The sequence below is a fragment of the Leptospira selangorensis genome (assembly GCF_004769405.1).
Taxonomy (GTDB): Bacteria; Spirochaetota; Leptospiria; order Leptospirales; family Leptospiraceae; genus Leptospira_B; species Leptospira_B selangorensis.
Window position 1 is genome coordinate 115344 of record NZ_RQES01000010.1, and the last position, 56786, is coordinate 172129.

The window sequence follows — 56786 nt, forward strand, 5'->3', positions numbered from 1 at the left end:
AAAAAAGATCCTTTAGTTCATGGTTCAGTAGGAGCTTACTTAGGAGATTTCCTTTTAAACTCCAAAGAAAAAGCCTTGGAAAAAGCGGCTCGGATCAACTTCCCAGTTTATCTATTTCATGGAAAAGAAGATTCTATCGCACTTTCTGTCGGAACAGAAGAAGCATTTCAAGTTATACCTTCTTCAGACAAATCCATGAAAATTTACGATGGGTTGTATCATGAGACAATGAATGAACTTCCGGCGGACAAGGCAAAAGTTTTGGGTGATTTAGTGAACTGGTTACAAACTCATTGATAAAAGGGAAAATTCTCTCTGAGCGGGGTATGGCAACCTCACTTAGCTCGGATTTGTGCATGGGCGCATATGCGGCCATGCTCTGTCCCTGGGTGGACGGGCGAACCGACACCTATGCGTAAATAATGCCGATGGGACTGTCTCTCGCTGCATACGCGAACGTTCGCACAACCGCCATCGTCACCCTCTTCAAGAAATTATAACTTTATAAAATCATAATATTAAAGGAGCCTGTCATGAGAAAACTAATAATGTGGAATGTAATCACACTGGATGGATATTTCGAAGGTGAAACAAACTGGGATTTGAGTTTTCATGGACTCGTTTGGGGCGAAGAGCTTGAGGAGTTCAGTCTTACTCAGTTAAAATCGGCTGACATGCTTATCTTCGGCGCAACTACATACAAAGGAATGGCAGATTATTGGATTAAGGCGGAAGAAGAAAAGACGGAAGGAGAAATCACCAAATTTATGAATGGGATCCAAAAGGTTGTCTGCTCATCGACTCTCAAAACTGCCGACTGGAATAATACTACAATCGTAAGAAATGCTGCAGTCGAAATTCCTAAATTAAAAGAGCAAGGCAACGGGGATATGTTTGTATTCGGAAGTGGCAACTTATCAGGATCCTTATTGAAAGCTGAGTTATTCGATGAGATCCGTCTATGCATTGCGCCTACATTCTTAGGAAAGGGAAAACTTTTGTTCGATCCGGGAATTCCTAATAAAAAACTCAAATTACTTGAATCTCGTGCCCTTACTACAGGCGGCATCCTTGTTCGGTATGCTCCGGACTAAATGCCCGAACAACGATAAGCAAAAAATAATATGGAAAAGATAAATCTATTCATCAATAAAGTGAATGAATTCGCTTCGAATAACGAAGTAATAGAAGGCGTCGCGGTAGCAGGCTCATTCATTTCCAGAGAACTTGATGAATATTCTGATATTGATTTTGTGATAGTTTTGAAAGATGGAACTCAATACCAGAAAAAAGAAATGGTCGATTTCGCAAAAAATTTCGGACCTTTGTTATCAACATTTACCGGCGAACATGTTGGAGAGAAAAGGTTATTAATTTGTCTATATGAGAATCCATTTCTCCATGTCGATTTTAAGTTTATCCAACTTTCTGAACTAAAGGAAAGAATAGAAAATCCCGTTTTTATTTACCAGAACAACGAACGGATCCCATCAATCATCGAATCAACGAAAGCAGAATGGCCGAATCCTGATTTCCAATGGATAGAAGATAGATTTTGGGTTTGGATACATTATGCCGGAACTAAATTAGGAAGAGGAGAGTATTTTGAGACAATCGATTTCTTATCATTCGTAAGAAATACGGTTTTAGGTCCTCTGCTTCACCTTAAAAATAAATCTCTACCTCGGGGAGTTAGGAAATTAGAATTTATCATCGATCCAAGCGATCTTGAAAAACTAAAATCCACAATTCCTAGCTATGATTTTAGATCAATTAAGGACAGCATACTGAGTTCAGTTAAGCTATACCAAGAACTGAGATTGGCACTTTATAATTCTGAGATCAAAAACTTATCCGAAGCAGAGAATTACGCTTTGGGATATTTAAATAATATTAACAATTAAGCCGTGCGCGCCATGCAGTTGTATGCACGTGCATGGGCGCATGAACGGCCATGCGCCGATTCCTGAGTGGATATGCGAACCAACGCATATGCCAGTATCTCAAGTTAAATGGGCGAACATTCGCAAATTCAAATTAACCAGTCGGCATTTTCTCAAATGCTGTTAACGAAGGATCAATCGGATCCCAAGCTAACCCGCGAATTTTGTAAGTAAGCACATGAGGTGCAAACCGGCCAGGCTCATCCAAACTTCCCGCATGAACCGCGATCATGTCCGGCATTGCAGCAAAGCGAAGATAAACCGGCGTTCCACATCTTGGGCAGAAGGAGTGGATCTTTATATTCCCGCTATCACCCGCAACTTCCCAATGAGTTGCTTCCCCTGTAATTGCCATCTCGGTTCTTGCAGGAAAAGTAAGGTAAGATCCATGTCCAGTCCCACTTCTAAGTTGGCAGTCTCTACACTGACAATGGTTTTGAAAGATTGGTTCGTGTTTGGTTGTGTAGCGGATTGCGCCGCAAGCACATCCGCCGGTATAAGGTTTGGTCATGAGAGATTCCCACTGGAAGCAGACTTTGGCTTAGCAAATACATCAATACCCTGTCCCGTTTCCAATAAAGATTTCAGACTGGAAAGAACGATCGGCCAACCTTGTTGGATCCCTTTCGCCATTCCGCTACCTGCTTCTAGTTCATCGTGAGTAACCGTTAATCTCGCCATATCGTCATAAGCTTCTATATTAAAAGTCACTCGACTATAACTTTCAGGATCGGCTGCTTGTGAAGGACTCGCCCAAGAAATGACAAGACGAGTCGGCGGAACAACTTCGACCACCTTTCCTACAATATTCACTGTACGATCGTTAGCACGCACATGTTCCCAGGTTGCACCAGGTTTCCAGTCGGAAATATTTTCATGTCCCCAATAGAGGCGTGTAATCTCAGGTTTCATAATTGCCTCGAACACCTTCTCCGGTGTCGAGCGTATATATGTTACGTAGACAAAGCTAGTTTTCTCTTTACTCATTATTCTCTCCTTCAAGTTCCTTCTTAAGGTCATGCAGCAAACTAAGTCGCTGGTGTTCGAATTTTCGCACCCACCGTTCATACACCTCATGCAGTGGCACGGGATTGATGAAATGTAATTTCTCCCTGCCCCGCCAAACAGTGCTGATCAGATTGGCCGCCTCAAGGATCCCGATATGCTGAGTGGTAGATTGCCGAGTCATGTCAAGGTGCTCACAAAGTTGACCCAAGGTTTGGCCGTTCTTCTCGTATAGAAGATCCAGCAGCTTTCTTCGTGTCGGGTCTCCCAGCGCCTTGAAAACATTATCAGCATCCATTCGTTGCGTTTCTGAAAAAATAATATGCAGGCAAATGACTGCATGTCAACTAGAATACTCAAAAAATTACTAGCGAACAGATAAATAAATAGATCGACCACCCAAGTAAAAGTGAAGCCTATACTAGCCAAATGGAGGATCCGAAAAAATGGCAGTGAAACGAATGGACAATGTTGGTATTGTTGTGGAAGACCTTCCATCCACGATTGCTATATTCCAAGAAATAGGTTTAGAGTTAGAAGGACAAATGAGAGTCGAAGGATCCTGGGCGGACCACGTAGTAGGGCTTGAAGGAATGCAAGTCGATATGGCGATGATGAAAACACCCGATGGACATAGTCGACTGGAATTGTCTAAATTTATAAGACCGAAACCAATAAGTCGGGAACCGAAGAATGCTCCCTCCAACACTTTAGGTTATCTTCGTGTAATGTTTGCAGTCACAGATATCAAAGACACTGTTACGCGACTGGAAAAGCATGGAGTTACGCTCGTTGGTAAATTGGAACAGTACGAAGATACTTATCTTCTATGTTATTTGCGAACCCCTGAAGGATTTATCATCGCACTCGCCGAAGAACTCAAATAAAGTTTTAATAGTTAAATGAGCACCGAGCAATAAATAAGGTTATAGATCAAATGGAAAATTCAAAAGTATTCGCTATGTCTTTCTCAAAGGTTTATCCTCTATACATACAAAAGGCGGAACGGAAAGGAAGAACCAAAGCAGAAGTAGATAAGATCATCTATTGGCTCACCGGATATGATTCTAAAAGTTTTCAAAAACAACTTAAGAATGAAGTGAATTTCGAAGAATTTTTCGATCAAGCTCCTCATCTCAACGATAATGTTTCGCTGATCAAAGGAGTGGTCTGCGGTATTCGTGTAGAAGATGTAGAAGATAAACTTATGCAGAAGATTCGTTATCTTGATAAGTTGGTAGATGAATTGGCCAAAGGAAAGGCCATGGAGAAAATATTACGTGGATCTGTTTAGTGAATCCTTTTGTTTAAATTGGTAGAAGGTCCTAACCAATTGAGAATCTGACCTCGTCGCTGCATGGGCGAATATGCGCCCATGCAACTCCTATCTGGTGAATATTTGAGCCAATATTGGATTTATCCTAGGAGCTCTTCCAATAGTTTATCGAGTACTATGCAAAGATCCTTCCAAGCTTCAACTGCACCAATTTCCGCCTCTCGCACTTCTGCAGAAGCGAATTTGACCATGTGAGTCATTAGAGTTAGATTGCCTTCAGTTGTAAAGGTGCGCGACTCTACAGTAGCATCCGGATTTTGTGGACCATCCGGATTAAACGTGGACATGTCTGTCGCATAATTCTCGTTATTCGCTATTTTCTCAGGCACGATTACCTCGAGGAATTTTCCATAAACGCCCATTCTGGTTCCATTTTGATCTACAAAGACGTATAAATAATTACCGCCAACCCTAAGATCATTCTTTATACTCTCTAGTTTCCAACCTTCGGGACCAGTCAACCAACGAAGCATCAACTCCGGTTTTGTAAAACAATCGAATACCAATTGACGAGGCGCGGCAAAATAACGTGTAGCGACAACTTCTCTTTCGCCTCGAAGCTCTACCTTCAGTTCTTTTATATCTGCTTTCATTTCTATTCATCTCCTATTGTTTGCATCGTCTTCAATTCTTCGAGTAGCCCATCGAGCGATTGATAGCGCTTCTCCCATATCTGGCGGTATTTCTCAATCCAATCCGTAGCTTTTTTGAGAGGAGCAGTTTCCAATCTGCGTGGGCGCTCCTGCGCACGGATAGTGGTCGAAATAAGACCCGCTTCCTCCAAAACTTTGAGATGCCGCGAAATAGCCGGCTGGCTCATTTTGAAGGGTTTAGCGAGCTCCATAACTGTTAAATCCTGTTTTGCGAGACGCATGAGTATCGCTCTACGAGTTGAGTCAGCAAGCGCGGCAAAGGTAGAATCGAGGTTTTGCATAGCTAAGTTATTATATAATCATATAGTTATATAAAGAAGAAATGTCAATCCTTTTTTTAAACGTCTTTTTTCAATAGGGACCAAGGAAAAATCGCGGAACGATTTATAAGGGGAGCGTCAAAAGCTGCTTATATCTTCTCCTAAACTCTTCGTTTGGGATCCTATCTTCTCCTGCTCGTCGAAGATCAGCCAAGAGCCCATTGACAAAATACATTTCAATCTCTCCTTTATTTTTGGCAGGTACTGCTCCCCTGTATTCGCAGTCGAAGAAATCTTTTACCAATTCATAAGTAGTGCCGGAAATATTGATACGACCTGGAATACCGGATGATTCACAGCGGCTTGCGGTATTGACCGTATCGCTCCAAACGTCATATGCAAACTTCTTCTCGCCAATTACACCTGCTATCAAATCGCCGGAATGAATTCCGAGTCGAAGCTCCCAGTATGGTAGGCCTTGGTTCGCCTTAATTTCTTTCATTTGATTCATGAAGGCCTGGATTTCCAGAGCGGCCATCACGCAGTCGACCGCATGTGTTCGATTCGATTCCGGGATACTACCCGCGAACATGTAACTGTCCCCGATCGTCTTGAGCTTCTCGAGCTTATGTCTCTCCATTACACTATCAAAATAAGAGAAACAACGATCAAGCTCCGCAACGAGTTCCGTGGGTGATAGAGTTTCCGCAATCTGAGTGAAACCCTTGAAGTCTGTAAAACAAACCGTTGCACTACGATGCAAGCGAGGTTCTGAAACTCCCTTCTCTTTCAACTCTTGAGCAATTTCTTCCGGCAATATATTAAGAAGCAATTGCTCCGACTTTTTATGCTCTTCCGTTAACTTTGCTTCTGCCAAATCTACCGCTTTCACAAATTGGTAAACAACCAGAACAAAAGTAAAACATAGTAAGACCAAAGGGGGCATAAGATATTCGGCAGGTACTACCCATCTCGGTGGACCAAATATCGCATGCCCGCCTAAAACTTTATAATAATACTGGCTAAAAAGAAAAAGCCCTAATGGCAAAATAGAGATTACGACCCTTACAGTATTAAACTTCTTAGAGATCATTAGAAATGACAAAGTGGAAGTAAGCAGAAACGCTAACGGTGCAGGATCATCCGCTTGAGACATTGTCAGCGCCAAAAGGTGATAATTAACAGCGACTAATGTAATTACCGCAGATAAATTATAATAACGTAATCTTAATAAATAAAATGCAAATAGTAACGGAATGATAAGAAGGAAATAATGGATAAAAGAGAAGGTATGGGTTTCAGGAGGTTCATTAAAATAGATTGAGACAACTAGTAGTGTCGGAATCATAAGCATACTCAATTGAGTGTAAAATGTAGTTCGGACCGGCCTTGATTCGGATTGAGTCAGACCACTAGTGATTTTTTTAGCCTGAAACCATTCTCGTATCGCATTCAGCATATCATTTACTTTTTTCATTCCGAATTTGCCCTCTTTTCATTCTAACGTGCTAAGTCCTGTAATTGTTTTACCTTCTGGTCCTTTTCCGGAGACTCGAAAGCTTTTAAGGAGAAAGTATTCAGATTATATTCCTTAGTAGTATAGTTGTCTTTATTATAAGGACCAACTAACTCTTTATCAGGCTCAGTCGTTTTTGCAGCAAGGATCCTTCTCATTCCTTCTTCTCCTTGCCCAAACCAATCCGGATCTACTGCAAGATTGACCCTATGACCTCTCAATTGAGTCAAAGCATAAGGTCCCTCGTATCCGCTTTCTCGGATCAATTTACCGAAAAACAAAAATTCGACTTCTTGTCTTCCTGCATTCAATTTACCGTCGAAACTCGCCCAAGCGATCGGATCCCCATTTCCTGCATTTACAAGATTGGCTTCTAAATGATAAGTACCTGCTTTGAATACGTTTACTCCCGTCTTTAGGCTCAAAGAACCGTCTCTTGGAACATCTAAAAAGTATCCGCTCCATTCTGCAGGTTGGTAAGGAGAAGAGAAGAAGGAGGACAGGACTTTACCCTGCTTCTTCTCTTTTGCGTATTCGAATTCCACTTCCATGAACATATCCCCCCAGTCCTTGTAGGTGGGCCTCCATTCGAAGGTAAAAACATTATCCTTAGCGTGAGCATCCCCATCTATTCCCTTATCATTCCCGTCAGGAGGAAGGGCCACAAATTTGTTTCCGTCGAATTCTTTCCAAAGTTTTACATTACGAATATTTAATGGGACTTTCTCAAAATTGCTCGTATTAAAACATTCCAAAGTGATATGAAGAGGCTCCTTCACACCTATCGCAGCCCATTGTAAAGGTTGTAATTTACAGGAATATCCGTTTGGTTTTTTATCCTCAGGTTTATCCACCATCGCGATCGGAGAAAGTTGGATAAAATAAGGATTTGTGAGATCTTCGTTATACTTGGTCAAAGGTCTCGAGTTAGGTGGATACTCAGACCATTCTAAATAATCTTTTAAAACTTTTTCAGGAGGAATGGATTCATCCAGACTTCCTAAAAAGTCAGGATTGTCCGATGCAGAACCACCACCCGGAGGACTTCCTTTCGCCATCCATTCAGCTTTTGCTTTTTTCTCTTCTTCCGATAAGAACCAACCGTTCTCTTCAGCCTCATCCCTTAATAGATAGAAAACCAAGGCGGCTGCAATCGCAAGGCCAAGGTAGATAAAAATTTTTTTTTGACTCATCTCTAAATTTTCAATGCCCAGTACAGGCTCACCTATATATGAAATGCAAGACCATTCTCAACCTTTATTTTAAGAATCTCTAAAGAAGAAATTCCCTAACCCTTTTGGACTAATTTCATTAGAACGAATTCTTTTAGGTCCTATTGTTTGGTTTGCCAATCTTCTTATTTTCCACTTACAAATCCTTGTAACAATTGTTTGGAAATAAATTGTAACTAACACTGCATGCTATTGTAGCGTACGCTATATATCATAATTTTGTAATGCACCTTTTGATTTGAGTAGATTTTTACATTCTACCCGTTATGTTAAAAAAAGTCCAATCACTTGACTCAAAAAGCCACTTACCCCATACTTGTAGACCGGGAAAATCAAAAGCTATGGTTTTGGTTTTCCCAAAAGATCGGAGAATAGAGAAGATGAAAAATTGGAAAAGTATGGTATTGGGATGTGTTTTCGCATCGTTATTTGTTGGCTCGCTTTCTGCGCAAACCTATACGGTTTTCATTCACGGAAAGTCTGACAGCAACCACAACGGAGTGGGAACTACTGACGTGAATAATTATTGGGGAAGCGCACCGAACTCTGTGTCCGGAAGCAAAATTTTCGTTGGATACGACGGAACTTCTGACCCAAGAAATTATGGATCGGCCAGAGCTCAGACCAATATCACTACGGGCTTGAATACATATTGTAAGGGTTCCAACTCCTGCAAGATCGTATGTCATAGCGCGGGTTGTTATGCGATTGAGTATTGGTTATCTAACTTAGGTGGAACCACTTCTAGCAAAGGTTATAATGTAACTAAAGTTACTGCTTTAGCTTCTGCATCTGGTGGATCCGAGCTTGCTTCTGCTCTGAATGGTATTACATTCGGATTTGCTGGTAACGCAATGGATAAATCCCTAATTGTTGGAACTGCTCGCGGAGCTTACAACCACAACAACACTGCAGGTATCACTGTATACCAAGTACCAGGTTATAAAGGTATGGCTGGTGCATCACTGATTCTTCCGGGCGAGGACGATTACGCAGTCGCTTTCCATTCTTCCTGTGCTTATAATAAGTCGGGCGGAGTTAGCGTTTGCCAATCTTCGTTGACTCAGAGCGAAGGTATTTGGCCGTTCAACTCGAACGTAACCTATACTCAGTTCCAAGGTCACACGAGAGCTCCTTCCGTAGGATCCTCAGGATTATACTTGAACCACAGTGAATTGAAAAACGAAGGCTGGAGATAATCCAATCCAAAATAGCGCGTCGAAAAACCGGCGCGCTATCGTTTATGAAAATTTTTACCGTTTTACTCCCCTTATTTATATTCCACTGCTCACAAATCCAATGGAGACCCGCAAGCCTTGCGGTCGAAAGAGGCTGGTCTGAAACCGGCAAAAACATAATCCAAACAGAAGTGATCTATGAAGAGAAGGATGCATGGAATCCTTTGAGCGGAACCACTCACAAAAAGAATTACAGAACTATATTCAGAATTTATGAAATATCAGGAGCCGGGAATGATTCCGGGGATCCTCCAATTTATTCTTACGAAATAGGATCTTGGACATTACCAGGATCGGTTTATTTTCATTCCGCAACCAATCGTTTATTTTGGATCCAAGGTACGAATGATGAATACGGCGGATCTATTCGTTTTCCTGCAGTTTGGTCTCCGAAAGGATTTCGTTCCTTTGAGCCTAAAAGTTTTCAAAAAGAAGACCAAACAATCTTTCAATTCGTACCTTCTCCGGATGGAGGGAAGGCAGCAATTATATTAGGAAAATTGAAATCAGATCTGGAAATAGAATCCCCTACACTGATCATAGCTGATGTAAACGGGCAATCCTCTTCTTATGATAGATCTTATTTTGAGTTCCAATTAACAAAATGGGAGGAAACACCCGAATTCAGGATACGTTGGTCGGAGAATTCGAATCTTCTATACATTCGAATACAAGACAAAGTTTTTAAAACGAATGAAAAGACTAAAAAATTAGAAGACGCAAAAGAATTTCCGGTTTGTTTTTATCCTGCTTCTAGTTTCGGACCAGTGGGGATCAGTCCGGGAGGAAAAGGTGGAGATTCGGATATCGCAAGAGATATGGAAGCTCCACCATTCAAACGTTATAAGGACAAACCCTTGGTCAAAAGTTTAAATCAGACCAAGGATTGTAGCCAATAAGATCGGTTATTTCCCCGAAGCTTTAGACTTTCTCATTTCTCTGATGTATTCTATTACCGCAGGCATTACTGAAATGATAATGATCGCGAGAATTACGATCTTAAAGTTCCTTTGAACGAATTCCAGGTTCCCGAACTTATAACCGCCAAATAAGAAAATAGCGATCCAAACCACTCCGCCGACTATATTATACAAAATGAATTTAGTATAAGTCATACTTCCGATCCCTGCTACGAAAGGAGCGAATGTCCTAACGATAGGGATAAATCTTGCGATGATAATAGTTTTTCCACCGTATTCTTCGTAGAATTGGTGAGCCTTTTCCAAATGTTTTTTATTTAGGAAAGGAACCTTCTCCTTTGCGAGAATTTTCTCTCCTGCCAAATGACCGATCGCATAATTGACTGTGTCACCTAAGATCGCAGCAATAATGAGAAGTACAAGCAAGGTAGAAAGATCCAAACTTCCTCTGGCTGCAAATGCACCTAAAGCAAAGAGCAGGCTATCTCCAGGAAGTATAGGAGTTACAACAAGACCGGTTTCACAAAAGATGATCAAGAATAGGATCAGATAGATCCAAGTGCCATAAGCAACGATCAATGCATCCAAATGGTTTTCAAGATGCAAAAAGAAGTCTAAAAGATATTTGATAGTTTCCAATTTAAGCTCCGAAAGTCAGATTCAAGGGTCCTTCGGGGAAGTCAAATGTTAGAGCGTACTTCCGGAAACAGTCCTGCTTGGTCTGGGCCTTGTTTATAAATTTTTGTGGGATAATTTAAACGGATTTTTTCGGAGGAAACTCCTCTTTTGTCGGGTCTAATCCGGGCATCAAATTCTACCGGATCACCTTGTTTCAGATTCTGTTTCCTAAAACGAAAAGAATAATAAAAGTCCTGAGCGTAGATAACCTTTCTGCCTGAAACCAGCAGTTTTATGTCTTTGATCAAGATCCTCGCTTTTTCCGGATTGGGATCTGTTGAAATAGATTCCACAATTCCTCTGAATCTGGTCCTGATTTTAGGCAAGTTCTGGAGATCTTCTTCCATGCCTTTCATCCGTTAGACCAATTCAAATCAAAAGTACAGTTTCGTACATTCGTTTTTCATTGTCGCCCATTCCGATTCTTATAGATCCGGAAACGTTCCTAATCCGAACATGGTCCAACTATACACAGGTCCTACGGAGATTTATATGACCAGGTTTCAATTATTAACAAAAAGTTTGAGTTTGTTTGCCCTTCTTTCTCTGAGCTTGCTCGCGGGAACGGGTTGTTATACGAATATTCGTCCGGGAGAGGCGGGACTCAGATATCACCCTTTGACAAGCGGGTTACAAAAGGACCTATTAACGAACGCAATATATTTCTATGCTCCATGGAACGATGTAGTCTTATACCAAACCCAGTGGACCTCCTATAAGGAGAAGGTAGATGTACTTACCAGGGATGATTTGACCATTAACGTTGTGGCAGCGGTCATTCTAAGGCCTGTCCCGGGAGAAATTTATAATCTTCAAATAGAAATAGGTCCGGATTATTACGAAAAAGTGGTGCGTCCTCAATTTAGGACATCAGTCCGTAATGCATTATCCGCTTATAGTATGATCAAAATTTCTAAGGAAACGCCTAAGGTCTCTCAGGATATTCGCCAAGCTTTGGGAGAAAAGTTAAGAGGAAAACATGTAGAAATAGATGATGTGATCATAGATGATATAGAATATAGCCGACCTATCCTGACTGCAATCGAAGGTAAACTTACCAAAGAGCAAGAACAGGAACAGATGAAATTCGAGATCAATATAGCGAAGAAGGATGCGGAAATCACGGTGATCCATGCAGAAGCTAAAGCAAAATCCACAGTGATTGAAGCGGAGGGAACTGCACAAGCAACCGTAATCGAAGCGCAAGCAAGAGCTAAAGCACAAAAGATGATCGCTGCCCAGTTGACAAAACAATATATTCAGCTCAAGGCTTTCGAAAATCCGAATACGAAACTTTTATTTGTGCCTACTGGAAAGGATTCCCTTCCTATGATCATAAATACTCCTTCGGATGGCCCTAAAGCTATCGATCTTCCTCCAGCAGGAGATAAATAAGGAAGAAGGTCCCTTCTTTCTAAAAATTACGCGCGCTGAATAAAATTTGGGAAACGGTTCTGCATGAACCTTTCCCAATTCAGCGAAGCCCAACAAGAGATCATACTAGATCGCTCCAGATTTTTACAAGTAATCGCCGCAGCAGGTTCCGGAAAGACCAGCACCTTAGTAGGAGTTGTTCAAAACGAACTTTCTCAAGGTACAAGCGGAGAAGAAATACTAGTCCTAAGTTTCACCCGAAAAGCAGCAGGAGAGATCAGAGAAAGAATTAAAAAGAAAACTAATATAGATTCGGTAAGAGTTCACACATTCCATGCATTTTGTCTGAGAGCATTGATCACCTGGCATCCTGATTTTAAGAATAGAAGACCTTCTATCCTAACTACTTCCGAAAAGAACCTATTTTTTAGAGAATGGTTTCGTAAAGAATCGGATATCATCGGCGGAATTCCCTATGAACTTCTGATTGGAGATTCCACATTACCTTCTAACTTTCCTCAAACTTGGAAAAGCCCTTTATTAGAAGATTACAAAAACTTCAAACGAAAAGAAGGAAAACTGGATCTGGACGATTTAGTTACTTTGTTCTTAGATTCTTTGGAAAATGGAGAAGCTTGGACGGAAATCCCGAAAAAAAGTCTAAAAAGGATCTTGGTGGACGAATTCCAAGATACGGATCCGGAACAGCTTAAATTCCTGAAATTTCTTTCGGAGCAGTCAAAAATTTTGGTAGTTGGAGATGATAGCCAAGGCATTTATTCATTTCGAAAATCTGATATAACGATCTTTTTGAATTTTCCTGAAATGTTCCAGCCTTGCACTCGAAAATTCCTGAACACGAATTATAGATCTCTACCAAAGATCGTGGATACTTCTTCCATACCTATCTCCAAAAATAAGAACAAAATTGAAAAAAAGGTAATCGCATATCGTAAAGGAAAAGCGATCGTTTCCAGGATTAAAATAGATAAGATCCCGGAACTATTCACTTATTTGGGAGAATTGTATAAGCGAAGTGGAGGCGAATTAAAAATATTATGCCGTTCCAATCACAGGATCAGAGAATATTTGCGTGCGGGAGTTCCGCCGGAGTTATTACTTACAATCCATTCTTCCAAAGGTTTAGAATTTCATACTGTAATTGTGGACTTGGCCGATGGCTGGAATCTCCGAAAAGATTCTCCGGAACAAATCAGGGAAGAGGAACATAGAGTTCTATATGTCGGACTTTCCAGAGCTAAGGATTGTCTCATTATCTTAGGTAAAAAGACAGGTTCAGGCCGAGAAACCTCTGAAGACTTATTTTTCTCTTATTTTAAGAAAGATGTACCAATCTTTAAATCTTGAATCGGAAAATTACTTTAAATCCTGATTTTTTTCTGCAACAAAGCGGAAACGATCCGCTCTCATCTAACAATCCGTAAATAAAATCTCCTATTAAAGGAAATATAGGATAAAAAGATGAAAAAGAATACAGAACTGAAAGAAACACTTGGAAGCGTAAGGGAGATTATTTCCGATAGCAGCTTCGATAATCCTACTTATCTGGGGATTGCTTATTTTATCCGGGATCTATTTTTTTTCTCGGTCACTATGTTCCTGCTTTGGAATGTTGAAACTTGGTATTATCTTCCATTTCTTTGGGTATTTGCAGGTTTAAGTATCGCTTCTCTTTTTATAATCGGGCATGATGCATGTCACGGAGCACTATTTAAAAGCGAAAGGCTCGCCTATTGGATAGGACAGATCGCAATGCTTCCTTCATTGCATGCTTATAACCAATGGGGTTACGGACATAATAGGGTCCATCACGGTCATACAATCAAGATAAAAGGTGATTTCGTATGGCATCCGGTAACTCCGGAACAATATAAAAATTTTGGAATATTCAGAAAGGCTTTCCATAGACTTTCCTGGTCCGCATTAGGAGGAGGGATCTATTATCTGGTAGAGATCTGGTTAAAAGGAATGGTTCTTTTTACAGCTCCGATGAAAGAAGCTCTCAGAGATAAATTACTTATGCTTATATTTGCATTCGGTTCTGCCGGTGCTGTTTTTTATTTCGGAGGAAATACTCCATCCGGATTTGATCTAGGATTAGGAGCATGGTTCTTTCTAAAAGTATGGCTTCTTCCTTTTATATCTTGGAACTATTTTATCGGAGTTACCGTATATGTGCATCATATTCGTCCGGAAGTTCCTTGGAAAGAAGCAGATGATTGGACCTCTTTTTACGGACAAATGAGAGGGACCGTAAATTATCATGTGCCTAAATTCCTAAACTTTTTCATGCATAATATTTTCATACATTCTCCTCATCATGTTCATATGAAAATTCCTTTCTATAAACTTGGCCAAGCTTTGGAAGAGATCAAAGTGTATTATGGAGCTTATGTGGTAGAAAGAAAATCCGTTTGGAAAGACTATATCGAATCCACATCCAAATGTAAACTTATGGATCCGGACACTAAAAGATGGATGACCTATTCAGAAGCATTCAACGATGAGGATGAGTCGGAGCCTGAGTTGGAAGCAGCCACCTAAAAATTTCCATTTAAAACGATTGGGAATTGATTTTTAAGGGAAGTCAGCAAGTCTGATTTCCAGAATGAAATTTTTCCTGATCGAATTAGAATATTTAGTACCACTCGAAAAATTAGACCAAGCGGTCCCTGCTCATAGAGAGTTTTTACAAACCCTATATGATGTTGGGACCTTTCTTCTTTCCGGACCGAAAGAACCTAGAAATGGCGGAATGATCATCGCAAAATCTGTTTCTCTAGAAAAGATCAGCGAGTTAATGAAAGAAGACCCGTTTGCAAAACTAGGTTACGCAAATTATAAATACACGGAATTCCATCCGGTAAAACACCAGACGTTCATAAAGGATTGGGTAGAAGGTTAAAGAAAAAAACCGCCTCCCGACTCCTTTCGGAGCACGGGAAGCGGGGAGCAAAGTGATTGGATGGGTGCTAGATTGTTATCAGAGCCGCGTTCGCAAGCTCGTATCCGCCTGTTTGGTCCGGATGAAAATCTTTTTTAAAGTATAGAAGTGCCGCGCTGAAAAGTTGAGGATATAAGATCCTTCCGATCTTGCGTGCAGACTTCATGTCTTGGAAATATTTACGAAATCCCACTTTCTTATCCGTGAGTAAGAACCAATGTTGCAGGCTTAAAGCGTATCCCCAGAACATGAAGGATGCTACGATGAATCCCATGATCCTTAGGAAATGACTTTTAGAAACTGTCTGAAGAACGTCATACGCAACGGATTTATGTTCTATCTCTTCGCAAGCATGCCAAAGAAGTAAACTTCTCATCTCACCGTATGCATCATCATGAAAATTATTGCGGATCGAAATTTCAGCCATACTAGCTGTATAATGTTCTAAACCTGCAGTCACTGCGAGTTTCAGTTTTTTACCGAAGAAAAATTCGAATATAGGTAAGAAGAAGTCGAAAGCAGTCCATTTATAAACCTTCTCCATAAGAGTGATAGGTCTTCCTTGGCCTTTTAAGATCTCTAGGATCTTTTCATGTTCTTTTCCGTGTTGTACTTCTTGCCCGATAAAAGATTTCACTCTGGAGGAAAGACCGGGATCTTTCACTTGGTCCGCAAAAGCTTTTACGCTTTTGATAAAAAATCTTTCTCCTTCAGGAAACAGGATATGATACGCATTCACAGTATGGGTCATGAACGAATTATTTGCGATATAATGATCCGGTAAATTTTCCAGACCTTCGAAATTCATCTTACGAACGGTAGGAGAATTCGCATCTATCGATTTTAAATTTCTATTCTTAGTTTGGGTACTCATTGTATTCTCCTCTTAAATTGTTGCTAATGCTGCGTTTGCCAGATCATAACCACCGGTCTGGTTCGGATGAAAACCGGGTTTGAAGTATAAGAGTGCCAATTTTCCGACTTCTATAACGATCAATCTAGCGTAAGAACGTGCAGAGATAAGGTCCGAAAAATATCTTTTGAATCCGATCTTAGGATCTGCAAAGATAAACATATGCTGTAAAGTGAATGCATATCCCCAGAACATAATGGAAGCTACTATAAACCCGAAGGCCCTTAAAATATAACTTTTGGAAACGGTTTGAAGAACATCATACGCAACAGACTTGTGCTCTATTTCTTCACATGCATGCCAGAGAAGTAGATTTCTCATCTCTCCTTCTGCTTGTTCGTGAAGTCCGAATCTTAAAGTAACTTCTCCCAAGGAGGCAGTATAATGTTCTAAACCTGCAGTCACTGCGAGTTTCAATTTTTTGCCGAAGATAAATTCTAAAACAGGCCAGAAGAATCCGTAAGCAGTCTTATTATAAAAATTCAGGATCTTAGAAACCGGGCGTCCTTGTTTTACCAACATATCTAGAGCTTTTTCATGCTCTTTTCCATGTTGAACTTCTTGCCCGATAAAACCTTTAATACTATTTTGTAATGCAGGATCCTTCACTTGATCTGCGAAAGCTTTTACGCTCTTAATAAAAAATCTTTCTCCTTCCGGAAAGATCACGTGGTATGCATTTACCGTATGGGTCAGGAAAGAATTCCCTGCCACGTAATAATCTGATAATTGATCCAACCCTTCGAAGTCCATCTTACGAACGCTTGGAGAATCGCCGTTGATCGGCTTAATATTCCGTTCTTTTTTTTCTGCCTTCACTGACATCTATCTCCCCTGTTTTTTTCGGGTTTCGTGAGGCTTACTATAAACCTTTCCAAAAGGATCTGCCCGCCGATCCCGGAAAACCCTCGCCGATTTCGAAATCGGCCAGAAAAACTAGGAAATTTCTTCCAGAAAGCACTTTTTATAACATTCGTTTTATAAAAAATCGGCGATCAAAACAGTAAAATTTAGAATCAGCGGACCTTCTTCTTTTTAAAAAATTGCGCAGAGGAGCTTTCTATCGCGGAAGATGAGGACTTCTTACTTGAGGCTTTGGAAACAACAAAGGCTTTACGCTGGGCTTTGAGCCTAAATACTGACGATTACCGGGGGATTAGCTCAGCTGGTTAGAGCGCTACCTTGACATGGTAGAGGTCACTGGTTCGATCCCAGTATCTCCCAGGGTTTACTTCACAACCCTTCCCAAAATGCTCCGCTACATTGCAATTTAAAGCTTTGTCCATTATCTTTCTTAATGGCATATCCCAGCTAGATAACAAAGTAGAAGAAGAGTGAGAGGATCCGGTCCTGCCGGTGGATTTGTAATAACTTCTCCTCCGTCATCCGTAGGTGCAGACGGTGGAGTTACCGGCGTAGCAGGAGGAGTTGGCACTGTCTTCCATCCCAAAGCTCCAATTTTATTGGATATCAAATTTCCCCAAACCGCCATTCCACTTGAATTCGGATGAATTAAATCTCCCATTAAATTATGGTTCACTACATACGGCTCAGGGGTCTCTATACTTTGAAATAAATGCCAGGGAGAAGCGTATTCCAGAGTCAACTGGTTGTTAATGAAGTATGGTTGTCGTCTTGCAATCATCTCAGCATAACGCTGTTCCTGAAATCCCATTGCAAGAGAAGCCATGGAAGTAGGAGCTTTAAAATTCGTTTGTAACCAGCAAAAATAAACGCCTGCTATTCCGGGAGGCCCGCCCGCACAAAGCGGATCTCCTGAAGGGAATGCTGTCGGAGATATGATATTAGGTAAATTAGCCAACAAATCCCCTACAGTGGAAAAGAAATTCTTAAATTTATCCTGATTCACAACCCCAGTCAGCGCCAAATTTGCTACATAATCAAAATTAAGACTTTCAAAAGCGAACTTCCCATCCTTCGGAACACCAAAGAAAAAAGAATAAGAAATCGTAGCATAATTTCCAATCAATAGTACATTTTTACGTTTTTTATAGAACCTTGTAATGATCCGTTCTATATTATTCATATTTCGACTAACGTAATTTTCGGTTTCCCAGGGCATGAAAATCAAAAAAGGCAAATTATGTAGATAATCATTTCCTCCAATTTCAAAGGCGACATTAGACGCTATAATATGTTCCGGAATTTGGAGGCAATAATCTAAATAATCAAATAGTCCTTGAGCAGTCATACCTGACTTCGCAAAATTCTGTACATTCCAACTAGTATCATTGATCCCAAGATAATAGTCTAAACTCGCCATCCCGTAGAATGTTCCAAGATAAAATGAAAAACCTGGATAACGACCATTCGTAAATGGGACCAAGTAAGCAGCAGGATCCGTCCCCTCTGGAACGAAATTCATTAGGTCTACCCTACTGTCCCCGTAAAACGTTACTCTAGTTTGAGAATATTGGAGCGGATTATTCAAATTATCATCCGGCGAGTTTACGGCGGGCGAGAATTTTCCTGTCGTTGAACAAGCAGAAAGCATTCCAATAGCCGTTCTATTTGGAATACCAAAGAAAGGCTGAGCGTATATTGAATCTAAGGAAAAAAGAAAGATAATTAAAATAAGTGAATATTTCATGGTACAGTCTTAAAGGTAACCGTATCACAAGGATTCGGAAAACTACTTCCATATTTATTCATAAACAAAATTACTTTATTATTTGCAAAGGACGGAATGGAACAGGACTGTGTGCCGTTCGAGACATGAGTGGAGTAAGAACCAGAATCGCAGGAAACAGTAGCATTCGATGCTTCTAACAAAGCATTATTCGGTGATGTGCAGCTAAAAATGACTAATCGAACAGCACAGCTTGGATAATCCGCAGAAAGAGTAAATTCATAGTTTAATGGATTCGAACCCGGATCATAGATATAATATGGAGAAAACTCGAGGGATCCGCCTGAAAAAGTAACAGGGGAATTTACAGATAAGGGAACCGTTTGATTCGGATCTACACAAACGGAAGGAGGCACATAATTTCCGATTGTATTGATAAAAGCGAGAATAAATGTCAAACCTTCGAGAGCAGAGGGTCCAGGATCACTTTCACAAGAAATACATATACTCAGACTGATTGCTAAAAATATATTTCGAATTTTTCTTTTCATCTTCCTCTCCGCGCTAATTCATCTATGCTCTCTTTTCTCAAACGGATCAGCCAATTTAAATTCTCTTGGATCAATTTTTTTTCAGAATCGGAAAGTCCGCCTAAACTATCTTTGATGAGGGAATATGCATAAACACCTATATAAGAATTTGTACGAACGATATCCAATTTATCATCTGAAATTGTTTTGATATCAGCAAGTGCATTCTGGTAAAAAATATTCATCTTTTGGGTCTTCTGCTCAATCACTACTTGTAATTCCATCTGAGTTAAAACTTTTTTCGGAATAGGATTTCCATTTGCCCAGGCTGTGGCTTCCGAATCAATTGCAGTCGCAGTTTGAGGAGTAAATTGGTTCAAAGCGGCATAATCAGCAACAGAATTCTGGATTGCTTCCGGAGTGATTAGGTTCTGAGATTCCAAGGCTTCTGACACATATATTGAAGCATCGACTTCTTGTGGAGACGGAGCATATTTAGACTTTGAATTCAGTTCTCCTACTAAGATTAAAGCCATACTTTGTTGGATCTGAATTTTTTTCTCCAACTCCCCAACCGAATTACACTGGAAACCGAACCAGAAAAGAAAGAAGAGCAAATAACGGAATCGGAGAAATTCGAACCTTCTCAAGAAGAGATTATCATAAAATAAAGATCTTACAAAAACTATTTTTAATAAAAAATTTGGCATATCAACCCATAGCGCACGTTACACACCTCTGGAGCGGAATGAGATCACCCGTTATTCACCATTGGCAATAATTCTATCGATTAACAGTGATTAAAAGACAGGTATGAAAAATTTTTTAAGGTGAAAATAGAAAAATATTAGATAGCCCGGAATATTCATTCAGGCAGTTACCCAAACCCAACCCCTAAAAAACAAAAAAGCCCCCGAAGTCGGAGGCTTTTTCCATTTTAACAGTTTAAGAAAGAATCAGTCTTTCAAGAAAAGAGGAAGATTCGCAGGCATTTTGAATCCTGTTACACTTGCCAGGTCCTTTTTGATCTGCTCTCTTACCATTTTATCGTGCTCGATGAGTAACGCTTCTCTCAGGGAATATTCTCCTGCTTTCAGATCTACTTCTCCCACTGCTATGGATGCTCTATAACGAACTAGAGGAGATTCATCTTTTAAGAAAGCACACATATCGTAGAACTTCTGGTTCGCGATACGATTGATATATACGATCGCATTTAGGATCGCAACCTTCGCAAAAGGATTTTTTTCCTTATCGATCGCAGAGTTCAATTGACCAAGGGTTTCCTTACGATTCAAATTTTTCAAGCCGTCCGCTGCGGAAGCTCTTACATAAAAATTCGGATGGTTCAGTGCGTTTACGATCGCTTCCTGATTTTCTTTAGTATAAGGAAGAAGTCCCACACTACGGATTATTTCTCCTGCAGCGATCACTATATTATAACCTTCAGGAGAGCTGAATGCAGGATAATCGCCTTCCTGAACTGTAGCGGAGATTTTTTTAAATTCTTCCAACATTCCAGGTCCGGCAACATCGGACTCCATTGCTCCCAATGCTTGGGCGATGGTGAATTTTAAGGTGGGGGAATTTTCTTCCGACTTAGGAACGTTCGGATTTCCCTTCAAGGCCTTAAGAAGAGGGCGAACCGCCAGTTTGCTGCTTACGAATTTTAGATAATCTGCAGCCTGGATCCTTTCTTCAAGGTTTCCACTCTGCAATTTTTCGACTTGGTCGTAAAACAATTGGTCCAACTTCTCATAGATCTGCTCTTTGGCGGAGATCTGAGTAGTTAGTGATAATATGATTCCGAGGACTAGGATTCTTACGGTCGACATGGGTTCCCCCTATGTTGTTTATCGGATTTAGAAAGTTCGATCTTAACTTTAGGAGACCACAAATCCCTCAAAGGGACTCGGTTTCCTTGACTCTTTCCGCAATCTTGCGAATTTTCTCAGATAGATCCTCGACAGCCAATTCCTTTTCGCCACCTTCTTCCAATTCTCGACCCACTTTTTTAAGGTCTTCCTGGATCTGTTCGCTGTTTTCGCTGGCTCTTTGTGCCAAATGGGTGAGCAGGTCCTCACGGTAACTTTTTACTTCTTCTAGTCGAAGTTCTCCCAAAGCCACCATACTCTGTAGGATCTTGTCCATTTTTTCCTTGGTTAGATAGGCGAGACCTATACCTCCCAGGACCAAACGGCCGAATAATGCGCTGATATCTTTGCCCGTTTCTCGGATCAGGGCAGAAAGCATATAATTAGAGAATTCTTCGTTTCTTTGACCCAAACTTACTTTAAGAAAGGTCTGGCCTAGGATCTTAGGAGTGATGTCCTGGCCGCTCATATTATCGATCACTTTGATCTCTTCGCCTGCGATGATCATCTCGGCGACATCTTCTAGAGTAATCGTTTTGCTGGTTTCGGGATCGTACAACCTTCTGTTTGCGTATCTTTTCAGAACTTTCATTCTTGGTTTTGCTCGTAATCAACGCTTTCAGGACAAGCCTGCAAACTTGTTTTTCTTTCCGATTCCCCTTTCTAGTTGCGGGTTTTCCGCAATGCACCAATTCTAGGATCGGATGAAAATCCCCAAGGTCAAGGAAAAAACCCTTCCTTTGCAAAGAGATGAACTTACTATCCGATGCCTTACTTCTGCACCGACTCAGCTCGGATGAACAAGAGTTCCTAGTCGCTTTGTTAAAGTGGAAAGGAATAGATCATCTTGAATGGGTAAGAAGTTCCGGATTCCCCTCTTCTACCAAAGAAGTTTTAGTTTGGAAGAAGGATGCAAGTCCGGAAGATATCCGCTCCGCTCATGATTGGTCCAGAGAAGTTTCTCTGATCGGAAGATTTGATACGGAAGAAAAGAATTCTTTTGTGAGAGCCGGAGCGACTCGTATCTATGATCTGAATTCTTTTGCGTTGGAAGAATTTCCATTCTTCAAATTTTCCAAACCATTACATCCTGAGATGGTGGTACTCACCCAAAGCCCCGATCTTTTTTCCAAGTATAGATCTCTTCTTAGAGCCTGCGGGTCAAACGCACATTGGTGCAAGGATATATTAGGGCTTCCTAATATGTTAAAAGAAACCAAACCTGGAGTTCTGGTCCTGGACTCTGAATCTTTTTCCATCAGAGAACTTGTTCCTAAGATGAAAGGCCTTTTAGGAACTCCTTATTTCCCCCTCAGCTTTTGTCTGATAGATTTTAATAAAGAAAATGTGTACCAAAATTTGGCGACCGGTTTGAAGGATATCGCAAAGGCGTTTTTTGAACCTAAGGACCTTCTACTTTTTTTAAGAGATAGACTGGCACTTGCCTCTCCTCCTAAAGATTCATTTTTCCAAGCAATTGATTGGTCCGGAAGTCCCCGAAATATCAGAGAATATGAGTTTCCAAATGTTCCTGACGGAATGTTAGAAAGAGCGGAAGCTGCCTATTTGTACAGGATCCGCCGTTTATTTTTATGGATGGGAGAAGGAGCAAATAGAGGAACTGAGATCTCTGCTTAGGCCCCAGCTTCCGATTGTAATTTATCAAAAACCTGCAAGAACAGATCTACTGGTTGTGCACCTGAAACCGCATACTTCTCATTAAAAATATAAAAAGGTACTCCGGTTACTCCCAACATTTTACCTTCATTTTCTTCTGTTTCTATTTGGATGAGAAGAGATGGATCTTTGCGAACTTCTTCCAGTTCCGATATTGGAACTCCAACTTGAGTTAGGCTTTCTTGGATAATTGAATCATCGGAAAGATTTTTGCCTTCTGAAAAAAACTTTTGGAAGAATACTTCCGCAAGTTCACCTTCTTTTCCGTAATTTCTGGCCTTACGAATGAGAGCATGAAGAAGAAAAGTATTCGGTTGATGGCCCTGAAGAATATTATCAAACTCTAATCCATCTTCTTTCGCGATATCGGAAACTCTTTGGGTCATCATTTTAACCCGATCCAAAGAACCGAATTTTTTGACCATATGAGCTTCTCTATCTTCTCCTTGTTCGGGAAGATCTGGATTTAATTGGAATGGTTTCCACTCGACGACGATCTTGTCTCCTGGGTGACTTCCTTCCCAAGACTCGATCGCTTTCTCTAATCTTTTTTTACCTATATAACACCAAGGACAAACTACGTCCGAATAAATTGAGATACTAGTTTCCAATGCCTTCTCCTGTAATTCTTAGACTTACAAGGTCTGCGAAAATCGCATTCTTTTTTTAGCGGCGAAAAAGATGAATTAATCTTCGTCTAGAAGTTCTGCCGCTTCTATTTCTTCCAGACCTCTATTAGGAAATGCCTGCTCATAGAATAATGCAGCAAATAGATCGAAGTCCTCGTCGGCCGGTAGATTTTTTTTCTCCCAGTATTCGTTCCTTCTTTTGATCAGGATGGAAATTGTCTCATCTTCTAAGGAGAATTCTTTTCCACCTCTGTTCATTCTACGAATAAGCCAATTTAGATTATGGATAAAAAAGTTCCCAGTGAACTCTAAAGTAGATAGAGAAGGTTCCCTTTTCATTAGATTTTCAGTATGATAAAGGGGAACTCTTAAATAATAAGGATCTTTGGTCTGTTGGTATTGTTTGAATCCATTGGAAATGGACTCGAAGAACGGCCAAGAGTTTGTATAAGAAGTTCGGATCAGTTTTTCTTTTTCAGGATGGAGCCTAGAGATTTCTACAAGATCCACGAATTGGTCTTTAGCCACCGCTTCTCTTAAAATAGAATCCATTGGAGAAGGTCTCGCTTCCGAGTTCACGAGATACACGTAAAGATATTTGATCTCGTAGGCAAATCTGGATTCTCTCGGGATATAATATTCTATCCAGATAGGTTCTTTATAATAATTTACTAATTCTTCTTCAGGTAAGTCGGGAGTAACGCTAAGCGATTTTAACTTTTTAACGTCGTCTGTGATTACTTTTTGGCCGTGAACCCGAGTCCTGGAACGTTTGATCTGTTTCAGTTCCGATTTGTTTAGAAGTGGTTTCGGTTTGTACGAGTCCATCGGAATGATTATCGGAAATTGAGGGTAATAAATTCAAAAATGAGAAGAAAGAGTGATCGTATTTAGGACGATCAGGACCAGAAAATTCTTGCCCAGATCAGCCTTAGGAACATGCCCAAAGGGCTCATAATTCCGGATTCGGCGAATCTAACCTTTCCTTCTCCATCCAAAATATAAAAACTAGGATAACCTCTGATTCCCCAATCTCTGAGTAACATCGGATTTCCTACAATCACAGGAAAATCAACAGCTTGTTTTTCGAGATAGTCCTTGAGAGCGGAGGAATTTTCTCCTTCTTCTACACTGATGAATGCATAATGATTTTCGTCTTTCAGTGTGGATGCATACCATTTGACCAGAGGAAGATTCGTATTACAAACTCCACACCAGGTCGCCCAAAAATATACTACCGTGGTCTTACCTTTTATATTCGCCTTTTCGCCTATAGGAGTTCTGAATTCTTTTCCATCCAAACTCACTACAGGTTCCGTATCTAAGGCTCTAAACCAGGCTAGAAAAAAAGTCGCGGAAAGTAGAAGGGCCAATGCTCCTCCGTACTGAAATCCTGACTTTACTCTTTTGTTCATTCCTTAGTTAGACCTAGACTATAACTGAAAAGGAAGACTTTGTCCGGAACCTGAATACATTATCCAAACTACAAGTAAAAGCCAAAGAAATCCCGCCACAAGGACACCCCAGTCGGTCAGAATCGCCTTAGTAGGATTATGGCCCATGTTCTTGATATAGATAATATACAAAGATCTAAAGATCGCATAGACTACGATCGGGATCGTATAAACCATTTTATCTGTGCCTAAGTTCTCGATGGTATGAGTGCTAGTTACATACATAACATAGGTAACCAAGGTCATGGTGGCAACAATCCCCATCATCAAGTCCAAGAAGTTGACGGAGTATTCTTCCAAGATCTTTCTGTGACCCTTGGCTCCTTCTTCCAAGATGATAAGCTCTCCTCTTCTTTTTCCGAAACCCCAATAAAGAGCCAACATGAATGTGCAGAGAAGAAGCCAAGAAGAGAAACTTACTCCAACCACGATGGAACCTGCGATCGCTCTCACTACGAATCCAAAAGAAATACTCATCACATCTAGGATGACCATATGTTTTAAGAAGCGGCTATAAACTATATTGAAGATCAGATAACCCGCAACCCAGTAGAAAAAATCAGCCTGTAGTTTGAAGGAAAACAACAGGGTTACGGAAAGTAAAATTGCTGTCAGCAGGAGTGCTATAGTAGGAGAGATCGCTCCGGAAGCTAAAGGCCTGTGCTTTTTTTCAGGATGAAGTGCGTCTTCCTTTCGATCCAGAAAATCATTTAGAACATATTGGCAACTTGCAGTGAGTGAAAATAGAAAAAACGCGTAAATCGCTCTTTCGACCGATTCCAGATCTCCTAATTTTTTACCGAATATGATCCCAGCAAATAGGATGATATTTTTAATCCATTGGTGGGGTCTTAAAAGTTTTATATAGGAAAATAACATTCTCTCTCCCGGTCAGTCCGCTTTAGGGGCCAGATTGATCTGAAATCGAAGGCTTGCAAGGGAATTTTGGCTCTAAAATGGGAAGAGATTTCTCAGGATTTGGAGGGATAGTCCCGCAAGTGACGGAAAGAAAAAACTAGTCTGAAAGGACTAAAATAGGAAACTTCGCTTTTTAATTTTAAGCTTTACGTTTACTCATTGTTAGCTTATCAAATTTCCATTATGAACAGGAAAGTCACATACAAGATAGTAGAAAGTAAAGAACCGTTAACACAAGATGCTTTCGATCCATTAGGAGCTATAGGTTTCGAACTCATTACTGTAGTACATGATCTAAAAATGGATCGTTATATCTATTATTTCAAATTGGCGGAAGCTCACCAATTGTCTTAAAGAAAGAAGTTATCCTACTTGGATCTTGACTCCGTCGTCTTGGGCTCCCAAAGTCCCTAATCCGGAGTGACCGGTAAATGCGATCAGAAGTGTGAATACCCCTACTCTTCCCACATACATGATACAAGGATATAAAAACTTTTCTACTCCAGTGATATAAGGAGTTAATCCTTTCGTTAATCCCACAGTACCGAATGCGGACATGACTTCGAAAAATATTTCTTCTATTCCATGTCTATGTCCGTTTGCGATCGTGATCACTAACATAAAAAATACGATAGATATCGTTGCTAAAAAATAGATCCGAGTAGAGATCGCGATCGAATTTTTAGAAACTTCTTCTCCCATGATGGTTACTCTTGCTTGAGGGCTGATCACATTTCGTAGATACATCAATAAGATCACAAAGGTTGTGATCTTGATACCGCCCGCGGCACCTTGAGGACCACCTCCCACAAACATCAATGAACAAAGAAGAACATAGGTCGGGCTTCTCATTTCGGAAAGATCGAATGTATTAAATCCGGCAGTTCTAGAAGATACGGAAAGGAAGAAGGAGTTGAATAATTTATCTACGAAATCCAGCTTCCCTATGGTTTCGGGATTATCCCATTCCGACAATAATACCCCTATTCCTCCCACATGGACCAATATTATTGTTCCATAAAGTAGAAGTTTCATCTGGATCCTATTAGCTTCTCCCTTTAACGCCTTCCTATAAAGAGCAAGTCTTTCCTCTGCCCAGAAAGACATACGGATCAGAATGAGGTAGATCCAAGAAGGTTCTTTACCTTCTTCTAATGCTCTAGACATTAAATAAGTTTCCATGACAACTTCTACCCTATGCATTATATTCCTAAATGCTTCGAGTAATGTTTTTTCAAAGAATAAGATAACCGGGAAACCGATACCTCCCATCACCACTAAACTTTCCACCACTAAAAGAGAAAGTGGCTCTTTGGATAAGAATGAAAGATCGTCTACTATGGAAAACCCCGCGTTATTGAATGCGGAAACGGAAGTGAATAAACTTAAAAAGACTCGATTCGGATCTCCGGGCAAGCCGCTCAGATCTTCCGGCATTGCCCAATACAATAAGAATGCACCCAATAATTCTATCGAAACGGATATATTCAAAATAGATAATAATATCCTTCGGACGTACGGGGCATTCTTACTCTTTCCGTCTGCAGATTCATGGGAGTCGATTGCCTCGAATACGAATGCTGCGATCCGGGTGCTTCTGGAAAGCCCTCGAACCACCAAGATCCCTACAAGAACCGTGAATGTGATGATCCCCAATCCACCTATTTGAAATAAGAACATGATGATTACTTGGGTGGAGAACGCTAACTCACTGATTGTAACAGTGGTCAATCCTGTTACACAGATGGAGGAAGCAGCAAGATAAAAGGAGTCCGCGTAGGAGATCCTACCTTCTTCGGAAGCATACACCATAAAAGACCCGACTAAGATCGCTCCCGCGAACGCTAGGCAAAGTATCCTTGCTACTGATAATAGCAAAAATGCCCTGGCGATTCGGTTTACGTTTCGTTTTAGGAACTTGTATGGGCTCATGTAGAAGGGAAAAACTGCCCTTCCAGAAACTATTTTGACCCCGGCAAACCCGGGCAATGAATTTCCTAGTCCGGGGAGCAAACCTGCGATCTGTTCTTGGAAAGGATCTTTACAAACGCGGCCCTTTCCGAAAATTGGTAAGAATTAGGGTTCCTTTACCTAGGGAACCCAGTCAGATTAGTATCCACGTAAAGTTTTTATTCTACTCCGTTAAAGGGTGTAATTGGATTTTCCGTGTGAACTTTTAAAGAGGACTCTAATGAGCACTGCAGTTGCGGACTTCAAACCTACCGAAAAACTCCTAAAAACTAGGAACATCGGAATTTCCGCCCATATCGATTCAGGGAAAACCACCCTGACCGAGAGGATTCTATTCTATACTAACCGTATCCATGCGATCCACGAAGTTCGTGGTAAAGATGGAGTCGGTGCTAAAATGGACAGTATGGAATTGGAGCGCGAGAGAGGGATCACCATCCAATCCGCAGCTACCTACTGCCAGTGGAAAGACTATACTATTAATATCATTGATACTCCGGGCCACGTGGACTTTACCGTTGAGGTAGAGCGTTCACTAAGGGTTCTGGATTCCGCTATCTTAGTTCTTTGCGGAGTTTCAGGGGTTCAATCTCAGTCCATCACTGTGGACAGACAGATGCGCCGTTATAACGTTCCTCGTGTAGCTTTTATTAATAAGCTAGACCGTACTGGAGCGAACCCTTTCCGCGTGATCGACCAATTACGTGAGAAATTAAAACATAACGCTGTTCCAGTTCAAATTCCAATCGGTCTCGAAGGGGACTTAGTAGGTATCGTAGACTTAGTTACTATGAAAGCCGTTTATTTCGAAGGAAAAGACGGAATGGAAATCACTGAAAAAGAAATTCCTGCTGAATTACAAGAGCTTGCTAACAAGAAGAGAGAAGAACTCTTAGATGCAGCTTCTATGTTCTCGGACGAATTGACTGAAGCTATGCTGGAAGGCGAACCTACAGTAGAGCAGATCAAAACTGCGATCCGCAATGGAGCGATTTCTTTAAAATTGACCCCGGTTTTTATGGGTTCTGCTTTCAAGAACAAAGGAGTTCAAAAACTTCTGGATGGAGTTTTGGATTACCTAGCTTCTCCTGTGGATGTTGTTAACTCCGCTTTGGACGTTAAAAACGAATCCGAAAAAGTAGTATTACCTTCTGATAAAGACAAACCACTCGTTTGCCTCGCGTTCAAACTTGAGGACGGACGTTACGGTCAGTTGACCTATGTTCGTGTCTACCAAGGAAAGATCCAAAAAGGTATGACCATCTATAACATGTCGAACAACAAGAAACATAACGTTGGTCGTCTATGTCGTATGCACTCGGATGAGATGGAAGATATCGACTATGCAGAAGCTGGTGATATCATCGCATTATTCGGTATCGATTGTGCTTCCGGGGATACTTTTACCGACGGAAAAATGAACGTTTCCATGGAATCCATGTTCGTTCCTGCTCCGGTAATCTCTCTTACAATCGAAGCTAAAGAATCTAAACACTTGAACAACCTTGCAAAAGCTCTTAACCGCTTTACCAAGGAAGATCCTACGTTCCAAACTCACGTAGACCAAGAATCCGGACAAACCATCATCAAAGGGATGGGAGAACTTCACCTCGAAGTTTATATCGAAAGGATGAGAAGGGAATACGGAGTGGAGCTGATCACTGGTGCTCCTCAGGTTGCGTATCGTGAAACTATCACTGCTCGCGCGGACTTCGACTATACCCACAAAAAACAAACGGGTGGTCAAGGTCAGTTCGGTCGTGTTGCTGGATTCATCGAGCCTATCCCATTGGAAGAAGATAAGAATTACGAATTCGTAAACAGTGTAGTGGGAGGAGCAATCCCTCGCGAATTTATCTCTTCCGTAGATAAAGGATTCAAGAGCTGTTTGGATCGTGGAAGTATGATCGGATTCCCTATCATCGGGGTAAAACTGACCATCAACGACGGTTCTTACCACGATGTGGACTCTTCCGATATGGCATTCCAGATCGCAGGACGTTATGCATTCCGCCAAGGTTTCAGCAAAGCGAATCCTCAGATCCTTGAGCCTATCATGAGAGTAGAAGTTGACGGTCCTGCGGAATTCCAAGGTCCAATCCTTGCTTCCCTGAACCAAAGACGAGGAATGATCCTAAACACCACCGAACAAGACGGATATTGTAAAGTGGAAGCAGAAGTTCCTCTTTCCGACATGTTCGGATATTCTACCGTGATCCGTTCTTCTACCCAAGGAAAAGCGGAGTTCTCTATGGAATTCTCTCGTTACGCTCCTGTTCCAAGAAACGTAGCAGAAGAATTGATGAAAAAGTACAAACCAAACTCCAAAGACGAAGATTGATCATCCAGACCATCCTTCTTTTTGGAAAAAAGGGAGCCAATCCGGCTCCCTTTTCTTTTTGGTGGAGGGTAAAATTTGCCGATATTTTAGAGTATGCGGGAGTTCCATTTCATTCGTCTGATATGTTTCGGAATGATTTTCATTTCTTTTACTTCTCCAATTAATTCCGCAGGAACTCAATTAAAGATCCACACAGTCCAACCGAAGGAGACTGCATTTTCTATCTCCCAAAAATACAAATTGGATTGGAGAATGCTTCTAGAATGGAATGGCAAAAAAGAAAACGAAGGTTTGAAGGTGGGAGAAAAACTGAAAATCCCTCAAAACCTATCCTATTCTTCTAAGATCGAAAAAAATCTGCCTGAAGAATTACCTTCTTCCGGAAGTCCTAAATTCCATTCTCCTTTAAAAGTACTTCCTCCTGTTTCACTTCCGTATTCTAACCTTTCTTATTATCCGAACAAGGGAGTTTTGTTCAAGGCAAGCAGACATAAGGATGTACATCCGATCCGGTCCGGCAAAGTAGTTGTACTGGACCAAATGGACGGTTATCGGAAATATATTATTTTAGAGCATAAAGGTGGATACTCCAGCGTTTATGCAAATCTCAGATCCGTTTCCGTCAAAGAAGGCGAAACGGTAAAAGCGGGAGATTCCTTAGGCGAATTGGAAGAAGGTAAAGGACTTTATTTCCAGATCAACCAGGGCACCAAAGCTGTGGATCCGATCCCACTTTTGAAATACTGATCGCGGCTATTAAGTATATTAGGTTTTTGCACTTAAATGGAATGGGAAATCGTAAATTCTAAGGCCGTCACTCCTCAAGGAGTACTGGAGAATGCAACCATCCGTATCAAGGACGGAAGGATCTCCTCTATCTCCTCAGGGATCCCCAAAGATGTTCTGCCTATCCGTATCAATCTAAGGGGAAATTTCGTTTATCCCGGACTGATCAATGCTCATGATCATCTACTTGGCACTTATCTCCCTAAGGTTGGAACAAACCGTCCTTATTTAAATTGGCTTCCTTGGGATAATGATCTCAAATCTTCCGTTGTATATGCGGAAAGACAACAGCTCGAGCCTGAACAACTCTATCTATTAGGTTCTTATAAAAATCTGATCAGCGGTGTGACTTCCGTTTTGGATCATATTCCCCACTTCGTCCAAAAACCTTTTTTAGATAAATCTCCGGTTCGTATCCTGGAACGTTTTACTCTTTCTCATAGTATCTGTTCTTATTCTCTTGGCTGGGGAGACGGTCCTCAGATAGAATACGCTAGAGCAAAAGAAGGAAATCTTCCTTTCGTAACCCATATCTCCGAAGGATTCGACGAAGAATCCAAAAACGCACTGAAAGAATTGAACTCTCTCGGCTGTTTAGGAGAAAACACAGTACTCGTTCATGGGATCGCTTTCGATTCGGAAGACATCAAGACGGTTTCCAAAACAAAGGCAAACTTGGTCTGGTGCCCTGAATCCAATCTATTTATGTTCGGCAAAACCGCACCTATCCGGGAAATCCTGGAAGCGGGGATCAACGTTAGTTTAGGCACGGATTCTCCTATGTCCGGGTCTATAAATATTTTCCAAGAGATCAAATCCGCACGGGAATTTTTTACCAAAGAATATGGAAAAGAATTGGATCCTAAAATTGTTTTTAAGATGGTCACTGAAAATCCCGCAAAGGCTCTTCGGGTAGAGAACGATCTGGGCAAATTGGAAATCGGAAAAAAAGCGGATCTTTTAGTTCTTTCTTCCGAAAAAGAAGACGCATACCAAACACTTTGTACTGCGGATCTTAAGTCCGTACGTCTGGTGGTGAAGGACGGGAAACCTTCCTACGGCGACCTTTCTTTGAAAGATTTTTTTGACGAAACTGGTGTGACAGGGCGCGAAATTAAGATCGCCGGAACCGATAAATACCTTGCAGGAGACCCCCTAGGGTTGCTAGAATCGGTCACCCGGGCCCTTGGTTACAAAAAGGATTTGGCATTTTTTCCTGTCGGGTAAGATTTAGAGAAGAAGGTAACGGTCTTGGCTGGGCCCATAATCCGAACTTATAAAGGCGGTTCTATTATTTACTTCGAGAAAGATCGATCGGAGGATATCTATGTCCTCAGACAAGGTCGAGTCGTTCTCACGTACACCGCGATCGATTCCGGTTACGAAGTAAAAGAAGATGTACGACTGGGAGAATTTTTCGGAGTCAAATCCGCACTCGGAAAATACCCTAGGGAAGAAACCGCTCAGGTTGTAGGCGGAGCAACTGTCTTAGTTTTCAAACTTTCAGACTTTGAAACATTCGTGGCAGAAAAAACTCATCTGATCTTAAAGATGATGAAGGTATTCTCCAGCCAATTGCGACTGGTTCACAAAAAATTAAGAGAGATCTTGGGCCAGGCAGAAGCTAGAAACCCTGCATTCGAGCTCATGAACGTCGCCGAAGTATTTTATAAGAACAATAACTTCGAACACGCGGCTTACGGATTCGGAAAATACCTAGAACATTATCCTAGCGGACCTTATGCGGGAAGAGCCACCGAACTACAAGATCTAGCAAGAAAAGGAACTCCTTACCCGATCAATATGCCACCGCTAGTTTATGATGCTGCTTCTACCAGAGCGCCTATGTCTCAGGAAAATCTGCAGAATATCATGAAACCTGCTGCAGAAAAAACGAATCTGGGTGCCGGCACAGACAATACGATTACTTCTCTTTATAATCGCGCTCATACGTTCTTGAATGTAGGAAAATTCGAAGAAGCGGCCGGTATTTTCAAAGACCTGATGGTCCGCACTGATTTCAAATACGATAGCGAGAAGAAGCTCGTCGACAATGCACTTTTCCAAATGGGAGTTTGTTTCTTAAAGCTGAACAATTTGGATACGGCAAGTAATACCTTCTCCGCTTATATCAAAAAACATCCATCCGGAGAATCGGTAAAAGAGTCTTTATTTCATTTGGCAGAGATCGCGGAACAACAAGGAGATCGTCAAAGGGCAGGAATGTTATTCGGCAAGGTCGCATTACTTCCTCCGGAAAGAGACAGTCTCTCCCAGAAGGCTCGCCAAAAAGCCAAGGAGCTCAGCGCCTAAATGGATTTAATGCTCGAGTCGATGTTCTCAAAGTTCGGAAAAACTTTCGAACCGAACCAGATCATATTCTGTGAAAACGAACCAGGAAACGATTTCTTTTTGATCCAAGCCGGAAAGGTAAAGATCACTAAAACTGTTGGGAATTCCATCAAAACCTTAGATATCTTAGAACAAGGAGATATCTTCGGAGAGATGGCTATCTTAGAAGAACAACCCAGAAGTGCGACCGCAATCGCAATCTCGGAAGTGAAAGTTCTGAACTTCAATAGAGCAAACTTTGAACTATTGATGACCAAAAATCCCACACTCGCACTTAAGATCCTCACAATCTTCTCCGTCAGAATTTACGACGCAAAACGAAGATTACTCATTCTATTATTGGATGATATCATCGGAAAAGTAGCCGACGTATTCTTGATGTTGTATGAAAAGATGCATACACATACCGAGTTCAAAGAAGTCGTACTCAACGTTACCGTAGAAGACGTGGCAGATTGGTGTGCCCAACCTGTGGGCGAAGTCCAGAAGGTCGTGAACCAATTCGCTAAAAGCGGTAAAATCGAGATATACTCCGACAAAATCGTAATTCACAATATTAACGACTTCCAGAGAATAGTCTCCCAGAAGCGCAAACCTTCTTAACAGAATACCGGCGTTCTAAAGATAAAGGTCCCGTAGCTCAGGTGGACAGAGCAGAAGTTTCCTAAACTTTTGGTCGGAGGTTCGAATCCTCTCGGGGCCACCATCAAACCATGGCAGATTCCCAAGACAACGTTCTGAACCTACTCAAGAAATCGGAAGAATTTCTAAAAAAGAAAAACATACCTTCCGCAAGATTGGATGCCGAGATATTACTCGCAGATCTACTCAAGATCCAAAGAGTAAAACTCTATATAGATTTCGAAAGACCAATTTCCGGCCCTGAAAAAGACGAATACAGAGAAAGGATCGTCCAAAGATCCAAATTCAAACCAACCGCTTATATCATTGGGAAGAAGGCATTCTTCGATTCGGAATTCCATGTAAACGAGTCTGTCCTTATCCCAAGACCGGAAACAGAAGAATTAGTCGCCTGGGTTTTAGAAGAATATCCAAACAAAGAAAACGCTTTAGAAGTAATAGACCTTTGCTCGGGAAGCGGTTGTATAGGGATCAGCCTAGCCAAGGCAAGAAAAGAATGGAAAGTGTCCTTCACAGATGCTTCCGAATCCGCGTTAGAAATTAACAAAAAGAATATTCAAGAAATCTTAAATACAGAGAGAAGTTTCGAACTTTATCATGGAGATCTACTCTCCCCTATTCCGGACGAAACCAAATTCGATCTGATCGTTTCTAATCCACCTTATATTCCAGAAGCGGATAAACCTACTATCATGCCGGATGTTGTAGATTATGAACCCCATCTTGCATTATTCGTCGCTGATTTCCAAGGATTTCATACTAAGATACTAACAGAAGCAAAGACAAAACTAAAACCGGAAGGCAGATTATATTTAGAAACTCATCCTAGATACTCTAGTTGGCTAAAAGAAACCGCGCTTTCTCTCGGATATTCCGGAGCGGATCTGAAAAAGGATCTTTCCGGTAGAGATAGTTTTGTTCGGCTGATATTATAGGATTATTTTTAGAGAGCTGGAACCTTCATTCCGAAATCGCCTTAAACTGATTCCCGGGATCGAAAATCGTACATTCTATCCCTTTCGTTTTCACAACAGGCTGTAAAAACAACTTATCCTCACTTAAAGTCCATGCTTTACGGATTTTCAGCTTATCGAGTACCATTTCATAATGATTTCCAATCGTCACTCCAGTCTTGCGCATTTGTATTTTTAAGATCGCAAGTATGACCTCTTTTCCATCCAGCCCAGGAGTAAAACATTCGGTGCTAACACGATTCAATAACTCTTCGTCTTTTTGAAGTGTATCCATCGTAATTGCATGCAGAACTCTCCACTCAGTTAAATTTTCCGAAATCTTATTTTTTCTTTCTAAAAACGCAAAAATATGTTTTGAATCTGATTGGTATAAATTTAAGAACAAACTCTCGTTTATAATATGCATTCGAATTAGTTTTATAGACTGAATAGGATGATTATAAACTAACCCGGTATATGAATTAGAACCCGGTGGTAAAAAATCCGGATGTTTAAAACTTAAATACCCGCCGAAAACCCATCCCTCTCCTTCTTCACTTTTGATCTTGTACCAATAATTTTCGAATCCGTCTATATGAGTTAATTTTTGATCCTTCTCCAGGATCTTTACTTCTCCTTTGAATGGTACTGTTCCCATCTTTTCAGAAGAAAGTTTTGGAGCGGAACGTATCCTAAGTCCTGCACCGCTATTTACATATGCGGATTGGTAATTAGAAAAACATCCCAACAAGAATGTCATGTAAAATGTTACAGTGAAGTATTTTAGAAATCTAATCATAAGACACTCGGATTAGATATACACTTTTAGGATCGAAGCGTCTAACAAAAAACAGACGATATTGGACTCGTACATAAAAATGGGGCCGGTAAATCACCGACCCCGAAGCTAGTTTCGACTCGTATTGGGGAAGAATTAAATCGCTGAGCTTCCTCTTTCTCCGGTGCGAATACGGATTACGTCTTCGAGAGGAAGAATTAAAATTTTTCCGTCTCCGATCTTTCCGTCACCGGTTTTGGCAGCTTTCAAGATCGCATCAACGGTAGGTTTTACGAACTCGTCGTTTACCGCGATCTCCAATCTTACTTTTCTCAGAAGGTTTACTTGGTATTCATGTCCACGGAATACTTCAGTTTTACCTTTTTGCTGCCCGTAGCCTTGCACGTCGCTTACGGTAAGTCTATAAATTTCATTCTTAGTAAGCTCCGCTTTAACCTCTTCCAGTTTATGGGGCTGGATAATTGCTACGATTAATTTCATATGCTCTCCTTTACTTAATGTATAAATTCAAAAGGTTATATAATATAACCTTTTTCTCCGTGAATCTCGGAATCGAGTCCAGCAATCTCTTTCTCTTCGGAAATCCTGAATCCGATTGTTTTCTCGATGATAAACACTAAGATCAAGGATACTACGATAGAGTAAGCACCGGTAGCTACAACGCTGATAATCTGAACGATAATCTGGTCTCCGCGAGTAACTCCCTCAGGAATATAATTCGCAAGTGCGAATACACCTGTAAGGATCGCTCCGAGAGCTCCACCAACGCCGTGAATTCCGAAAGCGTCTAAAGAGTCATCGTAACCAAGTTTACCTTTTAGAAGGATTGCTCCGTAACAAATAGGAGATACAATTACTCCCATGATCAATGCACCGGTAGCGTCCACAAAACCTGCAGCAGGAGTGATCACAACCAGACCTGCAACGATCCCGGAAGCTGCTCCAAGAGCAGTAGCTTTTTTAGTATGAAGATATTCGATCAATAACCAAACAGCACCTGCAGTTGCAGGAGCGATTAAAGTTACAACGAAAGCTCTTGCAGCCTGACCATTAGTAGCAAGACCGGAACCTGCGTTAAATCCGAACCATCCGAACCATAGGAATCCTGCACCGATTAGGGTGTAAGTCAAGTTGTTCGGAGCGATAAGTGCAGGACCTTCTCCTTTACGTTTTCCTAGTACGATTGCTGCAGCCAAACCTGCGATACCGGAGATCAAGTGAACCACTGTTCCACCTGCGAAATCCAGAGCAGTCTTTTTGAAAAGCCAACCGTTAGCAGACCATACCCAGTGTGCGACAGGATCGTAAACCAAAGTAGCCCATGCCAGAATGAATACGATATAACCGGAAAGTTTCACTCTTTCTGCGATCGCACCGGAGATTAGAGCCGGAGTGATAAGCGCAAACATTCCTTGGAAAAGGAAGTGAATGTATTTCGGGATCGTTCCTTCCAAAGTTTCGTCGGTAATTCCATTCAACAAGAAGAGTTGAAAATCGCCGAAAAATGGACTATCGCCGGAAAACGCTAAGCTGTATCCGAATAATGTCCACTGGATTGTAAGGACAAGAATCGCAACAAAGCTGTGCATCATTGTTGAAAGAACGTTCTTAGATCTTACGATACCGCCGTAGAACAGCGCGAGTCCTGGGATCATAAAGAACACGAAAGTGGAAGCCACGATCATCCATGCGGTATCCCCTTTATCCAAAGTAGGGGCAGCTGGTGCGGCTTCTGGTGCTGGTGTAGCGTCTTGACCCCAGATCAGTACTGGAGCGATTAAGATCAAGAGCGCGATAAGTTTTTGGGCAATTTTCATTTTCTCAAATCTCATCTCGAAAATATGTTTAATCCAAATAATGCAAGAAGAGTACCTGAGATAAAAATTAGTTCAAAAAAAGATTAAAAAAACTGAATGAGAGCCTCAGTGGCCTGAAACGAGGGTTTCATTCGGAAAAACTGTCCAAATTTTTATCTGAGGCAGATTTTTCCATAGTTCTAGGCGAATATTGCCAGACCCAGCCTAGCAGTTTGCGTACTTATTAGGCAGATTTTTGGAGTCTGCTGGAAAAATAAAATTTTAGAAGTGAAAACTATACTTAGGTATCATTCTTCCGGAGGAAAATTACATCCGGAAGATCGCATAAGAAGGTTCTATACCTTTAGGAGAAAGGTCGGAATATAATGCCAAACCTAAAGCTTCTCTTGTACGTGCAGGATCTAGGACGCCATCGTCCCAAAGTCTTGCAGTAGAATAGATACAAGAAGATCGATTATCATAATCTTCTAATATAGGTCTCTTGAACTCTGCCTGTTCCGCGTCGGAGAGTGATTTTCCTTCCTTCTCCAATTGTTCCTGCTTCACTGTGAGTAGAACATTTGCAGCTTGTTCTCCACCCATCACTGAAATCCTAGCGTTTGGCCACATCCAAAGGAATCTAGGTCCGAATGCACGGCCGCACATTCCATAATTTCCTGCTCCGTATGAACCGCCGATCACCACGGTGTATTTTGGAACTACAGAAGTGGAGACTGCGTTTACCATTTTGGCACCGTCTTTTGCGATACCTGAGTTCTCATACTTCTTCCCAACCATAAAACCGGTGATGTTTTGTAAGAAGAGTAAAGGAATCTCTCTCTGGTTACAAAGCTGGATGAAATGAGCTGCTTTCAAAGAACTTTCAGAAAACAAAACTCCGTTGTTTGCAATGATGCCAACGGTTTTTCCGTAAATATTCGCAAATCCTGTGACTATAGTAGTTCCATAATATTTTTTGAATTCTTGGAATCTGGAACCGTCTACAACTCTTGCGATAACTTCTCTCACATCATAAGGTTTACGGATATCTTTTTGGATAATCCCGTAAATTTCCTCAGGAGGATAAAGAGGTTCTTCGTAAGATATTTGCTCTTCTAATTTTTTAGCTCTTGCTCCTAGACTAGAAACGATATGTCTAGCGATCTCAAGGGCGTGCGGATCATTCTCCGCATAATGATCGGTAACTCCTGAGATCCTACAATGGACATCAGCGCCGCCCAATTCTTCCGGAGTAACAATCTCTCCAGTGGCTGCTTTTACAAGAGGAGGCCCGCCTAAAAAGATGGTACCGTTTCCTTTTACGATTACAGATTCGTCTGACATTGCAGGAATGTATGCACCACCCGCAGTACAACTTCCCATTACTACGGAAATCTGAGGGATCCCCATTCTAGAAAGATTTGCTTGGTTATAAAAGATCCTACCGAAATGCCATTTATCAGGAAACACATCATCCTGCATCGGAAGGAATGCTCCGCCTGAATCCACCAGATAAACACAAGGAAGACGATTCTCTAATGCAATCTCTTGTGCGCGGATATGTTTTTTGACAGTAAGTGGATAATAGGTCCCACCTTTTACAGTGGCATCGTTTGCAACGATCACACAAGGAGTTCCTGAAATTTTACCGATCCCAGTTACGATACCTGCAGAAGGAACATCGTCCGTATAAACCTTCTCCCCGGCCAATGCTGAGAATTCCAAGAAAGGAGTATTTGGATCTATCAGCCCTTGTACCCTTTCTCTTGCGGTGAGCTTGCCACGGCTTTTATGTTTCTGGATGGATTTTTCTCCTCCGCCTTGTCCGGCTTTTTGGAGAAGTTTACGTAAATCCGTGACCTTCTCTGAAAGGTCTTTGAAATTCTCTTTATATTCAGGGGAAGACGTACTAATACGCGATTCCAAAACTTCCATGGAGCCCTCCGGTCCTCTTTTATTTCCGGACCTTGGTTTCGTATAAAATTCTAATAAGTTCTGATTCGGAATGAGAAAGTTCTCTGTTCCTTCTTGCCATGATCTTGCGTGAATCACGAAGAAATAGATCTAAGATATAAGGTTGTCCGTCCGCCCAAATAAACGGAGGAAGATATCCACTTGCCCTAGAAGAAACCACATTACATCCGAAATCTATCACTGTTCCGGTATTCAACATCACTCCAATCCCTATCTTGGAAAAATCTCCGATGATAGAACCGAATTTGATGGAGCCTGTTGTGATCTCGGTATGTTCTTCTCTGATCTTGACCACACCGTAGTTATTCTTTAGATCGGAGGTGGTGGATAATGCGCCTAGGTTAACCCAGCTTCCCACCACTGAATGTCCTAAGAACCCTTCGTGGTGTTTATTCGTAAAATCTAATATAATACTGTCCCCGACTTCTCCACCTATCCTGCACACATTCCCTATGGAAGTGTTTCCGGTGATTCGAGCATTGTCCACATGAGTGCCTTGGCCTATGTATAAGGGACCTTCTAAAAAGCTAAAAGAAGTTACTTTTGCATCCTTGTCTATGATCACAGGTCCTGAGGTTACATCTATAACCACACCTGGATAAATTTTGGCGGAAGGATGGATATGAACGTGTTTGGATTTTCCGACTACTTGGAAGTCTCCGGACTTTACCTTGAGCTTGCGGGCCCATTTACGCAGGTCCTTATGATTTTCCAAGTCCTGGTCTATGTTTTTGCCCACAGACTCCAAAGATTTCCAAGGTAGGAATTCCTCGGGACGGATGATTAGGTCTACATCCTTGCCGTCGTATTCGGAGATCTTTGGATTTCTTTCGAAGAATGTTTTCTCGAATGCCGAATTGGAGTTTGAGTAGAGTATCTTTGAATCAGGATACTGCTCTTTTAAACGTTGGAGTGGAGTTAAAACCCCGTCTCGAATCTCGGAGAAAGATCGAATCCTGGTTAAGGCTCCCAAACCGGGAGGAGTTTCCCTCTCATCGATCCAAATTCTCTGAATTCTGCCCACTACACTACTCCACTGTGACGGACTTTGCTAGGTTTCTAGGTTGGTCCGGAGGACAACCCCTAGCCACGGCAGAATAATAGGCCAGAAGTTGGAGAGGAAGAACATTCAGGATCGGACTCAAAATTTCCGGACAGTCCGGAACTTCAAAACAGTAGTCGGAAAGCTCTTTTGCCTCTTTATCCCCTTCGGTTACGATGGAGATCATAATCCCGTTTCTGGCCTTGATTTCCTGGATATTGGAAAGCATTTTGCTATAAATTTCGGATTTGGTCGCGATACATACGACCGGCACTTCGTTTGTAATCAGCGCGATCGGTCCATGTTTGAATTCCCCACCCGCATAACCGGAAGCGTGGATATAAGAAACCTCTTTTAATTTCAGAGCTCCTTCCAACGCAACAGGATGGTTGTACGTCCTACCTAAGAATACAAAATCTTTAGTCTTGGTAAAATCCGCCGCCCAGGTTTCCAGGATATGGGCCTGAGCCAAAATCCTTTCCATCTTGCCTGGCAGAAGTCGGATCTCTTCCAATAAAGTTCTGAGCTCCTCGTCGGATACGATCCATTTCAAACGAGCTACATATAAGGAAAAAAGAAGAAGGTTGATTACCTGTGCAGTAAATGCCTTTGTACTCGCGACCCCGATCTCAGGACCGGCATCCGTTCTGATGAATGAATCCGATTCTCTTGCAATTGTGGAGTTCACATTATTTACCAAAGAAAGAACTTTGATAAACTTCGCTTTTGCTTCCAATAGAGAAGCAAGAGTATCCGCAGTTTCTCCGGACTGGGAAATTCCTACGATAAGAGTGTCACCTTCTACCACAGGGTTTCTATAACGGAACTCTGAAGAAGTTTCCGTATCCGTTTGGATCTTTGCGAAATTTTCCAGATAATGTTTTCCGAGCATCCCTGCGTAATAGCTAGTTCCTGCCGCTTGGATAATGATACGGTTTACCTTGGACATCATCTCTCTAGAAATGGTGCTTTCCGGAAATTCTATTTCCCCGGCTTCACTAATACGAGATTGGATGATCCTACGGAAGATCCCAGGTTGTTCGTGGATCTCCTTGATCATATAATGAGGATAACCACCTTTGTCTACATCCTCAAATTTGATATCCTGAGTTTTGAATTCGAATTCTTTTTCAGCACCATCAAATCCGAAGATCTTACATTCAGTTTTTGTAAAGTATCCCCATTCCTTGGAGTTAATATAATACACTTCTCTACAATTTCTTGTGAGAGGAGAAATATCGGAAGCGAGGTAATATTCTTCTTTTCCTCTTCCTAAAAGTAAAGGTGCTCCGTCTTGGGCGAAATAAACTCTGTCCGGCTCGTTATCGAATACGACTGCGATCGCCCATTTTCCATGAACTCTATTAAATAAATCTAAAAAAGCTTCTTTATTGGATAAGCCTCTTTTTCTGCTCTCCGCCAAAAGATTAGGGAGAACTTCCGTATCCGTCATACTATGGAATACGAAACCTTTTTGTTTAAGTTCTTGTCTGAGTTGAGAATAATTTTCTATAATTCCGTTATGAACTACCGCTACGGTAGATTTGGAATCAGTATGAGGGTGAGCATTAATTTGGTTTGGTTCACCATGAGTTGCCCAACGAGTATGGCCTATGCCGACATTACCTCGGATCGGATGCTCCTTTAGGTAATTTTCCAGATCCTTAATTTTGCCTTTTTGTTTACGGACTTGGATCTCTCCTCTGTCCAGGACCGCGATCCCGGCCGAATCGTATCCACGATACTCCAGACCGATGAGCCCTACTATGAGTACGGATTCTACGTTTTTATCGCCAGCGTATCCTACGATTCCACACATATATTATGAATTCTCCATGATCTTTCCGGCTTTATTTAAAAGGGATTCCAGATCCTTTTTGGTTCTGGCCTCTCCAATCAACCGGAGGATCGGCTCGGTATTCGAAGGTCGAATATGTATCCAAGAGTCCTGGTTCGCTAAACGTAAACCGTCTCTCGAATCTTCTTTATATTCGGAGAAGGCGCTGCGAAACTTAGAATAAATCTGCTCCGTCTTCTGACCCGCGATCTTGTAGGCGATCTTGCGCATATGGACCGCAGGAAGACTACCTATCACAGTTTCAGCATCTTCCCCCTTTAGGGCAAGCAGATTCAGTATATGGGCCACCCCGGAAAGAGAGTCTCTTCCGAAAGAAGGGATCGCCGGATCGATGACTCCTCCGTTTCCTTCTCCGCCAAAAACAGACTTACGGTGTATCATTTCTGCCACAACGTTTGCTTCTCCCACCTTAGATCGATAAGTCGGAATTCCAACAGAGTCTGCAACCCAATCGTTCACGAAACTTGTGGAGAGGTTCACAGTGATGGATGCCTTCTTAGGAATCGAATTAGAAGCAAGGTACGACATAAAACTAAGAGGAAGAGTTAATTCTTCTGAGATAGCTCCTTTTTTAGGAGATAAAACCACGAGTCTGTCAGCGTCTGGGTCCAATGCAAAACCGATATCCGCCTTGGATTTTTTGATCAGACGAGAAGATTGTTTGAGCGCATCAGGAGTAGGCTCCGGTGGACGAGGAAATGTTCCATCAGGAGTACAATGTTGTAGAATGACCTTACAGCCCAAGCGACTTAACAATTCAGGTAAAACGAAACTTCCACCACCATTGACAGCATCTAAAAATACAGTGAACTTTTTACGTTTGATCGCAGATACATTCACTCTGGCCAAAACCGAGTCGATATGTGCTTGGATCCTGTCGGTTCCATCTTCCACATCCGTGTTCGGCTTAAATTGGAAAGGTTTATAATCTTCCTTTCGAACCAGATCCAAAAGACCTTCTAAGTCTTGAGCATTGGTAAAAAATCCACCCGGGCCAATGAACTTAAATGCATTCCAAATGACCGGATTATGAGAAGCGGAGATCATAATCCCACCGGCAGCTCCGGATTGAGCCACCACAGCCTTAACAGTAGGAGTTGGAACAATCCCCAAACGGATGACTTTTTTGCCCATTGCGAGCATGATACCGATCGCGATATTTTCTATATATGCGCCGCTCGGACGAGAATCTCTTCCGATGACTACGGTATTACCCTTGAGTCTGGACCCAAAGGCCATGAGTGAATGAAAAATTACGTCGGGACTTAATCCGGTAGGAATGATTCCCCGGATTCCGGACACTGAAACCATCAAATCCGGGTGTTGGAAGACCGGTTTTTGAGGATTTAGAGCCATGATTCCGAGGAATGTTTTTTAAATTGGGATGAGAACATGGGCGATGACAGGATCGAACTGCCGACATCCTCCTTGTAAGGGAGGCGCTCTCCCAGCTGAGCTAATCGCCCGTTATGAAAACGGTTATTATGCGGTTGCAGCCTGATTGATACGCAATGCCATCCGACTCTTTTTGCGGTCTGCATTTTTAGAGTGGATCAGGTTGGTTTTCGCAGCTTTGTCCAGAAGAGAAGAATATTGTCCGAACAAAGATTTTAAGGAGTCTTTCTCTCCGTCTTGGAGCGCTTTTAGGATCTTTTTAGCTTGGGTCCTAAGGCGATTCCTGTTTTGAGAATTTGCCGCATTTCTGCGTTTCGTTCTACGGATATCTTTTTCTGAAGATTTAATATTCGCCAAGGATCTCTACTTCCTATTAAGGGATTGAGCCCAGATTTTCGTACCCAGGCAGCCTGTCAACGAGCTTTTACGTCTTTTGTTCGAATGGGTGGGCGACTCGCTCGCTGTGCGAGCGATCACGCTCTCCGCTTCAATCCGCTACGCCGGATTTTCGCTACGATCGTTGTCGCGTAAAGATCCGCCCAAGTCTCGGCGGATACGCCCAACCCAACGCTATATACAAGAAATCATTTCGAATTTGACGATTGCGTTATTTGCCCTTGAGTAATTAGTTTTGTAATCGCCTTGTCGAAGTTCCAACAGCTATACAAAACCCAACACTACCTTAAACGAGGTATATCTGAAATAAATTTACTAAACTAAGGTCCGGAAGAATTTTTTGCTTTGCTTGCACTTATTTTTATCTTATTTTTTTAATTCAGTAGATTGGAAATTAATTATCCGTCCTATTGGAAGATCCAGGGACGCCTCGCATGATATCAAGACAAGCACAAGACTATATCATCGTGAACTCGATAGACGAGATCGATCCTAATAAACTTTCTTTGGCTCAATTGGGAACCAAGTATTTGGACAGAAACGGGAACCGTTACGCTGTTCGTTTTAATAAAGAAAGTAGAAAGGCGGAGATCATTCGGATCACCCTTCAAAAAGCTTCCGAAGCAGAAGCGAATAAACCTAAATTAGGTAGAGTCAATCCTAAGGCGACATCCAATCCCTTAGATCTACAGAAATTATCTAATCTTCTTAAAAGTACAAAACATCCTAGTGCCGACTGGGTAGAGAACCTGGCAGAAAAAACGAAACATACTAAGCCAAGCTCTGCAAATTCGGAAAAGCCGGCTTATACTCCTAATTCTCAAAAAGAATTGGATATTTCCCCTTCTGAAGGTCCTGATCTATCCGCAAGAATGAACTCGGTCCAAAATGATATATTCGATCTTTCGAAAGTAGATCTGAATATCTCGGATGCTGGACTTTCTTCTAACGCCGCAAAAGAAGATATTCCGGTTTTTATTGAAAATATAGAAGCAGGTTCCAACAGAGAAACGAAATATATCGAAGATAGCGTGCAACAATTCCAAAGGATCAAAGATAGGATCGAATCCGTACTCAATAATATTCGAAATTCTAAAATTTTCGAAGCGACCGGAGATCCTTCCGAGAACAAAAACATAGTAGGAAATCTAGCAAGAGAATTCGATATAGAGTTCTTCCAGAAGTTGGACAAGATATTAAATTATCATAAAGAGCTAACTTCTTACCCTAGATCCATTACCTATTATATAGCTAAGTACGAGTCCCATCGTAAACAAGCATTGCAGTCCAAAACTTCCGATCAGGAAAAATTAAAACTAGTGATCCGTTGGGAAATGCAGGAACTTCTCTTAGATCTGACCAGAAAACTCAAAAAAATGGTCCTAAATGCTTTAAACGTCCTAAATACTAAAAACGAAAACCACCTAAAACAAGTAGCTTATAACCAACAACAGATGTATAAGGATGCCAGAAGCGCCTTATTATATTGTTCGGAAGATATAGGTGGACTACTTATCTCCTTGCAAAAATGGGCCGATAGCGAAGGATAGAAACCTTTTGCATGGCACTTAGCGATCAAGAGATAAAAACAATCGTAGAAAAGCTCCGAACCGAATACCGGGAAGGGGCCAAACAAAGTCCTAAAATTTTCGACGCCAAAGGTTTCGAGGATCGTTATATCCAAACCCTAAAACATAGGGGAAACCTGGACAATTTCCTGAAAGACGAAGTTGACTTTCTGGAAAAGATCAAAACCAAACATAAAGAACTTACGGAAAGAAGGAACGCCTCTAAGGGAGAAACGATCAATCGTATCCTGGACGAACAAGAGGAAAAACTTTCCAAATACCAAAGGGTGGATTTCCATCCGTTAGCCAGACCGGAAATGAGATATTTTTACGGTGCTATGACCACGTTTGCGGAGACCGACCTTCCTGTTCTAATCCATATATTCAGAGGAACTCCTGAATATTCTTCCTTCCAAGATAGTATCTCCATGATCGAAAGGGTCGGTGTCACTAAAAGAGGGATGCCTTCTCTTCGTATCTCAGAACATATTAAGGCATTATTAGATGCAAATGGGAACCAATCCACAATGGAAAGGGATTCCCAGAACATTCTAAAAGAAGTATGTATTGCACTCGCAGGACTCAGAAAGACAGCACTGGAATGTGTGGAGAAAAACAGGGTCAGCGACAGAATGACCGTACAAGTCAGCGATAGAGACTATCCGAAAGCTTCGGAAGCGTATAAGAATTTACTTTTCGGTATCGCATTGGAAAAAATAATCGTTAAAGCCGAAAATATCATCCGGGATTTCCGGATGAGTGACTTAGTCGGTCTGGACGCTAAATGAAACTTTCCATCGTAATTCCCTGTTATAACGAAAAACAGACCATCAAAAACATTTTAGAAACCGTAAAGAAGGTCCCATATAAGGATAAAGAGATCATCCTTGTGGACGATTTTTCCACGGACGGAACGAGGGAACTCCTAAAAACCGCTCCTTTTAAGAAGTTGGTGGACCAACTCGTTTTCCACGAGAAAAACCAGGGAAAAGGCGCTGCACTCCGCACAGGATTTAAAGCTGCCAAAGGCGATATAGTCATCGTTCAAGACGCGGACTTGGAATATGATCCGTTTGAAATTCCGGATGTGATCGATCCGATCTACAAAGGCAAAGCTGACGTTGTTTTCGGAAGCAGATTTATGGGGGGAAGAGCCCATAGAGTCGTATACTACTGGCATAGACTCGGAAATCTATTCTTGACCACCCTTTCCAATATGTTCACGAACATTAATCTGACCGATATGGAAACTTGTTATAAAGCGTTCCGTAGAGAAGTGATCCAAGGGATCGATATTAAAGAGAATCGTTTCGGGTTCGAGCCTGAGATTACCGCTAAGATCGCAAAGATCCCGGACATTCGTATTTACGAAGTAGGGATCTCCTATTACGGACGTACTTACGCAGAAGGTAAAAAGATAGGTTGGAAAGACGGATTTAGAGCCATCTACTGTATCCTAAGATACAATCTATTTTCTTAATATCCCAGTTCCCTCTTTGGGAATTTCGTATTCTCGATATTCCCAAAGACCTTTCGTTTTCACTTCATTCTCTTTCCAAGCATGACCGAATAATTCCAGCCAAACAGGACGGATCTCCGCTTCTGCCAATACTTTCATTCTATATTTATGCATTAGAATATTATTCGACTCTGGAAGTTTCGCAGCGTATTCCACCACAGCATCAGAATAAGAAATAAATCCTACTTTCTCTCCAGGATGTTTCTTGGAAAGAAAAGATACTATCGCGTCCATTCCTTGTGCGGAAGTTTCATTATGAATACATAATACTCTTTTTTGAAAATAAGAAGGTCCGATAGATCCGCAAAGAACATCGTCTAAAAACAATAAACTGGAAGCTTGGGAATCCTTGTAAATAGAACGAATTGATCTGATCTCTTTTGAACTTCGTTGGTAATTCACAAAACCGGCCAATGTCATTCCGAAAGAATAAATCACTAAAATGGAAAACGCCAAGTTTTTGCCTGATTTTCCCAGTTTCCATTCGGAAATCTCGGTCACTTCTTTCAAAACCAAAACAAATGGGATCAATGCAAGTCCGACATATCTTGGTCCCCAGTTTGAAACCCCATCGTTCGGAGCAAGGAATGCAATCAGTATGATAAATACATAAGAACTGAGCCCTAAATGATAGAAGGAGGCTTGGATCTTTCCTTCTTTGGCTTTTTTAACAAAGAAATAAAACAAAGGAAGAAGGATCGGTAAATAGATCAAAAGTCCCGGCATTGTATACGTTCCGATCAGGATTGTGAATGCCCTAGAAAGAACCGTTCCTTGGTCTTCGCCTGTATTAAAATTTTGGAAATATCTAGGACCGATCGGATGTTGGTAATCCAATGTATGGAATAAGAATAGTAGAAGTACAATAACTGAAAAAGATACGGAGAACCAAAAAGATTTTTTCCACCAATCTTTTCCGAAAGCGACCCAGCCGCTAGCCCAGAAGATCACAAAGAAGATCAGAACTTCTAATCTTAACCAAACTCCAAGTCCTAGAGCGATCCCTCCGATTAGTTTATTGGAAATTTTATCTTCAGTCTTATAAAAGAAAGTAAGTCCTAATAATTCTAAAAGAAGAAGAGGAGGATGTTCCGAAAGTTCGGGTCCCATCAAAAAGATATACGTTCCGAAAAAAGTAAAAGCGAGCCAGAACCAGGAAAGATCCCAGAATCTTCTCAAAATATAAGCGGAGATCAGATTGAATATTCCCATCAAAACGGAAACAATCGGTACCCAACCTAAAACTAAAAATGGTGCGATCAGAAGCGTGAGAAAGATCGGATATTGACCGATCATTCTATCTCCTATCTGGAAAACCATCGGGGCTTTCCAAAGAAAATAATTATAAGTCGGATCTAGATCGAGGGAAGGATAGATCAGATTTTCAGTGCTGAAACCTGATTGAAACATGGAATAGGCTTGGTGGTATTTCAAAAACTGATCTGAAAAAAGTGCCTCCCAAGGTTTTAGTAAAATTAGGATCCCGAAATAAATTGCGCTAAATAGAAAGAATCCTTTTGAAATTCCAGTTGTTTTCATGATCGAAGGCAAGCATCCCCCACCCCCTAATTTATGAAACGAATTCTTGCCGGTACAAACACCCGCCATTTAAGTTTTTCGAAATAAATTTTGTATTTTTACTTGTAATTTCGATAATTACACCGGGAGATCAGTCTAAAACCCAAACATTCTCAAAGGAGAAAATCACTCGTGAAAACGAAACTTTATCTGATCCCTAGCCTTCTGGTGCTTTTAACTTTCGGCAGCCTTCAAGCTGGAAATTTTAAATTAGATAACGCTCACACCGGCGTTGGCTTCAAGATCAAACACCTTACCATTTCTAACGTATCCGGAAGTTTTAAAGACTTCAGCGGAAAATTCGCTTATGACGAAGCTACCGGTGCTCTTACTGATCTAGACGTAACTATCAAAGCAGCTTCCATTCACACTAACGACGAGAAAAGAGACGGACACTTGAAAGGAAAAGATTTCTTCAATGTAGACGATCATCCTTCTCTTACTTTCAAAGCAAAAAAAGCTACCGTTAAAAAAGGCGGAGTTTCTAAGATCCAAGGAGAATTAACTATCAAAGGAGTGACTAAACCGGTTACTTTAGAAGTTAAATTCACAGGATCTGCAAAAGACCCATGGGGAAATACTCACCTAGGTTTCGAAGCAGAAACTAAAATCAAAAGAGCTGATTTTGATATCGCTTGGAACAAACCTTTGGAAAAAGGCGGACTTCTAATCGGAGAAGAAGTTTCTATCCGTATCGAAGGCGAAGCACTTCCAGAATAATCTATATTATCCGATCGGGGCTTTTGAAAGAAGGTCCCGATGTTTCTAATCTTCTCCCATATTCTTCTCCTCCCTCCTTTTTACACGTAACCTTCTCAGCTTCCCATCGAAATAGGAACAGATCAGGCCAGAAAAATCAGGCTTAGATACTTCCATCTGGAGAAACAAAAGATGAACGATCTAACTAAAAGTATGATCATCGGAGCCGCTCTAACAGGGTTATTCGCAACAGGAGCGATGGCAGAAAAGAAAGAAGCAAAAACAGAAGAACCTAAAGGAGAATGCCACGGGATCAATTCTTGTAAAGGTACCGGGGACTGCGGTGGAAAAGGTCATAGCTGCGCCGGAAAAAATTCCTGCAAAGGAGAAGGTTGGATCTCTCTTACTAAAAAAGAATGTGAATCCAAAAAAGGAACATTTAAGAGCTAACCTGAACGATCAAACCGTTTCTGGTCATCCCCGAAAGGAATTCGGAAATAGATCCCAAACCTTTCGGAGGATTTCCACAAATTTCCAAAGACCTTAAGATACTTTTTCCTTCGTACAAATTTTTACCGAAGGACCATTCCCATTTTTCAATCTCTGAGACGAATAAGTCAGATCCTTTTTTTCCTAAGACCAAATATTGTTTTTTTTCGTTTAGAAAATCAGGAAGATCTTTCTGATTTTCAGTTTTCCATAGATCATAAATCGGATAAGAATATTCTAAAAACGAAACGGAAGAATGAAAGGTAACCTTTAGATCTTCCGTTTCTCCTTGAAGTAAACCGTTTTGCAGGTTAGTCCCATCATTTTTGCTAAGATGGAATATTCTAAAAACATAAAGTTCAAAATCTGCAATCTCTGCTAACACAGGGTGTTCCGAAAAATTCATCTTTAAATAGTCCGGAAATTTTTCCCCATAATCGGATAGATTATAAGAATATGATGAATTTTCCTTAATAAAGTTTTTCGCTGTTTCGAAAAAGTCCTCATCTCCCAAGACTCGCCAAACTGTTTCATATTTTTCTCCCAAGGCCTCCGTAAATCTGGCGCTATAAGCGTTTTGATAAACAGAGATCGCGGAACTATGTTCCAATTTTCCGCCAGGCAGGATATGCTCCGACAATAATGGAACTTCTTCTTTTCCCATAATGGTACTCGAAAAAAATTTTCTGAATTCTTCCGGGTTCATTTCGGCACAGATCCCAAAATTGATTTTGCTTTGAGGGCTTCTTCTTCCATTTCTAAAAAGTTTGGAATATCCTCGTCCCATTCTAGTAAGATTGGAATTCCACGGATTTTATCCGCAAAAGAAGAAAATAGATCCCAAACTTCTTTTGCGACCGGTCTAGAATGTGTATCGAATAAAAATTCTCCTGTATCCGTATGCCCGGCAAGATGGATCTGCCCTACATTCTCCCAAGGAATGGAATCCAAATATGTGAATGCGGAAAATCCATGGTTGATCGAATTCACATATATATTATTAATATCTAATAAGATCCCACATCCGCTTTTTTTAGAAAGTTCCGAGATAAATTCCCATTCTGTCATTTCGCTCTGCGGAAAACTCAAATAGGTCGAAACATTTTCCAATAGGATCTTTCTACCCAAGATCTCTTGGACCTGCATAACTCTCTCTATCGCAAATTTCAGGAATTCTTCAGTAAAAGGAAAAGGTAATAGATCGTGTAGATAATTTCCGGACTGTTCTGTCCAGCAAAGATGATCAGAAACCAGGAAAGGATCTATTCTTTGGATCAGTTCCTTCCATCGTTGTATATACTTTTTATCGGGAAAAGTTCCGCCAAGTATTGATAAGGAAACTCCATGTAACGCGACCGGAAAATTTTTGCGTATAAACTCCAACGTCTCCAGGGGGCGACCTTGGGTATCCATATAATTTTCGGTGATTGCCTCGAACCAAGAAATTCTGACAGGTTCACCCTTTCTTAAATAAGGATAATGTTCTTTTCTTAAGCCCACTCCGATGGAAGACATATATTCTCCGATGTAACCTATTTCGATTCGATCCGAACAAGGATACATGAACAAGTCGTATTTTTTACCGATCGTACTTTTACTTCTCTGGGACTGCTCCGGAAGACAACTAGCGGATCCTGTTTTCAAACAAGATGGAAAAACCGCAATCCAAGGTTACGATCCGGTCGCTTATTTTAAGGAATCCAAACCGAAAGAAGGAAATCCTAAATTCAGTTTTCATTGGAAAGGTGCGGACTGGAGATTTTCTTCCGAAAAAAATCTGGAATCTTTTAAGAAGTCTCCGGAAAGTTTCGCTCCTCAATACGGAGGATATTGCGCTTATGCAATGAGAGACGGAGAAACTTATGAAACGGATCCTAAAGCTTGGAAAATTGTCTCCGGCAAATTATATTTGAACTATAACGAGAAGGTCCACGGTTTTTGGGAAAGAGACATACCCGGAAATATCGTAAAAGCGGATAATCAGTGGAAGGTTTTGCCTTTAATCAAAACAAACCCTTAACTAACGATCTTTCATTACTAAAAAATTATAGGAAGCGATGATCTTTTGTGTCATCTCCAGACCGTTTTTGTTTACGTCAGGATGATATTTTTTGATCATCTCTTTGTATTTATTTTTTAATTCAGCTTTTGTATATTCTTCGGAGAGTCCTAAAAATTCCCGATGCTCTCTTGTCTCAGCATCTTCATCCTCGTAAAACGATTTAGAAGAGAATTTTTTGCGGAAATTGGATTTTTTCTTTTTAGTCTTTTCTCTTTCTTCTTCTCTGAATCTTCCGAAAATTTCGTAATAAGCCCTATCTCTATATTCCGAGGTAATTTGTCGGATAGGGAATAACTTAGTATTTAAGATTTGAAAGAAATAATTCCTTAAGAATACATCGGCTCCATAATCTCCCGAAAAACCTTTTCTTTCCAAAAATTCGGTGATCCCGTTATCCACTAATCTTTGCACATCGAATTGATCGTCGAAGTAGGAATCGAATGCGTCTTCGAATTTTTTGGTAGAAGATATGAGTAAAAGTAGAAGTTCCTTATCCAGATCATGTCTTTCCAATTTAGAAAGAACGATCTCCTTCAAATAAGCACGGAATTCATCCAGATAAGTGTCATCGAAATACACTCCACCTTTTGCGAATTCGTAGGCGAGGCCTTCGATTTTTAGGACCTTCTCCAGTAATAAAATGAGAAGATCCGCGTTGTCCTGGGTAAATCCTTGGGAACCTTTGGAAGAATATTCCCTTTCTCCTCGGAGAGTATATAGGAGTTTAAAATAATCCTCTCGTCGGATCTCTAAAATTTCGATCAGTTTTTCGGAGGAGATAAACCACTCACAATCATTGCTGGAAGACTGTATCTCGAAGATTACGTCCTCTAAGGAAGATTTTACCTGATCAAAACTGCGAGCGTTCAAAGTGAGAACCTATACTTAGACCCTTCTGCCCCGAATCGAGTTTGTCCACCTATTTTCCCGAGAAAAAAGATTTGATCCGGGCCGCATAAAACGAGATTTTTCCCACATGTTACCCCTTCTCGCGGTTTTCGGTTGTTTCACTCTTTATTTTTTAGGTTATAAGTTTTACTCCGGATTTTTATCAAAATCCATCTTCCAACTCAAAGACACTGTGGGTGATACCCCGGCTCATAAGTTCAATGACGGTGTAGATTATCTTCCCACAAAGCCCGCGGTTTTATTCGGGCACCATTATGCTTCCATCGCGGGACTCGCTCCCATCCTAGGACCTGCAGTTGCAGTGATCTGGGGTTGGTTGCCTGCGATGCTTTGGGTGGTATTTGGAGGAATTTTCATAGGTTGTGTCCATGATTTCGGAGCAATCGTAGTTTCGGTCCGTAACCAAGGTAAATCGATCGGGCAAGTTGCTCAGGATCTTTTAGGACCAAGGGCGAGAAGTTTATTTCATGCGATCATTTTTTTCTTAGTCGCATTGGCAATGGGTGTGTTCGTGATCGTTCTTGCAGAAATGTTCTCTGCGGATCCTAAATTAAAGCAGGCACCCGTCACCCCTACTCCACAAATCGAACAAACACAAACTGCTCCGAGCATCAAAGACCATGTGCATCCTTCCGAAGTTAGGGTAGAAACTCCTTCTTCTCCTATTAAACTCAGAAGTCATTTCCCGGAGGCAGTAATTCCTACTGCAGGGATCATGGTGTTTGCCGTTTTAGTAGGATGGCTTCATTATAAAAAAGGAATGAAGTTAGGACCTCTCACATTCGCTTCCGTAACACTTACTTTGATAGTAATGGTTCTCGGAATGAATGAATCCATTCTCACATGGACAGGTCTGAATGATATAGACAAATCCCCGGGTGTTCCAATTTGGAAAATTATACTTCTTGCATATGCTTTTCTGGCTTCCGTAACTCCAGTTTGGCTACTTCTCCAAAGTAGGGACTATATCAATTCCTTCTTATTGTATTTAGGGATTATCGCAATTTATTTCGGTTTCGTAAAAGGAAGTATCTTCGGCGAATTTTCTTCCTTTAACGCGGAAGCGATCCGCACTGAAAAAGTGGATATGGATATTATTCCGTTCGTGTTCATCACGATTGCATGCGGAGCGGTTTCCGGTTTCCATGCTTTGGTAAGCTCCGGAACCACTGCAAAACAATTGGATAGAGAAATAGATGCAAGGGTAATCGGATACGGCGGAATGATAGGTGAATCCCTTTTAGGTCTTACATCGGTTGTTGCCTGTACGATCGGATTTGCATCCGCGGGAGAATGGTCTTCTTTTTATAAATCCTGGTCCGGTATCCAAGGTTTAGCACCTTCTGTAGGGGCTTATATCTATGGAACCGGAAGATTTATCTCTCAGTTGGGATTCGACGAAGGTTTTGCCCAAGGTTTTATCGCACTCGTTGTAGTAAGCTTTGCTTTGACATCCTTAGATTCGGCTACCAGATTATTAAGATATAATATAGAAGAGATCGCAGAAAGTTTCAATTCGGAAACGATCAGAAAAATTTTAGGGAATCGTTATGTTTCCAGTATTATCGCATGTGTTGCGATCGGATTTTTTGCATTCTTACAAATCGACCAAAACGGTAAAAAAACCACCGCGGGATTAGCGCTTTGGAAACTATTCGGGACAACAAACCAGCTGCTTGCAGGACTTGCTTTACTTGTAATCACAATCTATCTATTGTATTCTAAGAAAAAGACCTGGATCAGTTTTATACCGATGATATTCGTATTAGGCGCAACACTCTGGGCAATGGTTATTAACTTCTACGATTTTATATTCTCCAAGTCTCCTAGTTATTTACTCGCGACAGTCGGAGGAGTTTTAATCTTTCTAACCGTTTGGTTATTATTAGAAGCGATCCTGGCATGGAGAAGGTTTTCTAAAGCATGAAATTTTGCAGCGTTTGCGGCTCTGAAGTAGTCCAAAAAATCCCAGAAGGAGACAGTCTCACAAGATACGTTTGTGAGAACTGTGGCACCATACATTATCAAAATCCAAAGGTAATCGTTGGGACCATTCCTATTTGGGAAGGTAAAATACTACTCTGCAAACGTGCGATAGAACCTAGAAAAGGATACTGGACCCTACCCGCCGGATTTTTAGAGAACAGAGAAACTGTGGAAGAAGGCGCCGCAAGAGAAACTTCGGAAGAAGCAAATGCAAAGATCGATATTGTTCGTCTTCATTCCGTTTACAGTATTCCTCATATCAGCCAAGTTTATATGTTCTTCCTTGCCAATTTAATCGATGGAATTTTTTCGAAAAGCCCCGAATCGGAAGAAGTAAAACTATTCTCTCCCGAAGAAATACCTTGGGAAGAGATCGCGTTTGCCTCCGTCACATTCGCATTAAAACGTTATACTGAAAAATCCGAGCCTTCCAATTCGGGAACTCATATGGGTTCGATCCGTAACAGAAAATTAGAGGATAAAACATAAGTGCATTTTTTCTCGGAAGGAATTTCCTAGTAGCATGTTCGGAAAAATTTTTCCTTTTTTAGGTATTCTGGGAGTTCTATTCTCTTCTTCGATTTCCGCAAATTCATTGATCAGTACTGAATCCGGCTCCTTCTCTCCGAACTGGGACGGAGTCTCCGATATTCTCAGATTCAAGATACAAACTTCTTCTTTGCCTAAACTACAAGATTGGGAATTAACGATCAGAAGTGCCTCAGGAGAAACTGTTCGAAAATTCGAAGCAGGAAAGATCCGCAAAAAAGGATTCACGATTTTTTCCGACGAAAACGAATTCGCTTCGGAAGATATATATCTACCTTCTATCCTGGAATGGGATGGAGAAAATGAAAACGGAACTCCGGTGGGAGACGGGTATTATACCTACCAACTATTTTTACTCACCACAAACAAAGAAAGGATACTCTCCGAAGAGTCTACATTCTACTTAGATGCGAGACCTCCCAAAGTAGAGGCAAATTGTAAAACCAAGTTATTATTAAGCGAAGACAGGAATTTATCTAAGATCATCATACAACAAAAAACCTCCGGAGAATCCGCCGATATGTTCATCGGAGAATTTTTAGACTTCGAAGGCAGATCCTTAAAAGCTTATACTTGGAGAAATAGAGAAGTTCCTTACCAACTCGTATGGGATGGAACCGATTCGAATGGTAGGATCGTTCCCCCCGGTTTATATACGTATAAACTCACAGGAAGAGATCCTGCAGGAAACGAATCCATAGATAAGATCGAAAATCTTACGGTCAAAAACGAGTCTTCCGGAGTGGATCTAAATATAGAAGGAGATTTATTTCCTTCCGACCCGAACAATCCTTTAAATCGTATTAAATTTAACTCATACGTTTCTTCTAAATTAAAATCCGATTCCTATGAGCTGGAAATTTTCAAAAATGAAGCAAAAGAGGATAATTTAGTCTTTTCCCAAAAATCATTGGGAGAGCCTCCTGCAGAACTGAATTGGGAACCGAAGAACAAAGAAAATAAATCTTTAGGCCCGGGAATATATTTCTATCGTCTAACGGTTTATAATAGATACGATAAGTATACAAGTGTCCCTAAAAAATTCCAACTTTCAGACCAAAAGCCGAAATTCTCTTACGATGTTTCTCCAGGCGGATTTACACCTGATGGAGATTGGCAAAAAGATCTAGTCGAGATCCGTCTAAGATCCAAAGGACTCCCGATAGTATCCTGGAAGATCAATATTATGGAATCCTATTACGATGGAGATAAACAAGAGGAAAGGATCGTCCGTAGTTGGAACGGAACCGGAAACGGCCCGGAAAAATTGATCTGGTACGGTTTAGACGACCAAGGAAGAAGAATAGGATCTCTTGCAGAACTTAGATTTGTTCTCTCTTACAAGGACATTTTCGGCGGAGAAGAAGAGCTGGAATTAGGGGATATCAAAACGGATATCCTAGTCGTAAAAGAGAAA

General features: G+C 41.1%; 61 protein-coding genes and 3 tRNA genes (2 of these 64 cut by a window edge). 30 read left to right on the plus strand and 34 right to left on the minus strand.

Features of this window, described 5'->3' with window-relative positions; genetic code table 11:
• The 3 genes from EHO58_RS06135 to EHO58_RS06145 form a co-directional block, all read left to right on the plus strand.
• On the plus strand, positions 1-297 hold the final stretch of the coding sequence (locus EHO58_RS06135) for an alpha/beta hydrolase (protein ID WP_135679327.1). It extends 570 nt beyond the left edge of the window; 297 of the gene's 867 nt are visible here — the last part of the coding sequence; its start codon lies beyond the left edge, outside the window; the stop codon is at positions 295-297.
• Positions 298-533: 236 nt separating this feature from the next.
• On the plus strand, positions 534-1094 hold the full coding sequence (locus tag EHO58_RS06140) for a dihydrofolate reductase family protein (RefSeq protein WP_135628354.1): 561 nt from the start codon (positions 534-536) through the stop codon (positions 1092-1094).
• A gap of 30 nt (positions 1095-1124) precedes the next feature.
• Positions 1125-1904, plus strand: a complete 780-nt coding sequence (locus tag EHO58_RS06145; RefSeq protein ID WP_135679330.1) for an aminoglycoside 6-adenylyltransferase — start codon at positions 1125-1127, stop codon at positions 1902-1904.
• Between the two features lie 133 nt (positions 1905-2037).
• On the opposite strand, the gene EHO58_RS06150 is transcribed toward EHO58_RS06145, so the two are convergent.
• The 3 genes from EHO58_RS06150 to EHO58_RS06160 are packed head-to-tail and all read right to left on the minus strand — an operon-like array spanning position 2038 to position 3246.
• A complete protein-coding gene (locus EHO58_RS06150) occupies positions 2038-2454 on the minus strand; it encodes a GFA family protein (protein WP_135679332.1) in 417 nt (138 codons plus the stop codon).
• On the minus strand, positions 2451-2930 hold the full coding sequence (locus tag EHO58_RS06155) for an SRPBCC family protein (protein ID WP_135679334.1): 480 nt from the start codon (positions 2928-2930) through the stop codon (positions 2451-2453). Before EHO58_RS06155 ends, EHO58_RS06150 begins: the two co-directional genes overlap by 4 nt.
• On the minus strand, positions 2923-3246 hold the full coding sequence (locus tag EHO58_RS06160) for an ArsR/SmtB family transcription factor (protein WP_100705694.1): 324 nt from the start codon (positions 3244-3246) through the stop codon (positions 2923-2925). Before EHO58_RS06160 ends, EHO58_RS06155 begins: the two co-directional genes overlap by 8 nt.
• Before the next feature lie 148 nt (positions 3247-3394).
• Here EHO58_RS06160 and EHO58_RS06165 point away from each other — a divergent pair, with 148 nt between their 5' ends.
• Both EHO58_RS06165 and EHO58_RS06170 read left to right on the plus strand, forming a co-directional pair.
• Positions 3395-3835: a VOC family protein gene (locus EHO58_RS06165; protein ID WP_135679336.1), complete on the plus strand. Its 441-nt coding sequence runs from the start codon at positions 3395-3397 to the stop codon at positions 3833-3835.
• Positions 3836-3885: 50 nt separating this feature from the next.
• On the plus strand, positions 3886-4242 hold the full coding sequence (locus EHO58_RS06170; protein WP_135679338.1) for a DUF2200 domain-containing protein: 357 nt from the start codon (positions 3886-3888) through the stop codon (positions 4240-4242).
• 122 nt (positions 4243-4364) lie between these two features.
• Here the strand turns inward: EHO58_RS06170 and EHO58_RS06175 are convergent, their stop codons facing one another.
• From EHO58_RS06175 to EHO58_RS06190, 4 genes are all read right to left on the minus strand, one after another.
• A complete protein-coding gene (locus tag EHO58_RS06175) occupies positions 4365-4877 on the minus strand; it encodes an SRPBCC domain-containing protein (protein ID WP_135628347.1) in 513 nt (170 codons plus the stop codon).
• A gap of 2 nt (positions 4878-4879) precedes the next feature.
• Positions 4880-5218, minus strand: a complete 339-nt coding sequence (locus EHO58_RS06180; RefSeq protein WP_135628346.1) for an ArsR/SmtB family transcription factor — start codon at positions 5216-5218, stop codon at positions 4880-4882.
• A gap of 103 nt (positions 5219-5321) precedes the next feature.
• Positions 5322-6674 (minus strand): adenylate/guanylate cyclase domain-containing protein, encoded by a 1353-nt coding sequence (locus EHO58_RS06185; RefSeq protein ID WP_135679340.1) that lies wholly within the window; start codon positions 6672-6674, stop codon positions 5322-5324.
• 23 nt (positions 6675-6697) lie between these two features.
• A complete protein-coding gene (locus EHO58_RS06190) occupies positions 6698-7906 on the minus strand; it encodes a DUF4785 family immunoglobulin-like domain-containing protein (protein WP_135628344.1) in 1209 nt (402 codons plus the stop codon).
• 419 nt (positions 7907-8325) lie between these two features.
• Between EHO58_RS06190 and EHO58_RS06195 the strand changes: the two genes are divergently transcribed.
• Complete coding sequence (locus EHO58_RS06195) at positions 8326-9144, plus strand: hypothetical protein (protein ID WP_135679342.1); 819 nt, start codon at positions 8326-8328, stop codon at positions 9142-9144.
• Between the two features lie 44 nt (positions 9145-9188).
• Positions 9189-10082 (plus strand): hypothetical protein, encoded by an 894-nt coding sequence (locus EHO58_RS06200; RefSeq protein WP_135679344.1) that lies wholly within the window; start codon positions 9189-9191, stop codon positions 10080-10082.
• Between the two features lie 6 nt (positions 10083-10088).
• On the opposite strand, the gene EHO58_RS06205 is transcribed toward EHO58_RS06200, so the two are convergent.
• A complete protein-coding gene (locus EHO58_RS06205; RefSeq protein WP_135679347.1) occupies positions 10089-10742 on the minus strand; it encodes a DedA family protein in 654 nt (217 codons plus the stop codon).
• A gap of 41 nt (positions 10743-10783) precedes the next feature.
• Positions 10784-11128, minus strand: coding sequence for a hypothetical protein (locus tag EHO58_RS06210; protein ID WP_135679349.1), 345 nt, complete (start codon positions 11126-11128; stop codon positions 10784-10786).
• A gap of 145 nt (positions 11129-11273) precedes the next feature.
• On the opposite strand from EHO58_RS06210, the gene EHO58_RS06215 reads away from it, so the two are divergent.
• The 4 genes from EHO58_RS06215 to EHO58_RS06230 all read left to right on the plus strand — a co-directional run bounded on the left by EHO58_RS06215 (position 11274) and on the right by EHO58_RS06230 (position 15081).
• On the plus strand, positions 11274-12176 hold the full coding sequence (locus tag EHO58_RS06215) for a prohibitin family protein (RefSeq protein WP_135628340.1): 903 nt from the start codon (positions 11274-11276) through the stop codon (positions 12174-12176).
• A gap of 63 nt (positions 12177-12239) precedes the next feature.
• Positions 12240-13523 carry a UvrD-helicase domain-containing protein gene (locus tag EHO58_RS06220; RefSeq protein ID WP_135679351.1) on the plus strand — a complete coding sequence of 428 codons (1284 nt, stop codon included), beginning with the start codon at positions 12240-12242 and terminating at the stop codon, positions 13521-13523.
• Between the two features lie 114 nt (positions 13524-13637).
• Entirely contained in the window at positions 13638-14720 is a 1083-nt protein-coding gene (locus tag EHO58_RS06225; protein ID WP_135679353.1) for a fatty acid desaturase, read from the plus strand.
• Positions 14721-14784: 64 nt separating this feature from the next.
• The gene (locus EHO58_RS06230) at positions 14785-15081 is read left to right on the plus strand and encodes a YciI family protein (RefSeq protein ID WP_135628337.1); all 297 of its coding nucleotides are present in this window, start codon (positions 14785-14787) and stop codon (positions 15079-15081) included.
• A 67-nt stretch (positions 15082-15148) separates the two neighbouring features.
• Here EHO58_RS06230 and EHO58_RS06235 read toward each other — a convergent pair whose 3' ends face one another.
• Both EHO58_RS06235 and EHO58_RS06240 read right to left on the minus strand, forming a co-directional pair.
• Positions 15149-15994, minus strand: coding sequence for a metal-dependent hydrolase (locus EHO58_RS06235; protein ID WP_135679355.1), 846 nt, complete (start codon positions 15992-15994; stop codon positions 15149-15151).
• A 12-nt stretch (positions 15995-16006) separates the two neighbouring features.
• Positions 16007-16858: a metal-dependent hydrolase gene (locus EHO58_RS06240; protein ID WP_135628335.1), complete on the minus strand. Its 852-nt coding sequence runs from the start codon at positions 16856-16858 to the stop codon at positions 16007-16009.
• A gap of 325 nt (positions 16859-17183) precedes the next feature.
• On the opposite strand from EHO58_RS06240, the gene EHO58_RS06245 reads away from it, so the two are divergent.
• A tRNA-Val gene (locus tag EHO58_RS06245) sits at positions 17184-17257 on the plus strand.
• A 70-nt stretch (positions 17258-17327) separates the two neighbouring features.
• Here the strand turns inward: EHO58_RS06245 and EHO58_RS19715 are convergent.
• The 5 genes from EHO58_RS19715 to EHO58_RS06270 form a co-directional block, all read right to left on the minus strand.
• On the minus strand, positions 17328-18485 hold the full coding sequence (locus EHO58_RS19715) for an LIC10707 family hydrolase (protein WP_244241086.1): 1158 nt from the start codon (positions 18483-18485) through the stop codon (positions 17328-17330).
• A 155-nt stretch (positions 18486-18640) separates the two neighbouring features.
• On the minus strand, positions 18641-19174 hold the full coding sequence (locus tag EHO58_RS06255) for a hypothetical protein (protein WP_135679357.1): 534 nt from the start codon (positions 19172-19174) through the stop codon (positions 18641-18643).
• Positions 19171-19719, minus strand: a complete 549-nt coding sequence (locus EHO58_RS06260) for a hypothetical protein (RefSeq protein ID WP_135679359.1) — start codon at positions 19717-19719, stop codon at positions 19171-19173. The genes EHO58_RS06255 and EHO58_RS06260 overlap by 4 nt, the downstream gene beginning before the upstream one ends.
• A gap of 390 nt (positions 19720-20109) precedes the next feature.
• A complete protein-coding gene (locus EHO58_RS06265) occupies positions 20110-20988 on the minus strand; it encodes a HEAT repeat domain-containing protein (RefSeq protein ID WP_135628331.1) in 879 nt (292 codons plus the stop codon).
• A 67-nt stretch (positions 20989-21055) separates the two neighbouring features.
• Positions 21056-21619, minus strand: coding sequence for a polyhydroxyalkanoate synthesis regulator DNA-binding domain-containing protein (locus EHO58_RS06270; RefSeq protein WP_100705710.1), 564 nt, complete (start codon positions 21617-21619; stop codon positions 21056-21058).
• A gap of 158 nt (positions 21620-21777) precedes the next feature.
• Here EHO58_RS06270 and EHO58_RS06275 point away from each other — a divergent pair, with 158 nt between their 5' ends.
• Positions 21778-22665, plus strand: coding sequence for a hypothetical protein (locus EHO58_RS06275; RefSeq protein WP_135679361.1), 888 nt, complete (start codon positions 21778-21780; stop codon positions 22663-22665).
• Here the strand turns inward: EHO58_RS06275 and EHO58_RS06280 are convergent.
• The 4 genes from EHO58_RS06280 to EHO58_RS06295 form a co-directional block, all read right to left on the minus strand.
• The gene (locus EHO58_RS06280; RefSeq protein ID WP_135679363.1) at positions 22662-23315 is read right to left on the minus strand and encodes a DsbA family oxidoreductase; all 654 of its coding nucleotides are present in this window, start codon (positions 23313-23315) and stop codon (positions 22662-22664) included. The genes EHO58_RS06275 and EHO58_RS06280 overlap by 4 nt on opposite strands.
• Positions 23316-23390: 75 nt before the next feature.
• The gene (locus tag EHO58_RS06285; protein ID WP_135628328.1) at positions 23391-24161 is read right to left on the minus strand and encodes a hypothetical protein; all 771 of its coding nucleotides are present in this window, start codon (positions 24159-24161) and stop codon (positions 23391-23393) included.
• Between the two features lie 71 nt (positions 24162-24232).
• Positions 24233-24748 carry a redoxin family protein gene (locus EHO58_RS06290; protein WP_135628327.1) on the minus strand — a complete coding sequence of 172 codons (516 nt, stop codon included), beginning with the start codon at positions 24746-24748 and terminating at the stop codon, positions 24233-24235.
• 18 nt (positions 24749-24766) lie between these two features.
• Entirely contained in the window at positions 24767-25666 is a 900-nt protein-coding gene (locus EHO58_RS06295) for a decaprenyl-phosphate phosphoribosyltransferase (RefSeq protein ID WP_135679365.1), read from the minus strand.
• Between the two features lie 222 nt (positions 25667-25888).
• Between EHO58_RS06295 and EHO58_RS19530 the strand changes: the two genes are divergently transcribed.
• Positions 25889-26059, plus strand: a complete 171-nt coding sequence (locus tag EHO58_RS19530) for a hypothetical protein (RefSeq protein WP_167483196.1) — start codon at positions 25889-25891, stop codon at positions 26057-26059.
• A gap of 9 nt (positions 26060-26068) precedes the next feature.
• Here EHO58_RS19530 and EHO58_RS06300 read toward each other — a convergent pair whose 3' ends face one another.
• The gene (locus tag EHO58_RS06300) at positions 26069-27637 is read right to left on the minus strand and encodes a TrkH family potassium uptake protein (RefSeq protein ID WP_135679367.1); all 1569 of its coding nucleotides are present in this window, start codon (positions 27635-27637) and stop codon (positions 26069-26071) included.
• 259 nt (positions 27638-27896) lie between these two features.
• Here EHO58_RS06300 and fusA point away from each other — a divergent pair, with 259 nt between their 5' ends.
• The 7 genes from fusA to prmC all read left to right on the plus strand — a co-directional run bounded on the left by fusA (position 27897) and on the right by prmC (position 34732).
• Complete coding sequence (gene fusA / locus EHO58_RS06305; RefSeq protein ID WP_135628325.1) at positions 27897-30017, plus strand: elongation factor G; 2121 nt, start codon at positions 27897-27899, stop codon at positions 30015-30017.
• A 93-nt stretch (positions 30018-30110) separates the two neighbouring features.
• Positions 30111-30764 carry an LIC_10271 family cell wall hydrolase gene (locus EHO58_RS06310; RefSeq protein ID WP_425269432.1) on the plus strand — a complete coding sequence of 218 codons (654 nt, stop codon included), beginning with the start codon at positions 30111-30113 and terminating at the stop codon, positions 30762-30764.
• Positions 30765-30800: 36 nt separating this feature from the next.
• Entirely contained in the window at positions 30801-32030 is a 1230-nt protein-coding gene (locus EHO58_RS06315) for an amidohydrolase family protein (RefSeq protein ID WP_135628324.1), read from the plus strand.
• Between the two features lie 24 nt (positions 32031-32054).
• On the plus strand, positions 32055-33116 hold the full coding sequence (locus EHO58_RS06320) for a cyclic nucleotide-binding domain-containing protein (RefSeq protein ID WP_100721945.1): 1062 nt from the start codon (positions 32055-32057) through the stop codon (positions 33114-33116).
• Positions 33117-33758: a Crp/Fnr family transcriptional regulator gene (locus EHO58_RS06325; RefSeq protein ID WP_008594423.1), complete on the plus strand. Its 642-nt coding sequence runs from the start codon at positions 33117-33119 to the stop codon at positions 33756-33758. It begins immediately after the preceding gene.
• Between the two features lie 26 nt (positions 33759-33784).
• A tRNA-Arg gene (locus EHO58_RS06330) sits at positions 33785-33861 on the plus strand.
• 7 nt (positions 33862-33868) lie between these two features.
• The gene (gene prmC / locus EHO58_RS06335) at positions 33869-34732 is read left to right on the plus strand and encodes a peptide chain release factor N(5)-glutamine methyltransferase (RefSeq protein ID WP_135679370.1); all 864 of its coding nucleotides are present in this window, start codon (positions 33869-33871) and stop codon (positions 34730-34732) included.
• Positions 34733-34757: 25 nt separating this feature from the next.
• On the opposite strand, the gene EHO58_RS06340 is transcribed toward prmC, so the two are convergent.
• The 9 genes from EHO58_RS06340 to rpsT form a co-directional block, all read right to left on the minus strand.
• The gene (locus EHO58_RS06340; RefSeq protein WP_135628322.1) at positions 34758-35549 is read right to left on the minus strand and encodes an SH3 domain-containing protein; all 792 of its coding nucleotides are present in this window, start codon (positions 35547-35549) and stop codon (positions 34758-34760) included.
• Positions 35550-35684: 135 nt separating this feature from the next.
• Positions 35685-36029: a P-II family nitrogen regulator gene (locus EHO58_RS06345; RefSeq protein ID WP_008595143.1), complete on the minus strand. Its 345-nt coding sequence runs from the start codon at positions 36027-36029 to the stop codon at positions 35685-35687.
• 35 nt (positions 36030-36064) lie between these two features.
• Positions 36065-37366 (minus strand): ammonium transporter, encoded by a 1302-nt coding sequence (locus EHO58_RS06350; RefSeq protein WP_135628321.1) that lies wholly within the window; start codon positions 37364-37366, stop codon positions 36065-36067.
• Positions 37367-37672: 306 nt separating this feature from the next.
• Positions 37673-39280: a carboxyl transferase domain-containing protein gene (locus tag EHO58_RS06355; protein ID WP_135679372.1), complete on the minus strand. Its 1608-nt coding sequence runs from the start codon at positions 39278-39280 to the stop codon at positions 37673-37675.
• Between the two features lie 19 nt (positions 39281-39299).
• Positions 39300-40343 (minus strand): GlmU family protein, encoded by a 1044-nt coding sequence (locus tag EHO58_RS06360; RefSeq protein ID WP_135679374.1) that lies wholly within the window; start codon positions 40341-40343, stop codon positions 39300-39302.
• Positions 40344-40347: 4 nt separating this feature from the next.
• Complete coding sequence (gene glmS / locus EHO58_RS06365; RefSeq protein ID WP_135679376.1) at positions 40348-42180, minus strand: glutamine--fructose-6-phosphate transaminase (isomerizing); 1833 nt, start codon at positions 42178-42180, stop codon at positions 40348-40350.
• A gap of 3 nt (positions 42181-42183) precedes the next feature.
• Entirely contained in the window at positions 42184-43575 is a 1392-nt protein-coding gene (gene glmM, locus EHO58_RS06370; protein ID WP_135628317.1) for a phosphoglucosamine mutase, read from the minus strand.
• A 37-nt stretch (positions 43576-43612) separates the two neighbouring features.
• Positions 43613-43685, minus strand: a tRNA-Val gene (locus EHO58_RS06375).
• Positions 43686-43701: 16 nt separating this feature from the next.
• Positions 43702-43971, minus strand: coding sequence for a 30S ribosomal protein S20 (gene rpsT / locus EHO58_RS06380; protein WP_086458106.1), 270 nt, complete (start codon positions 43969-43971; stop codon positions 43702-43704).
• A 473-nt stretch (positions 43972-44444) separates the two neighbouring features.
• On the opposite strand from rpsT, the gene EHO58_RS06390 reads away from it, so the two are divergent.
• The 3 genes from EHO58_RS06390 to EHO58_RS06400 are packed head-to-tail and all read left to right on the plus strand — an operon-like array spanning position 44445 to position 47058.
• The gene (locus tag EHO58_RS06390) at positions 44445-45560 is read left to right on the plus strand and encodes an LIC_10450 family protein (RefSeq protein ID WP_135628316.1); all 1116 of its coding nucleotides are present in this window, start codon (positions 44445-44447) and stop codon (positions 45558-45560) included.
• A gap of 11 nt (positions 45561-45571) precedes the next feature.
• On the plus strand, positions 45572-46366 hold the full coding sequence (locus tag EHO58_RS06395) for a hypothetical protein (RefSeq protein ID WP_135628315.1): 795 nt from the start codon (positions 45572-45574) through the stop codon (positions 46364-46366).
• A complete protein-coding gene (locus tag EHO58_RS06400) occupies positions 46363-47058 on the plus strand; it encodes a glycosyltransferase family 2 protein (protein ID WP_108928887.1) in 696 nt (231 codons plus the stop codon). Before EHO58_RS06395 ends, EHO58_RS06400 begins: the two co-directional genes overlap by 4 nt.
• Here the strand turns inward: EHO58_RS06400 and EHO58_RS06405 are convergent.
• Positions 47047-48636 carry an LA_3751/LA_3752 family putative glycosyltransferase gene (locus EHO58_RS06405; protein ID WP_135679378.1) on the minus strand — a complete coding sequence of 530 codons (1590 nt, stop codon included), beginning with the start codon at positions 48634-48636 and terminating at the stop codon, positions 47047-47049. The two genes, EHO58_RS06400 and EHO58_RS06405, sit on opposite strands and share 12 nt — an antisense overlap.
• Before the next feature lie 171 nt (positions 48637-48807).
• Here EHO58_RS06405 and EHO58_RS06410 point away from each other — a divergent pair, with 171 nt between their 5' ends.
• Together EHO58_RS06410 and bufA2 are read left to right on the plus strand one after the other, a co-directional pair.
• The gene (locus EHO58_RS06410; RefSeq protein ID WP_135628313.1) at positions 48808-49395 is read left to right on the plus strand and encodes a YceI family protein; all 588 of its coding nucleotides are present in this window, start codon (positions 48808-48810) and stop codon (positions 49393-49395) included.
• Between the two features lie 171 nt (positions 49396-49566).
• Positions 49567-49824 (plus strand): BufA2 family periplasmic bufferin-type metallophore, encoded by a 258-nt coding sequence (gene bufA2, locus EHO58_RS06415; protein ID WP_135628312.1) that lies wholly within the window; start codon positions 49567-49569, stop codon positions 49822-49824.
• Here bufA2 and EHO58_RS06420 read toward each other — a convergent pair.
• Together EHO58_RS06420 and bufB are read right to left on the minus strand one after the other, a co-directional pair.
• Positions 49814-50569 (minus strand): HvfC/BufC N-terminal domain-containing protein, encoded by a 756-nt coding sequence (locus tag EHO58_RS06420; protein WP_135679380.1) that lies wholly within the window; start codon positions 50567-50569, stop codon positions 49814-49816. The two genes, bufA2 and EHO58_RS06420, sit on opposite strands and share 11 nt — an antisense overlap.
• Positions 50566-51378, minus strand: a complete 813-nt coding sequence (gene bufB / locus EHO58_RS06425; RefSeq protein WP_135679382.1) for an MNIO family bufferin maturase — start codon at positions 51376-51378, stop codon at positions 50566-50568. Before bufB ends, EHO58_RS06420 begins: the two co-directional genes overlap by 4 nt.
• A 46-nt stretch (positions 51379-51424) precedes the next feature.
• On the opposite strand from bufB, the gene EHO58_RS06430 reads away from it, so the two are divergent.
• Positions 51425-51883: a YHS domain-containing (seleno)protein gene (locus EHO58_RS06430; RefSeq protein ID WP_135679384.1), complete on the plus strand. Its 459-nt coding sequence runs from the start codon at positions 51425-51427 to the stop codon at positions 51881-51883.
• Here the strand turns inward: EHO58_RS06430 and EHO58_RS06435 are convergent, their stop codons facing one another.
• Positions 51884-52795 carry a DnaJ domain-containing protein gene (locus EHO58_RS06435; RefSeq protein ID WP_135679386.1) on the minus strand — a complete coding sequence of 304 codons (912 nt, stop codon included), beginning with the start codon at positions 52793-52795 and terminating at the stop codon, positions 51884-51886.
• Between the two features lie 106 nt (positions 52796-52901).
• Between EHO58_RS06435 and EHO58_RS06440 the strand changes: the two genes are divergently transcribed.
• The 3 genes in view from EHO58_RS06440 to lsa66 are tightly spaced (at most 34 nt apart) and all read left to right on the plus strand, a layout consistent with a single transcriptional unit that may run on beyond the window.
• Positions 52902-54761, plus strand: coding sequence for a carbon starvation CstA family protein (locus tag EHO58_RS06440; RefSeq protein WP_135679388.1), 1860 nt, complete (start codon positions 52902-52904; stop codon positions 54759-54761).
• Entirely contained in the window at positions 54758-55309 is a 552-nt protein-coding gene (locus EHO58_RS06445; protein WP_135679389.1) for an NUDIX hydrolase, read from the plus strand. The genes EHO58_RS06440 and EHO58_RS06445 overlap by 4 nt, the downstream gene beginning before the upstream one ends.
• A 34-nt stretch (positions 55310-55343) precedes the next feature.
• Positions 55344-56786, plus strand: partial view of a fibronectin-binding adhesin Lsa66 gene (gene lsa66, locus EHO58_RS06450; RefSeq protein WP_135679390.1) — the 5' portion only. The gene runs 330 nt beyond the window's last position; only the first 1443 of its 1773 coding nucleotides appear in the window; its start codon is at positions 55344-55346; its stop codon lies beyond the right edge, outside the window.

Bases quoted from the DNA above. Each gene is read 5' to 3' on its own strand.
- bufB (WP_135679382.1), bottom strand. From the start codon at position 51,378: ATGTCTTCCATCGGAGTGGGCTTAAGAAAAGAACATTATCCTTATTTA.
- EHO58_RS06405 (WP_135679378.1), bottom strand. From the start codon at position 48,636: ATGAAAACAACTGGAATTTCAAAAGGATTCTTTCTATTTAGCGCAATT.
- EHO58_RS06185 (WP_135679340.1), bottom strand. From the start codon at position 6,674: ATGAAAAAAGTAAATGATATGCTGAATGCGATACGAGAATGGTTTCAG.
- EHO58_RS06155 (WP_135679334.1), bottom strand. From the start codon at position 2,930: ATGAGTAAAGAGAAAACTAGCTTTGTCTACGTAACATATATACGCTCG.
- EHO58_RS06195 (WP_135679342.1), top strand. From the start codon at position 8,326: ATGAAAAATTGGAAAAGTATGGTATTGGGATGTGTTTTCGCATCGTTA.
- EHO58_RS06445 (WP_135679389.1), top strand. From the start codon at position 54,758: ATGAAATTTTGCAGCGTTTGCGGCTCTGAAGTAGTCCAAAAAATCCCA.
- EHO58_RS06315 (WP_135628324.1), top strand. From the start codon at position 30,801: ATGGAATGGGAAATCGTAAATTCTAAGGCCGTCACTCCTCAAGGAGTA.
- EHO58_RS06390 (WP_135628316.1), top strand. From the start codon at position 44,445: ATGATATCAAGACAAGCACAAGACTATATCATCGTGAACTCGATAGAC.
- EHO58_RS06285 (WP_135628328.1), bottom strand. From the start codon at position 24,161: ATGGACTCGTACAAACCGAAACCACTTCTAAACAAATCGGAACTGAAA.
- EHO58_RS06430 (WP_135679384.1), top strand. From the start codon at position 51,425: ATGAACAAGTCGTATTTTTTACCGATCGTACTTTTACTTCTCTGGGAC.
- EHO58_RS06225 (WP_135679353.1), top strand. From the start codon at position 13,638: ATGAAAAAGAATACAGAACTGAAAGAAACACTTGGAAGCGTAAGGGAG.
- EHO58_RS06140 (WP_135628354.1), top strand. From the start codon at position 534: ATGAGAAAACTAATAATGTGGAATGTAATCACACTGGATGGATATTTC.
- EHO58_RS06255 (WP_135679357.1), bottom strand. From the start codon at position 19,174: ATGAAAAGAAAAATTCGAAATATATTTTTAGCAATCAGTCTGAGTATA.
- EHO58_RS06275 (WP_135679361.1), top strand. From the start codon at position 21,778: ATGAACTTACTATCCGATGCCTTACTTCTGCACCGACTCAGCTCGGAT.
- EHO58_RS06295 (WP_135679365.1), bottom strand. From the start codon at position 25,666: ATGTTATTTTCCTATATAAAACTTTTAAGACCCCACCAATGGATTAAA.
- EHO58_RS06355 (WP_135679372.1), bottom strand. From the start codon at position 39,280: ATGGAAGTTTTGGAATCGCGTATTAGTACGTCTTCCCCTGAATATAAA.
- EHO58_RS06150 (WP_135679332.1), bottom strand. From the start codon at position 2,454: ATGACCAAACCTTATACCGGCGGATGTGCTTGCGGCGCAATCCGCTAC.
- EHO58_RS06300 (WP_135679367.1), bottom strand. From the start codon at position 27,637: ATGAGCCCATACAAGTTCCTAAAACGAAACGTAAACCGAATCGCCAGG.
- EHO58_RS06420 (WP_135679380.1), bottom strand. From the start codon at position 50,569: ATGAACCCGGAAGAATTCAGAAAATTTTTTTCGAGTACCATTATGGGA.
- EHO58_RS06200 (WP_135679344.1), top strand. From the start codon at position 9,189: ATGAAAATTTTTACCGTTTTACTCCCCTTATTTATATTCCACTGCTCA.
- EHO58_RS06290 (WP_135628327.1), bottom strand. From the start codon at position 24,748: ATGAACAAAAGAGTAAAGTCAGGATTTCAGTACGGAGGAGCATTGGCC.
- EHO58_RS06240 (WP_135628335.1), bottom strand. From the start codon at position 16,858: ATGTCAGTGAAGGCAGAAAAAAAAGAACGGAATATTAAGCCGATCAAC.
- EHO58_RS06400 (WP_108928887.1), top strand. From the start codon at position 46,363: ATGAAACTTTCCATCGTAATTCCCTGTTATAACGAAAAACAGACCATC.
- EHO58_RS06350 (WP_135628321.1), bottom strand. From the start codon at position 37,366: ATGAAAATTGCCCAAAAACTTATCGCGCTCTTGATCTTAATCGCTCCA.
- EHO58_RS06345 (WP_008595143.1), bottom strand. From the start codon at position 36,029: ATGAAATTAATCGTAGCAATTATCCAGCCCCATAAACTGGAAGAGGTT.
- EHO58_RS06165 (WP_135679336.1), top strand. From the start codon at position 3,395: ATGGCAGTGAAACGAATGGACAATGTTGGTATTGTTGTGGAAGACCTT.
- EHO58_RS06210 (WP_135679349.1), bottom strand. From the start codon at position 11,128: ATGGAAGAAGATCTCCAGAACTTGCCTAAAATCAGGACCAGATTCAGA.
- EHO58_RS06265 (WP_135628331.1), bottom strand. From the start codon at position 20,988: ATGTCGACCGTAAGAATCCTAGTCCTCGGAATCATATTATCACTAACT.
- EHO58_RS06340 (WP_135628322.1), bottom strand. From the start codon at position 35,549: ATGATTAGATTTCTAAAATACTTCACTGTAACATTTTACATGACATTC.
- EHO58_RS19530 (WP_167483196.1), top strand. From the start codon at position 25,889: ATGAACAGGAAAGTCACATACAAGATAGTAGAAAGTAAAGAACCGTTA.
- fusA (WP_135628325.1), top strand. From the start codon at position 27,897: ATGAGCACTGCAGTTGCGGACTTCAAACCTACCGAAAAACTCCTAAAA.
- glmS (WP_135679376.1), bottom strand. From the start codon at position 42,180: ATGTGTGGAATCGTAGGATACGCTGGCGATAAAAACGTAGAATCCGTA.
- EHO58_RS06175 (WP_135628347.1), bottom strand. From the start codon at position 4,877: ATGAAAGCAGATATAAAAGAACTGAAGGTAGAGCTTCGAGGCGAAAGA.
- EHO58_RS06190 (WP_135628344.1), bottom strand. From the start codon at position 7,906: ATGAGTCAAAAAAAAATTTTTATCTACCTTGGCCTTGCGATTGCAGCC.
- EHO58_RS06395 (WP_135628315.1), top strand. From the start codon at position 45,572: ATGGCACTTAGCGATCAAGAGATAAAAACAATCGTAGAAAAGCTCCGA.
- EHO58_RS06235 (WP_135679355.1), bottom strand. From the start codon at position 15,994: ATGAGTACCCAAACTAAGAATAGAAATTTAAAATCGATAGATGCGAAT.
- EHO58_RS06170 (WP_135679338.1), top strand. From the start codon at position 3,886: ATGGAAAATTCAAAAGTATTCGCTATGTCTTTCTCAAAGGTTTATCCT.
- EHO58_RS06180 (WP_135628346.1), bottom strand. From the start codon at position 5,218: ATGCAAAACCTCGATTCTACCTTTGCCGCGCTTGCTGACTCAACTCGT.
- EHO58_RS06440 (WP_135679388.1), top strand. From the start codon at position 52,902: ATGTTACCCCTTCTCGCGGTTTTCGGTTGTTTCACTCTTTATTTTTTA.
- EHO58_RS06145 (WP_135679330.1), top strand. From the start codon at position 1,125: ATGGAAAAGATAAATCTATTCATCAATAAAGTGAATGAATTCGCTTCG.
- EHO58_RS06270 (WP_100705710.1), bottom strand. From the start codon at position 21,619: ATGAAAGTTCTGAAAAGATACGCAAACAGAAGGTTGTACGATCCCGAA.
- EHO58_RS06220 (WP_135679351.1), top strand. From the start codon at position 12,240: ATGAACCTTTCCCAATTCAGCGAAGCCCAACAAGAGATCATACTAGAT.
- EHO58_RS06160 (WP_100705694.1), bottom strand. From the start codon at position 3,246: ATGGATGCTGATAATGTTTTCAAGGCGCTGGGAGACCCGACACGAAGA.
- EHO58_RS06215 (WP_135628340.1), top strand. From the start codon at position 11,274: ATGACCAGGTTTCAATTATTAACAAAAAGTTTGAGTTTGTTTGCCCTT.
- EHO58_RS06230 (WP_135628337.1), top strand. From the start codon at position 14,785: ATGAAATTTTTCCTGATCGAATTAGAATATTTAGTACCACTCGAAAAA.
- prmC (WP_135679370.1), top strand. From the start codon at position 33,869: ATGGCAGATTCCCAAGACAACGTTCTGAACCTACTCAAGAAATCGGAA.
- bufA2 (WP_135628312.1), top strand. From the start codon at position 49,567: ATGAACGATCTAACTAAAAGTATGATCATCGGAGCCGCTCTAACAGGG.
- glmM (WP_135628317.1), bottom strand. From the start codon at position 43,575: ATGGCTCTAAATCCTCAAAAACCGGTCTTCCAACACCCGGATTTGATG.
- EHO58_RS06310 (WP_425269432.1), top strand. From the start codon at position 30,111: ATGCGGGAGTTCCATTTCATTCGTCTGATATGTTTCGGAATGATTTTC.
- EHO58_RS06325 (WP_008594423.1), top strand. From the start codon at position 33,117: ATGGATTTAATGCTCGAGTCGATGTTCTCAAAGTTCGGAAAAACTTTC.